Genomic DNA, 55,646 nt, shown 5'->3' on the forward strand with positions numbered 1-55,646 from the left:
GGCCGACGACCCCGTGGTCGGCACGTTCCTCTTCCCCGAGCTGCGCCGGCTCCCGTCCCTCGAGTCCGACCTGCAGTTCCTGTACGGGCCACGCTGGGCCGATCACCTGTTCGCGCTGCCCGCCACCACGACGTACTGCACCCGCCTGCGCGACGTCGCCCACCGCGCGGCCACCGGTTTCGTCGCCCACCAGTACACGCGCTACATCGGCGACCTCTCCGGCGGGCAGTATCTGGGCCCCGCGATCGCCCAGTCCTACGGCCTGCCCGCCACCGACGGTCACCGCTTCTTCGTCTTCAACGGCGTCGACCCGATGGCGTTCAAGAACCACTACCGCGTCCTGCTCGACTCGGTGCCCTGGTCCTTGGCCGAGCAGGACGAGTTCATCACCGAGGTCACCGAGGCCTACCGGCTGAACATCGGCGTCCTGAACGAACTGCAGAGCCGCTGGGCCTAGAAAGGGCTGACGTGACGGATCCGTTCCCGCCCGAGGTGGTCGCCCAGATCGCCCGGCACATGAACGACGACCACGCCGACGACAACGTGCTGATCGTGCGCGCGCTCGGCGGCGTGCCGTCGGCGACCGCGGCCCGCATGTCCGGTCTGGACGCCGACGCGATGGAGTTCCAGGCGGTGGTCGACGGCATCGAGGTGCCGGTGCGTGTCCCGTTCGCCGAGCGCCTCACCGAACGCCGTCAGGTGCGGGCCGAGGCCGTCCGCATGTATCGCGAGGCCTGCTCCGCGCTGGGTCTCGAGCCCCGCCATTAGAAAAGCCCCCGGGTCCAGGTGACGGACCAAGGGGCTTTCCCAGTACGGATGTCAGGCGGTCGTGCCGACGCCGGCTTCAGAGCCGCCGGTCATCTCGGCCGGCACCGCCTCGGCGGCAGCGCTCTCAGAACCGGAGCCGGAACCGCGGTTTCCGCGGCCACCACGGCGGCGGCGACGGCGCGGCGCCCCGTCCTCATCGGTGTCGGCGTCTTTGGCGTCGGCCGTGGGCGCGGCCTCTTCGCTGCCGTCGGAGAACGTCGGCGTGGCCGCCCGGCGACGGGTCCGCGTGCGGGTCTTCGGCTGAGCGTCCGCGTCCGCGTCCGCCGTCGCCGGACCGTCGCCGACGGCGGCATCGGCGCCCTCGCCGATGGTGGTCTCGGCACCCGCCGCGGCGTCCTCGCTGACCCGGCGCCGGCGACGCTGCCGCTTGGGCCGCTCGCCGCCTTCCGGCTCGTCGGACGAGCTGGACGGCGCCGGGGACGAACCCGAGCCCGAGCCGCCGCGGCTGCGACCGCCGCGGCCCCGCGGGCCGGTCTCGCGACGGCCCCGACGACCGCCGCCCAGGTCTTCCTCGACCTCGGCCGACAGGCCGGCCCGGCTGCGGTCGGCGGTGGGCAGCGTGCCCGACACGTCGGTGGGGATGTCCAGGTCGCTGTAGAGCGCCGGGCTCGTGTGGTACGTCTCGGGCGGCTGCGGCATGCTCAGGCCCATCGACTTGTCGATGAGGACCCAGCGCGGCATGTCTTCCCAGTCGACGAAGGTCACCGCGACGCCGGTCGCGCCGGCCCGGCCGGTGCGGCCGATGCGGTGCGTGTACGTCTCGGGGTCTTCCGGGCAGTCGTAGTTGATCACGTGGGTGACGCCGGACACGTCCAGGCCGCGGGCCGCGACGTCGGTGGCCACCAGCACATCGATCTTCCCGCTGCGGAACGCGCGCAGGGCCCGCTCACGAGCGCCCTGGTTGAGGTCGCCGTGCACCGCGGCCACCGCGAAACCGCGGAAGTCGAGGTCTTCGGCGAGCCGGTCGGCGGCCCGCTTGGTCCGGGTGAAGATCATCGTGAGGCCGCGACCGCGGGCCTGCAGGATGCGGGCCACCATCTCGACCTTGTTGAGCGGGTGGGTGCGATAGACGACCTGCTTGGTCAACGGCGACGGGCCACTGTCGGCGGTGTGGCCGGCGTGGATGGTCACCGGGTGGCGCAGGAAGCGGCGCGACAGGGCGACGATCGGGTCGGGCATGGTGGCCGAGAACAGCATGGTCTGCCGCTGCTCGGGGATCATGGCCAGGATCTTCTCGACGTCCTCGAGGAAGCCCAGGTCGAGCATCCGGTCGGCCTCGTCGAGCACCAGCGTCTTGATCGAGTCGAGCTTGAGCTGCTTCTGCTTGGCCAGGTCGAGCAGGCGGCCGGGCGTGCCGACCAGGATCTCGACGCCCTTCTTGAGCGCGTCGACCTGCGGCTCGTAGGCCACGCCGCCGTAGATGGGCAGGACGCGGACGCCGCGGGTGCTGCCGGCGGCGGCGAGGTCGCGGGCCACCTGCAGGCCCAGCTCGCGGGTGGGGACGACGATGAGCGCCTGGGGGCGGCCGTCGGCGCCCTCGGACACGGCGGTGACCCGCTCGAGCATCGGCAGGCCGAAGCCGAGGGTCTTGCCCGTGCCGGTGGGGGCCTGACCGATCAGGTCGGTGCCGCGCAGGGCGATCGGCAGGGCGTATTCCTGGATGGCGAAGGCGTGGGTGATCCCCGCCTTGGCCAGCGCTTCCACGGTCTCGGCGCGGACACCCAGCTCGGCGAACGTGGGGCTGTCGGGCCGGACCGGCGCGCGGTTGGTCACCGGTACCAGTGCGGGTTCGGAGATCTCGATGTTGTCGGTCATGAAGTTTTACGGGTGCCTCTCGTGGTGCGCCCGTCGGAAGCTGGGGCGCGGTCTGGATAGGGCGCGGGCCACACGCTCACTGGAGAAAAGCGGGCCGCACGCGCGGGTTGCCGCGGCGATCGGTAGAGATCGACGTCGACGGCAACGCCGCCAGTCTACCCGACTGGGCGATCGTGCACCTCAGAGCGGACTTTCGCGCCGAAAGCACGCTGAGGGCGCCCCCGTGCGGGGACGCCCTCAGCGAATATCGAGCTGACTCAGCGGGTGGTGAATCCGAACGGACGCGTGTTCGACTCGGCGATCTCCACATAAGCCACCTTGGCGATCGGGATGATCACCTTGCGGCCCTTCTCGTCTGTGAGCGACAGCACGCTGTCCTTGGCCATCGCCTCGGTCACGGCCTGCTCGACCTCCGCCGGGGTCTGAGCGCTCTCGAGCACCAGCTCACGCGGCGTGTGCTGCACGCCGATCTTGACCTCCACGGGGCCCTCCTTCTCGCGGTCTTACCGCGTGCAAGGCTATCCGATTTCGGCCGTCGTGCCGCCTGATGCGCCGCCCTGGAGGGGGAAGCTGGCGATTCCCCGCCAGATAAGCGCAGCTACGAGCGCTTCGGCTTCAGCTTTGGGCGTACGCCGTCCGTTCGCCAGCCAGAACTGGGCCGACTGTCCGGCCGCCCCGACCAGGCCCGCCGCGAGCAGCCGCGCGGACTCACCGGGCAGGTTGGTGTCCGAGATGATGGTGTCGGTCACGGCGGCGATGCAGCCCTGCTCGACCCGTTCGACCCGCTGGCGCACCTGCGGGTCGTTGCGCAGGTCGCTCTCGAAGACGAGCCGGAAGGCCTCGCTCTCGTGATCCATGAAGTCGAAGTACGCCCGCACGGCGCCCTTGACCCGCTCCTTGTTGTCGGCCGTGGCCAGCATGGCGTCGCGAACCTTGGCGATTATCGCGTCGCAGTGCGTGTCCAGCAGGGCCAGATAGAGCTCCAGCTTGCCCGGGAAGTGCTGGTAGAGCACGGGCTTGGAGACGCCGGCCCGCTCGGCGATGTCGTCCATCGCGGCGGCGTGGTAGCCATGCGCGACGAAGATCTGCTGAGCCGCCGCGAGCAGCTGCTTACGGCGCGCGGAGCGAGGCAGACGGGTGGGACGGGCCGTCTGAGCTCCGCCGGACGCAGCGGTCATGTCTCTCGAACCTCCAGGGGGTCGGACCCCATTCGCCGGCGCGTATTGCCCGGATCGGCGCGTGATGCTGTCGATGGGCAATTGTCGCGCCGCTGCAACTTATCGCCACTGCAAGCACACGGTAGCCTCAGCGGGGGCGAGCGAGGAGCACGCGGTGGATGAATCAGGGCATTCCGGGGACGCCGGGGCCGCGGACAGCGGCAACGGTGCCGATTCGCGCGAGCGCGCTCGGGTGAACGGCTGGGCGACGTCGGACAGTCCTTGGTCCTTCACGGGCTCCACGGTCGACACCGAGGCCGAGGTGCCGGCCTGGCGCCGCCCGGGGGCCGAGACGCGCTCGTTCCCGCGTAATCCGGCATTTCCCTCGTCGGCCGTCCCGGTGTCCGCGCTGCCCTCGTCGAGCATTCCGGCGCCTGCCCCGGCTCCGGCCCCGCCCGGCTTCGTCGACGCCCAGCAAAGCGGCGAAATTCCCCCGTCCGTGGATCCCGGAACGGGTGGTTCCCGCTGGGACAGGTCCCGTTTCTCCGAGCTGCTGAGCCCGGCCACGCCGCCCGCCGAGCCGCCCCGCCCGGCCGCGCCCCCGGCCCTGCGCCCGGTCGACGCCGCCACCAGCCCCGCCGCCACCAGCCCCGCCGCGCCCAGCGCACCGCCCCAGCCGCCGGCCGCCCTCCGCGAGCCCGGCTTGGGCGCGGGCAATCGTCTTGAGCCCGGCCTCGGCACCGGCGACCGACGCGAGCCCGGTCTCGGCACGGGTGACCGTCGCGATCTCGGCCTGGGCAGCGGCGATCGTCGCGAGCCCGGCCTCGGCACCGGCTCCCTCCGCGAGCCTGGTCCGGGCACCGGCGATCGTCGCGAGCCCGGTCTCGGCACCGGTGACCGCCGTGATCTCGGGCTAGGCGCCGGCTCCCTCCGCGAGCCTGGTCTGGGCACTGGTGACCGCCGTGAGCCTGGTCTGGGTTCCGGTGACCGCCGTGAGGCTGGTCTAGGCACTGGTGATCGTCGCGAGGCTGGTCTGGGTGCCGGTGACCGCCGCGAGCCCGGCCTCGGCAGCGGGACCATGACGCCCGGGCTCACCAGCGGGAACGTGCCGTCTGCGCGGCCCGCTCCGCTGCGCGCCTACGACGTGCCGACGCCCAGCAGCGCCCCGCCCTACCCGTACGAGGGCGACCTCGACGACGCGACCCCCGAGCCGGCGCCGCCGATCGTGCAGCAGCGTGCCGCCGTGCCGCTGGTGCGCCCGGCTGCTCCCGGCGGCCGCCGGGCCGACTGGGGCACGGCCGAGCACAAGACCACCGAGCCGCCCCGCCACGCGCTGAGCGGCGGCACCCCGGTGCAGGGCGTGCCGCGCGTCGCCTCCGACGAGCCCGGTCCGGCCCGGCCGGCGTACGACCCGTCGAGCTTTCCGCGCCGCCTGTCGTACGAGACACCGAAGCCCTATGACGCTCCCCGCCCGTACGAACCGAAGCCCTACGAGCCGCCCGCGCCCTACTCGGGTTTCGGCGAGACCACCGCGCGTCTCGAGTCCGCGGTCGAGCCGCGTGGCCTGCCCCAGCGGGTGCCCGCGCAGCCCGACCTGCCCCGCGGCGTCCCGGAGCCGCCGCTGGTCGAGGCCACTGCCGAGACTCCGGCCCTGGCCCGCATCGCCACCCATCTGCGCCGCGGCGACGTGCTGCCGGCCCAGGAAAGGCAGGAAGGTTTCGACGTGCAGGCGATCCTGGCCGCGGTGCGTGAGGTCGAGGGGGTGCGCGACGCGTCGCTGCGTCAGACCCCGACCGGCGCGCACAGCTTGCGGCTGGACCTCGCCGAGGGCGCCGACCCGGCCGAGGTGAGCCGACGGGTGGCCCGCCTGCTGCAAGATCGGATGGGCCTGGACGCGGCCATGCCCGGTGAGGTCCCGGCCCCGGCTCCGGCGGCCGCACCCGTCTCACCGTCGGCCCTGGTGCCCCGCAGCCGGCTCGCCGAGCCCGCTGCCGCCCCGGCTCCTCCGGTTTCGGCCCCGCCCGTACGTCCGCCGTCCCTGACGGACCGCCGCGCGGAAGAGGCCGCGGCGCGCGAGCAGGAAGCCCGCGAGGCTCGCGAGAAGGAGGCCCGCGAGCGGGCTGCCCGCGAGCTCGAGGCCAGGACGCGCGAGCGCGAGAAGCAGGATCGGGAGAAGCAGGAACGCGAGACCCGCGAACGCGAGGAGCAGGAGCGGGAGACCCGCGAACGTGAGACGCGGGAGGCTCGCGAGCGGGAAGCTCGCGAGCGCGAGGCCCGCGACCGCCACGCCGCTGCGGCCCGGCTCGTCCCCGAGGTCGACGAGTCGGCCGAGGTCGTCCCCACCGGCGAGTACGGACCACCGCGCCCGCTCTACCCCGGCGAACACCCGGGTCCCCGCATCGTCATCGAGAACGTGCACGTCAACACGTTCGGGTCGGACGCCACGGTGGAGGTCCGCCTCACCGTCGGCAACCGCACCGCGTCCGGTGTGGCCAGCGGTCCCGCCGTCGACGGCTATCTGCTGCGGCTGTGCGCGATGGCGACGGCCGGCGCGGTCGACGACCTGCTGGCCGAGTCGGACCACCCGGACGGCCCGGCCCGCTGTTTCGTCGAGCACGCGGCGGCCGTGCCGTTCGGCGCGACCCAGGTCGCCGTGGTCGTGCTGCTGCTCTCGTGCGGCGGCTGGGTCGAGCAGCTGGCCGGCTCGGCCGTGGTGAGCAGCGACGACCGGCATGCCATGGTCCGGGCGACGCTGGCCGCCGTGAACCGGCGGCTTGAGGCACTCTTGTCTCGATGAGAGGCGCCAACCTGGCCCCCGACAGCGCGCTGCTGCCGGAGGGCGAAGCTCCCGTACCCTGGCCTGCCCGCCGAGTCACCATCGGCGGGGCGATGCTGCACGTCCGCGACACCCCGGCCACCCGGCCCGACGCCGAACCGGCCGTCTACGTGCACGGGCTGGGCGGGTCGTCGCAGAACTTCACCGATCTGGCCGGTCTGCTGGCCGACCGGTTCGACGCGCAGGCGGTCGACCTGCCGGGCTTCGGCTACAGCGACCCGAGCCCGCGCTACTCGATCGCGTCGTTCGCGGGCAAGCTGATCAGCTACCTGGAGCATGACGGGCGGGGGCCGGTCCACCTGGTCGGCAACTCGCTGGGTGGCTCGATCGCGGTGCGTGTGGCGGGCCTGCGCCCCGACCTCGTACGGACGCTGACGCTTGTCTCACCGGCCATGCCGTTCCTCGACATCCGGCGTACGGCCCAAGCCCGTGCCCTGCCCTTGCTGGCCCTGCCGCGGGCCGACCGCCTGCTCGGGTGGGCCTTCTCGCGCCTCACCGCCGAAGAGATGGCCGAGCAGGTGCTCGAGGCCTGCTTCGGCGACACGCGCAAGGTCTCGCCGCAGCGCCGGGCCGAGGCGATGGAAGAGATCCGGCTGCGCTACACCGTCGAGCACTATCCCAAGGCCTATCTGGGCACCCTGCGCGGGCTGGTATCGAGCTTCCTGCGGGCCTATCTGCCGGGCGAGAACTCGCAGTGGCGGCTGGCGGCCCGGGTCGAGGCGCCGACGCTGGTGGTCGGCGGGCTCAACGACAAGCTGGTCGACCCCCGGGTGCCGCTGCAGGTCGCCCGGACCATCCCGGACTCCCGCCTGCTGATCCTGCCCGGCGTCGGCCACGTCGCCCAGATGGAGGTGCCGCGTGTGGTCGCGCGGGCCGTCGTGGGCATGCTGGACAGCGTCCGCTCCCCGGTCGGGGGATAGGCGCGCTCCGCTCCCCGGTCGGGGGATAGGCGCGCTCTGCTCCCCGGTCGGGGAAAGACACGCGCGACGCGGATCTCACAAGATCCATCAGGGCCGGACAGCGTTCAGCCCGGTGTGCGACGCTGGCGGGCGATGATCGACGAAGTCGTGGCCCCGCCCGCCTTGCGCCCCCCGCCTCGCCGGGACAGGTGGCGCAAGTGGTGGCTGGCCGCCTTCGCCCTGGTCATCATTGTCGGCGCCGGGTTCGCGGTGGGCCGGCGGGTCGAGCAGGGGGGCGGGCCGACCGCGGTGGCGGTCCGGTCGATCGCGCCCTCGCCGGTCGCGTCGCTTCCGCCGTCGCCCTCACTTTCGCCTTCGCCGACACCTTCGGCGTCTCCTTCGAAGAGCACGCCGCCGCTGCAGTTGCCAGGCGCCGTTCCCGTTCGAGGGTCGGGCCAGTTCGCGTACGCGGCGGGTCGTGGCCCGGTCATGGGCAGCAAGGGCCAGCTGCGGCGCTTCCGGGTGGCGGTCGAGAAGGGCAGCAACGAGGACGCCGCCGCGTTCGCCGGGCAGGTCGCGACCACCCTCGGCGATCCGCGCAGCTGGACCGGCGGCGGGCAGTTGCGCCTGCAGCGGGTGGGCGGCGCCGACCCGGCCGACTTCACGGTCTATCTCGCCACCCGGGACACGGCCGGGCGGATGTGCCTGGCCGGTGGGACCAACATCCGGGTCGGCGGACGCCCGTACACGTCGTGCCGGACGACCGGGAAGGCGATCATCAACCTCGACCGGTGGCGGCTCTCGGCTCCGCCGTACGTAAGCGCCAAGGTTCCCCTCTCGATCTATCGGCAATATGTGATCAACCACGAGGTCGGCCACGAGCTGGGTCATCACCACCAGGGGTGCCCGCGCGCCGGTGGGCCGGCCCCGGTGATGGTGCAGCAGACCCTCACGCTGCGGGGCTGTCACGCGTACGCGTGGCCTCGCCTGAAGGGGAAGGCGCTCACCGGTCCGTCGTTGTGAACGGCCTGGAAAATTCCCGTGTCCCGCATGTCGGGCCTATGGGTAACGTCATGGTCGATCACGGCCGTCGCGAGTGACAATGGTGACCGATCCTTACCGCCAACCCGGGGAGTTAACGTGGCACTGCCCCCGCTCGTCGAGCCGGCCGCAGAGCTGACCGTCGATGAGATCCGCCGTTATTCGCGGCACCTGATCATCCCGGATGTCGGGATGGACGGTCAGAAGCGGCTGAAGAACTCGAAGGTTCTGGTCGTCGGCGCGGGCGGCCTCGGTTCGCCGGCGCTGCTCTACCTCGCCGCCGCCGGCGTGGGCACGCTGGGCATCGTCGACTTCGACACGGTCGACGAGTCCAACCTGCAGCGCCAGATCATCCACGGCGTCTCCGACATCGACCGGCCCAAGGCCGAGTCCGCCGCCGCGAGCATCGCCGAGGTCAACCCGCTGGTGAACGTGGTCATCCACAACACCGCGCTCGACGTCGACAACGTCAAAGAGATCTTCAGTCAGTACGACCTGATCGTCGACGGCACCGACAACTTCGCGACGCGTTACATGGTCAACGACGCCGCCGTGCTGCTCGGCAAGCCGTACGTCTGGGGTTCGATCTACCGCTTCGACGGCCAGGCCTCGGTCTTCTGGGAAGAGCACGGTCCCTGCTACCGCTGCCTGTACCCCGAGCCCCCGCCGCCCGGCATGGTGCCGAGCTGCGCCGAGGGCGGCGTCCTGGGCGTGCTGTGCGCCTCGATCGGCTCGATCCAGGTCAACGAGGCGATCAAGCTGCTGACCGGCATCGGTGAGCCGCTGGTGGGCCGGCTGATGGTCTACGACGCCCTCGAGATGGAATACCGCAAGATCAAGGTGCGGAAGGACCCCAACTGCGCGCTCTGCGGCGACAACCCGACCGTCACCGACCTGCTCGAGGACTACGAGGACTTCTGCGGCGCGGTCTCGGCCGAGGCCGAAGAGGCGACGCTGAACGCCACCATCACGGCCCGCGAGCTCAAGGACTGGCAGGATTCGGGCAAAGACCTGTTCCTGGTCGATGTGCGCGAGCCGGCCGAGTGGGAGATCAACCGCATCCCCGGCGCGACGCTCATCCCCAAGGGCGAAATCCTTTCGGGTGAAGCGCTGTCCCGCTTCCCGCAAGACCGGCAGATCGTGCTGCACTGCAAGTCGGGCGTGCGCTCGGCCGAGGCGCTGGCGGCCCTCAAGGCGGCCGGCTTCAAGGATGCCGTGCATGTCCAGGGCGGCATCGTCTCGTGGGTCAACACGGTCGACCCGTCGCAGCCGTCGTACTGAGGTGTAATCGCCTGATCACGCTAGGGAATCGCGAGGGCGGTTTCCTAGCGTGACGGTGAGACGGCGCAGCGAAATACAGGTACGGGTTGTAGCGTCACGGGAGTGGTAGACATCGACGCTGCGATCGGTTACGTCGTCGCTCACGGCGACCCGGTCGAGCGCGCGCGTCTCTCTTACCTGCGCACCGGTCAGCGCCCCGATCCGCACGTGCTCGACCGCATCGTCGAGGGGCAGACCGAGGCCGGCGGCTGGCCCGCCTCGACCGACGGCGCGGTCAGTTCGATCGACGCCACCTGCTTCCGGCTCAACGAGCTCGACGACCTGGGCGGCCTGCACGGCGAGCCGGTCGACCGGGCGCTGAGCTGGCTGGCGACCGTCCAGCGGCCCGACGGCACCTGGCAAGAGGCCGAGGAACTGGCGGCCGAGGCGCCCGCGTGGGCCATGCCCGGCGATCCCGAGGCCACGCTTTACCTCACCACGATCGCCGGCTTCTGGATGACGCTCGCCGAGTACGAGGCACATCCCCACTTCGACGTCCCGGCCCGGCACGGCCGCACGCTCGGCGCCGCCGCCACCTGGGTGGCCAACCAGCTGCGGCCCGACGGCACCTGGCCGTCCTTCCTGGCGGCGGGCTGGCACGCGGCCGGCCTGCTCTACGGCCAGCAGTACTTCTACGAGTCGGCGCGGGTGCAGCTCGTGCTGGGCGACCGGCTGCCCGACATGGCGCCGGCCGACGTGGCCTCGATGGCGGCCGCCCTGCGCCGGGTCAACCTGGGCGACGACTGGCTGCTGCAGAGCGCCCGCAAGCGGCTCGGCGAGACCCAGCGCACCGACGGCGGCTGGGACAGCGCCGAGGGCCCGATCTTCGACGTCAACACCACCCTGACCGTGCTGCGCGCCTGCCGCTGACCATCACGCACGGTGAGCCGCGTCAACGGCTGCAACCTATTTGCACCCGAAACAGGCCGATCGGCTACCGTTCGGCTACACGGCCGACGTCACCGTATGTAACAAAGGCGGTAGAGGGCCGGGGCGCAGCTCCGGCACAGTATGTCCAGGCGAGGCGAGGATCCGCTGGGCGATGAAGGTTGGTCGCCACAGTCCGGCGGGGAGTCAGTGGCGAAACCGGCGCCCCCCTGTGTCCACTTCGTCAGGAGCGCCACCATGCGTAAGTCCGTCAAGCGTGCCGTCGTCATCGTCTCCGCCCTCGCCGTGACCGGCGTGGCCAGTGCCGCCTGGGCCTCGTGGCTCGCCAACGGCTCGGGCAACGCCTACGCCGAGGCCGGCACGGCCAAGGAGCTCGTGATCCACGAGGCCCAGACCACGGCCACGCTCTACCCGGGCGTCACCGGGGACTCCTCGATCAAGATCGAGAACCCCAACCCGTACCCGGTCCGCGTCGACACTCTGAAGTGGACCCCGTCGGACGGCGTCCAGGCCGCGCACGTGCAGCCCGGCTCGACCTGCAACAACACGGGTGTCTACTTCGGTGACTTCAGCGCCGGACCGGTCGGCACCAACGGCCTTCTCGGCGGCCTCGAGCTGGACCTGGGCGCCGGCGAGACCAAGACGTTCACGCTGCCGAAGTCGGTCCGCATGATCAACAACTCGGAGAACGGCTGCCAGGGCGCCGTCTTCAGCATCAAGGTCAAGGCGACCGGCGAGAGCAACGCCAGCTGATCTGAGATTCGCCCGGCCGGGCGCGGCAATGCCGTGCCCGGCCCCGCTTCTGCTTTCGCGATGCCCGCACCGATTCCGCGTTCGCCGTGCCGCCCTACTCCCGCGTTCGCCGTGCCGCCCCGCTCGCACGTTCACCGCGTCCGCCCCACTCCCGCGTTCGCCGTGCCCGGCCCGTCTTTCCCCGCTGAGGAATTGTCATGAGACTGCGAGGCTCCGCGTACGCCGTCACCACCGCCGGCCTGGTCGCGGCCACCCTGTTCGCGAGTCCCGCGGCTGCGTTCGCGGCCTGGGACGCGGATGCCGGCACAGCCATCGCCGGAGCTCGGGCCGGTGAACTGCCGGCCGTGGGCATGCCTTCGGTCACGGCGCACGGCTCGTCAGTGACCGTCGACTGGCCCGCGTTGAAGGCGGCGTCGGGCGTGGCCGTGCGCGGCTATCGCCTGCTCCGCAGCAACGCCCTCACCGGGGAAACCGTCGCCGCCGAGCGGGGTTGTTCGGGCCTGCGCACCACGACCCGGTGCACCGAGGGCAGCGTTCCGCCCGGGCATTGGGCGTATGAGGTGACGGCGCTGGTCGGTGATTCCTGGCGTTCCGCCCCGGGCGTTGCCGCGCCCACGACGATCGCCCGGCCCGCCGTCGCGCCGCCGCCGGCCTCCCCGGCGCCGACCAAGCCGGCCCCCACTACACCGGCCCCTTCGACGTCGCCGACCCCGCCACCGGTCCCGTCCGCGCCGACCGAGCCAGCCACCCCGGTGCCGACCAAGCCGACCGAACCGGCCACCCCAGCTCCGTCCTACCCGGTTTCGAAGCCGTCGCCGTCCGGCCCGGCGCCGTCATCGGAGCCGGTCGGGCCGGCGCCCACCGCGAGCACGGCACCGTCCGCCGAGCTCACGGAGGCGCCGGCCCCCACCTCTTCGCCGTCGCCGGCCGCTTCCCCGTCTTCGGCAGCTTCCTCGTCTCCTGCCGCCTCCGAGGCTTCGGACGCGGCCTGAGGGCTCACCGTCGAATGTGGCCGTTGCCCGTCACGACGTACTTGGTCGAGGTCAGCTCGGGCAGGCCCATCGGCCCCCGGGCGTGCAGCTTCTGGGTGCTGATGCCGATCTCGGCCCCGAACCCGAACTCGCCGCCGTCGGTGAACCGGGTCGACGCATTGATCATCACCGCGGCCGCGTCGACCCGGGCCGTGAAGCGCCGCGTCGCCGTCACCGACTCGCTGACGATGGCCTCGGTGTGGCCGGTGCCGTAGCGGCGGATGTGGTCGACCGCGTCGTCCAGCGAGTCGACGACCGCCACCGCGAGGTCAGCCGACAGATACTCCTTGCCCCAGTCCTCGTCGGTGGCCGGCACGACCGCCGAGTCGTATGCCGCCACCTGCGGGTCGCCGTGCACGGTGATCCCGGCCTCGGCCAGCTCGGGCAGCACCAGCGGCAGGAACCGGTCGGCGATGGCCGCGTGCACCAGCAGCGATTCGGCAGTGTTGCAAGTGGACAGCCGCTGCGTCTTCGAGTTGACCGCGACGGCCAGCGCCTTCTCGAGGTCGGCGGCTTCGTCCACATAGACGTGACAGTTGCCGACGCCGGTCTCGATCACCGGCACGGTCGACTCCTCGACCACGGTCTTGATCAGTGAGGCCCCGCCCCGCGGGATCAGCACGTCGACCAGCCCGCGGGCCCGCATGAGCTCCTTGACCGAGTCGCGGCTCGTGGCGTCCAGCAGCTGGATGGTGTCGGCCGGCAGCCCGCTGTCGGCCACCGCCTTGCGCAGCACCGAGACGATCGCCGCGTTCGAGCTCAGCGCCGAGCCCGAGCCGCGCAGCAGCACCGCGTTGCCCGACTTCAGGCAGATGCCGGCGGCGTCGGCGGTCACGTTGGGCCGGCCCTCGTAGATGATGCCGACCACGCCGAACGGCACCCGCACCTGACGCAGCTCGAGCCCGTTGGCCAGCGTCGAGCCGCGCACCACGTCGCCCACCGGGTCGGGCAGCGCGGCCAGTTCCCGCAGTCCCTCGGCCATCGCCTCGACCCGGGCCGGGGTGAGCGTGAGCCGGTCGATCATCGCCTCGGACAGGCCGCCCGTGCGGCCGTTGGTCACGTCGACCTCGTTGGCGGCGACGATGTCGGCCGAGCGCTCGACCAGGCGGTCGGCCATCAGCAGCAGGGCGCGGTCTTTCTCGGCCCGGGTGGTGGCGGCGAGGTCGATGGCGGCCACGCGTGCGTCGGCGGCCTGCTGCAGGACGGTCGTCATGGCGTACCCCTAATTGGGTTTGATTTAAAGGAGGACGAGGTCGTCGCGGTGAACGACCTCACGTTCATATCCCGGGCCGAGTTCGGCGGCCAAGTCGGGGGTGGAGCGGCCGAGCAGCGCGGGCAGTTCCACCGCGTCGTAATTGACCAGGCCGCGCGCGACCGGCGCGCCCGACCCGGCATCGACCAGGTCGACAGCGTCACCGGCGGCGAACGAGCCGTCGACCGCGGTGATGCCCGCCGGCAGCAGCGACTTGCGACGCGCGACCACCGCGGTCACCGCGCCCGGGTCGAGGTGCAGCCGGCCCCGCGGCGCCGTGGCGTGCGCGAGCCAGAAGAGCCGGGCCGTCGGGCGGTGCTCGGCCGCGCGGAAAAACGTGCCGACCTCGTCGCCGGCCAGCGCCGGACCGGCCAGGGGAGCGGCGGTGAGCACGACCGGAATGCCGAAACCGGTCGCTATGCGGGCCGCCTCGACCTTGGTCACCATGCCGCCCGTGCCGACCTTGGACTTGCTCGGCGTGGCGATGTTGATGCCCTCGAGGTCCTCGTCGCTTTCCACGTACGCGATGCGGCGCGACGACGGATCGGCCGGGCTGCCGGTGTAGAGGGCGTCGACGTCGGACAGCAGCACGAGCAGGTCGGCCTGCACCAGGGCGGCGACCAGGGCGGCGAGGCGGTCGTTGTCGCCGAAGCGGATCTCTTCGGTGGCGACCGTGTCGTTCTCGTTCACGATCGGCAGCGCGCCCAGATCGAGCAGTTTGCGCAGCGTGCGGTAGGCGTTGCGGTAGTGCGTGCGGCGGGTCACGTCGTCGACGGTGAGCAGGACCTGGCCCACCGTCAGGCCGTGCCGGGCCAGGCCGGCCGCGTAGCGCCCGATGAGCAGCCCCTGCCCGACCGAGGCGGCCGCCTGCTGAGTGGCCAGGTCGCGCGGCCGGCGCGGCAGGTTCAGCGGGGCCAGGCCGGCGGCGATCGCGCCGCTGGACACCAGCACCACCTCACGCCCGCCCGAGGCGAGCCCGCCCAGCACGTCGACGAGATTGTCGACGCGTTGATCGTCGATTCCGCCGGAGGCCGTGGTCAGCGAGGACGAGCCCACCTTGACCACGATCCGGCGCGCACCGGTCACCAGTTCGCGCACCGGCCAATTGTGCTCGGCCGTCCCGGCGGACCCGGGCCGAGATCCCATATCGTGGCCCGGGTGACACCGCAGGAGTACGTCGAAGAGGTGCTTTCACTCGTTGAGCGGATCCCCGAAGGCAAAGTCATGTCGTACGGCGCGGTGGCCGACGCCCTGGCCGAGCGCTCGGGTCGCAACTCCTCCCGGCTGGTCGGCTCGATCATGGCCCGGCACGGCGGCGGGGTGCCCTGGCACCGGGTCGTGACCAGCGCCGGCCGCATGCCACCCGGGCACGAGCAGGAGGCGCGTCAGCGGCTACTGTCCGAGGGCGTTCCGCTGAAGGGGGAGCACGTGAACATGGCCCTCGCCTCGTGGCGGCCCGAATGAGGTCCGGTGAACCCAGCCGTACGGCGATGAGCGCGGCCCGTTATCGCGCGGCGCACCAAGTCGTCGAGAACGGCAAGATCTTCACCGACCCCTTGGCCGTACGCATCATCGGCCTGCCTGAGGAGCAGCTGCTCGCCGACGCGCCCCGGCGGGCGATGCGCGTGTTCATCGCGGCCCGCCACCGCTTCGCCGAGGACGCGCTGGCCGCGGCGGTGGCCCGGGGCGTCCGCCACCTAGTCGTACTGGGCGCGGGCCTGGACACCTTCGCCTACCGCAACCCGCATCCGGGCCTGCGGGTGACCGAGGTCGACCACCCGGACACGCAGGCCTGGAAGCGGGCGCGGCTCGAGGAATCGGGCATTCCGGCGCCTTCGTCGGTGACCTACCTGGGTGTCGACTTCGAGCGGGAGTCGCTGGCCGACCGCCTCGAGCTGGACGGTCCGGCCTTCTTCCTCTGGCTCGGCGTGGTGCCGTACCTGACGGCCGAGGGCTTCAGCGCGACGTTGCGGGTGGTCGCCTCCCGTCCCGGCAACGAGGTCGTCTTCGACTATGCGCAGTCGCCGGAACGGATGGCGGCGGCCCGGCGGGAAATGCTCGAGGCGCGGGCCGCGCGGGTGGCCAAGCTGGGCGAGCCCTGGCTGACCTATTTCGAGCCGTACGAGATCGCCGCCCAGCTGGCCGAGCTGGGGTTCACCGAGATCGAAGACCTGGGCCCGTCCCAGCTGGCGGCCACGTTCTTCGGCCGCACCGACGTTCCGCCGGACACGCCCGGCGGCCATGTTCTGCGGGCGGTCATCGCAGCCCGATGAGGTGGGCGGCGCCGCGCATCTGGAACTCGAAGAAGCCGCGCCGATCCTCGTCGACCGAGTTCTTGAGCTGGCCGAACAGCTCCGCGCTGACCGCGCCGCTCAGGTGGATGAAGGCCGACATGGCCGCGCCGACCAGCCGCGGCGGCGCGCCCGGGGTGAACCTCTCGCCGACGGCGGCCAGCTCCTCGGCGTACCGGCCGGTGATCGGTTCCCGATCTTCGATCTCGCCGTTCTGGTACGCGTCGCGGACCACGGCCGCGATCAGCAGAACCACTCGGGTGGCCGGCCCGATCGTGTCCTGCGGCGCCTCGTAGCCGGGCACCGGGCTGCCGTAGATCAACGCCCATTGGTGCGGGTCGGCCAAGGCCCAATCGCGTACGGCATGAGTCAGCGACAGGAAGCGGTCGAGCGCGCTGTCGCCGGTCGCGGCCCGCTCCGCCGTCTCGCCCACCGAGTTGTAGGCGTCGATGATCAGCGCGGTCAGCAGCTCGTCGCGGCTCGCGAAGTAGCGGTAGACGGCCGACGAGGCCATGCCCAGGTCTCGCGCGACCGCGCGCAGCGACAGGTTGGCCCCGTCGGTGGCGAGGTGGCGGCGGGCCACGGCCTTGATCTCTTCGGTCATCTCGGCCCGCACGCGGGCCCGCACTCCGGAAGCGCTCATGGAGACCAGTGTGCCACAACGAGAGCACTGCTCTTGCTTTTCGCTCGGCCGCGTGTAATCGTTGTTCTTGTTAGAGAGCACTGCTCGCAAAGGAGAACAGCAATGTCGAACCACGTTGTCGTCGGCTCCGGCCCGATCGGTTCCACGATCGCCCGCCTCCTCGCCGAGCGGGGCGAGCGGGTCCGCATGGTCACCCGCAGCGGTGGCGGCCCGGCGCACCCGCTGATCGAGCGGGTCGCGGCCGACGCCTCCGATGCCCGGCGCCTCACCGAGCTCAGCCAGGACGCCGCGACCATCTACAACTGCGCCAACCCGAAGTACACGGAGTGGGAAAAGCTCTGGTTCCCGATGAACAACGCCATGATCGCCGCGGCCAAGGCGGCCGGCGCGGTGTACGTCATCACCGGCAACCTCTATGTGTACGGGCCGCAGCCCGGCGGGCACATGGCCGAGAACACGCCCATGGCCGCCGTCGGCCGCAAGGGCAAGGTGCGCATCAAGATGTGGCAGGACGCGCTGGCCAGCGGGGTGCGCACGGTGGAGGTGCGAGGGTCGGATTACGTCGGCGCGGGCGCGGTGGGAGTCTTCTCGTCGGTGCTGCTGCCCGCGATCAACTCCGGCCGGGCCGCCTGGGCGCCCGGCGACCCGGATCTGCCGCACAGCTTCACCTATGTGGGCGACCAGGCCCGCACAATGGTCGCGCTGTCCCACGACGAGCGGGCCTGGGGCAAGGCCTGGCACACGCCGACCGCTCCCGCCATCACCATCCGTTCGCTGGCCGACCGCTACTGCGCGCTCACCGGCCAGCCGCCGGTGAAGATCCACAAACTGCCGCGCTTCGTGATGCACACGGCCGGCCTGGTCCACCCGATGTCGCGTGAGCTGGCCGAGATGGACTACCAGTTCTACGGCCCGTTCCACCTGGACAGTTCGCACACCGAGCAGACCTTCGGCCTGGCCCCCACCAACATCGAGGTCGGCATCCGCGAGACCGCCGAGGACGCCAAGGCCATCGCCAACCGCACCATGTGACATCCGGTCGTTCGCGCGAGGCACGCCACACGTGGCGCCGCCTCGCGCCGCGTTTTCCCGCGCCGCGTTTTCCCGCGCCGCGTTTTCCCGCGCCGCGTTTTCCCGCGCCGCGTTTTCCCGCGCCGGGCTTTCCCGCGCCGCACTCTTCCGCGCCGGGCTTTCCCGCGCCGCACTCTCCCGCGCCGCTTTTCCCGCGCCGCGCTTGTCGCCTCAGAGAAGCAGGCCGACGCCGTCGCGGCGGGGATCGCCCGCCGCGCCGGCCTGACCGACCGCTGTGACCCCGCCGAAGTAGTGATTGAGCCCCGGCCACTGGTTGATCTGCCACCCGGCCGCGGCCAGCGCGCCCAGCTCGTCCCGGGGGTAGCCGGGCTCGACGTGCACCGTGTCGCCCACGACATGGAAGCGGGGACGCCCGATCGCCTTGGTCATGTCGAGCCCGTCGGCCAGCACCCCGAGCAGCGTGTCGACCAGCGCGGTGCGGATCCGGCTGGCCCCGGCCGACCCGGCCGCCACCGCGAGCTCGCCCTCGGGCGAGATCACCACCAGCGGGCACATGTTCGACGACATCCGCCGACCGGGCACCATGTCGTCAGTGACCAGCTCACCCTCGCCCAGCATCGAGTTGAGGTTGATGCCGAGCCCGGGCAGCCAGACCCCCGAGCCCAGGCCGAGGGTCGTCGTGATCACACACGCATTCCCGTCCGAGTCGACAACCGAGACGTTAGTGGTGTCCCCGATCTTCTGCCGCCCCTGGTCGCGCAGGGCCTCGGCCACCCCGAGCACCCGGCCCGGCCGGGACAGGTCGCCCGGCAGCCCGGCGATCGTGTCCACCGTGCGGTTGAGGTCGTGCCGCGCCAGCACCCGGTGCCCGGCCAGCGTCGCGTGGTCGACCGGGGTCTCGAGCACCCGGTAGCCGGCCAGATCCTGCGGCCCGAGGCAACCCCCGGCGGTCCGGACCGCGTCGACCATGATCGTGGCCAGCTCACCGGTGTAGAAAACTTGCGGCCCAGCCTCGGCCAGCATGGTCAGCGCCCGATCGAGTCCATCGTGGAACAGCAGGTCGCCGCCCTGGAGCCGGCGCCCATTGGGCGTATAAACCGACGCGCCCTCGCCCCACGCCAGCGCCGGCGCGCACGAGTCGAGCGTCTGCGCGTGCGCGGCCGGCACCGCGACGCCCCCCGCCGCCAGTTCGATCGCCGGCCGCACGACCTCCGCCCACGGCAGCCGCCCCCAGCGCCGGTGCACCTCGCCGCAGCCGGCCGGCACCCCCGGCACCGCGACGCTGGCCCCGCCGATCGAATAGACCTGCGGCATGCCCCCGAAGAAGACGTCCACCGCCACCATCGGTCCTGCCTCGAGATCACCGTCGGTGCCCGGCACCGAGACGAAGAAGTCGAGACAGGTGGCCCGGCCGGTGCCCGCGTCGAAGTACGTCGCGAACCCGCCGCCACCCAGTCCGGTGTAGATCGTCTCGGCGGCACAGCAAGCCAGCACTGCCGCGACGGCCGCATCCGCCGCCGTGCCTCCGTCCCGCAGGACTCGCAGCCCCGCCTCGGCCGTGGCCGGGTGGCTGGCGGCGACCCCGGCCGCAACCTTTTTCATCTGGCGAAGCGTAGGCGTCAACCCAAGATCATGGTTACCATCCGCGTTCATGACGACCGCTGATCCCTCTCCCGGCGTACGGGCGGCGGCCGCCCTGCCACGTCGTGTTTTGGCGGGATATTCCCTGGGTTCGCTGGTCACGGGCGCCTTCGGCACCGTGCCGGGATTGCTCTTGCTGCCCTATCTGACCGATACGTTAGGTGTGGCGGCGGGCGTGGCGGGCCTGCTCGTGCTGCTACCGAAAGCCTGGGACGTGCTGGTCAACCCTGTCGCGGGCCGGATCTCGGACCGTCGCGGCGACCGGCGCCCCTTTCTGCTCGTCGCCGGTCTGCTGCTGGCCGTTCTCTTCGCCGCGATCTTCGCCGGGCCGGTGGGCAGCGGCGCCGGCGCGGGCGCCTATGTCGCCCTCGCCTTCCTGGCCGCCGCCACCGCGTACGCGTTCTTCCAGGTGCCCTACGTCGCGATGCCGGCCGAGCTGACCGACGGTTACGCGGAGCGCACGCGCCTGATGACCTGGCGGGTGGCCGTGCTGGCGCTGGCCATCCTCATCTCGGGCGCGCTCGCCCCGCTGGTCGTCGAGCAGACCGGCGGCGGCCTGGCCGGCCACCGCTGGTCCGGCGTCTTTGTCGGCGCGCTCATCGTGGTGGGCACGCTCGGCGTCTATTTCGGCACGCGCTCGGCCGACTCGCGCTCGGTCGAGGCGGTGGAGCCCGACCTGCGGACTCAGCTGCGGGTCGCGGTGGCCAACGGTCCTTTCCGGGCACTGCTGCTCCTCTGGATCATCCAGGCCGTCGGCATCGGCACGATGCTCGCCGGCGTCCAGTACTTCGCCGACCACGTCGTCGGACGTGAGTCGGGCGCCACCTTCCTCTTCGCCGCCTTCGTCGGGCCGGCCCTGCTGGTCATGCCACTGTGGAGCCGTGTCGGCCACCGCGTCGGCAAGCCCGGCTCGCTGGCCGCCGGTTCGCTGCTCTTCGCGGCCGGCGCCCTCGCTCTGCTGGCCGCACCGGCTCTGCCCCCGGTCGCCGTCTATCTGCTCGTGGCGGTGATCGGCGTCGGCTATGCCGGCCAGCAGGTCTTCGCGATGGCGATGCTGCCGGACTGCATCGCCTACGACACCGAGCGGACGGGCCGCCGCCAGGCCGGCGTCTTCACCGGTCTGTGGACGGCGGGGGAGACGCTCGGGCTGGCGCTCGGCCCCGGTCTTTACGCATTGGTCCTCCAGATCTTCGGGTACGTCTCGTCGTCGACCGGTGAGGCCGCCACCCAGGACGACACCGCGCGGCTCGGCGTGCTGCTCGGCTTCACCGTGCTGCCGGCCGTGCTGGTCGGCTCCGCGGTCGTCCTATTACGCGCCTATCGGGACGTCACCCGATAGCGCCATCGGTACTGCCCCGACCCAGTACCTTCGTCGGTCCCCGCCCCCGGCAAGGTCAGCTAGGTTTCTCGCATGTTCGAGGCGCTGCCCGCACAGGGCGTTCCGGGTGACCAGATCCTTGCCGAGCTGCGGGGGCTGCGGTCCGCCGATCTGCCCACGCACGGCGGCCGGCTGTTCGCCTACGTCTACGACCCCGCGCTCGACGGTCTCGACGAGCTGGCCCGGGCCGCCTACGCGATCTCCGCCCACGTCAACGGCCTCGACCCGACGGCGTTCCCCTCCCTCCTGGCGATGGAGAATGCTCTGGTCGGCGCCGCGGCCCGGCTGCTCGGCGGTGGCGAGGGTACGGTCGGCAGCGTCACCAGCGGCGGCACCGAATCGCTCATCCTCGCGGTGAAGGCCGCCCGCGACTCCCGGCCCGATCTGGCCGTCCCCCGCCTGGTGATCCCCTCGACTGCGCACGCCGCCTTCGCCAAAGCCGCGCACTATCTGCGCGTCGCCCTCGACGTGGTTCCGGTCGGCGCCGACCTGCGGGCCGACCCGGCTGCCATGGCCGCGGCCATCACCCCCGAGACCGTGCTGGTGGCCGCCTCCGCGCCCTCCTACGCCCACGGCGTGGTCGACCCGATTCCCGAGCTGGCGGCGCTCGCGGCCGAGCGGGGCGTCCGGTTCCACGTCGACGCCTGCTTCGGCGGCTGGGTCCTGCCCTACCTGCGCCGCCTCGGCGCCGACCTGCCGCCCTTCGATCTCTCCGTGCCCGGGGTAACCAGCATCTCGGTCGACCTGCACAAGTACGCGTACGCGCCGAAGGGTGTCTCGATCCTGCTGCACCGCGACGAGGCCCTGCGCCTGCCGCAATACTTCGCCTACGCCGGCTGGCCCGGCTACACCATGATCAACCCGGTCATCTCGTCCACCCGGTCCGGCGGCCCGATCGCCGCGGCCGCGGCCACGCTGCGCCACATCGGCGACGCGGGCTATCTCGAGCTCGCCGCCCGCACCCGCGAGGCCGTGTCCGTCCTGGCCGAGGCGGTGCGCGCCACCGAGGGCGTGCGGCTGTTCGCCCCGCCCGAGACCAGCGTCGTCTGCCTGGCCTCCGAGGGCGTCGACCTGTTCGTCCTGGCCGACGAGCTGGCCGCCCGCGGCTGGCACACCCAGCCCCAGATGGCGTTCGACCAGATGCCCGCCACCATCCACCTCACGGTCACCGCCTCGGTGGCCGCCACCGCCGCCGAGTTCGCGGCCGACCTGGCCGCCGCGGTGTCCGCGGCTCAGGCGTCGGGCCCGGCCGACATCCCGCCTCCGCTGCTCGAGGCGGCGGCCGCGCTCACTCCCGAGATGGTGACCCCCGAACTGATCGGCGGCCTCGCCGACGGCCTGGGCCTGGGCGCGGGCGACTTCACCCGCATGGCCGCGGTGAACTCGCTGCTCAACGTGGCTCCGCCCGCGCTGCGCGAGGCGCTGCTCACCGGCTTCCTGAGCCTGCTGCAGCGCCCCGCGCCGTTTACCGCTGTGCCAGCTGCGTCGGAACCGGTCACGCCCGCTGCGCCGACGCCGGGCGCCTCAGCTGCGCCCGCTGGGTCAGCGCCGGCCGCGCCCGCTGCGCCGGAGCCGGTCACGCCCGCTGCGCCGACGCCGGCCGCGTCGGCCGCGCCCGCGCCGGGCAGTCCCTTCTTCGGTCATCCGCTGCACCGGCCGCGATCCGCGGGCACGCCGGCGCCGGACGCGGAGTAGGTTGACGTCGTGGCCGGTCTGCCAGGAGTGCTCGGGGAACCCATCAAGTTCGTGCTGAACTGGGGTCGGCGCTACTCGCTCTGGGTGTTCAACTTCGGGCTGGCGTGCTGCGCTATCGAGTTCATCGCGTCCAGCATGAGCCGGCACGACTTCATGCGCATGGGGGTCATCCCGTTCGCGCACGGTCCGCGCCAGGCCGACCTCATGGTCGTCTCGGGCACGGTCACCGACAAGATGGCCCCGGCCATCAAGCGGCTATACGACCAGATGCCCGAGCCGAAATACGTCATCTCGTTCGGCTCCTGCGCGAACTGCGGCGGCCCCTACTGGGATTCGTACTCGGTGACCAAGGGCGTCGACCAGATCATCCCGGTCGACGTCTACGTGCCCGGCTGCCCGCCCCGGCCCGAGGCGTTGCTGCACGGCATCCTGCGCCTGCAAGAGAAGATCGCCGCCGAGCAGGCCGGCCCGGGCGGCGTCTCGCGGCCCGACCCGCTGGCCGCGGGCCGCGACGCGGCGGCACTCACCGCGCCCAGGGTGGCCCCGCCGGTGGCAAGTGGGGACTAGTGTCCGCACCATGAGCGATCAGTCGCGGGCCGACTTCATCATCGACGTTCTGAGCAGGGAATTCGGCGAACTGATCGCCGTCGATCCGGCCGCCTTCCGGCGCAAGTTCCGCAAGATGGCCGCGTCGCCGTTCGCGTTCTACCGCGGCAGCGCGTCTCTCTTCTACGCCGACCTCACCGACGCCTACGCCGACTCGAGCTTCCTCGACGATCGGACCAGCCGGGTGTGGATCCACGGCGACCTGCACGCCGAGAACTTCGGCACCTACATGAACTCGTCCGGGCAGCTCGTGTTCAACGTGAACGACTTCGACGAGGCGTACGTCGGGCCGTTCTCGTGGGACCTCAAGCGGTTCTCGGCCAGCCTGGCGCTGATCGGCTACCAGAAGGCCCTCTCCGACGACGACATCTCGACACTGGTCACCGAGTTCGCCCGGTCCTACCTGACCGAGCTGCGGGCCATCGCGCACGGCGGCGACGATGCGATCGGCTCGATCACCCTGGACAACGCGACCGGTGTGCTGCGCCGCGTGCTGCAGCAGGCGCGGCTCAACACCCGCATCGACCTGCTCAACTCGCAGACCACGATCGACGACTACGAGCGGCGCTTCGCGCTGGCCGACGGCGTCTTCGAGGTCGACGAGGCCACCGGCGCGGCGGTTCACGAGGCGTTCGGGCGCTACCTCGAGACGCTGCCCGCGGCCACCCGCCCCGGGGCGACCAACATCAAAGACATCAAGCTGCGCAAGGGTGTCGGCATCGGGTCGGCCGGCCTGCCGTCCTACAACCTGCTGCTCGAGGGGCACACCCAGGCGCTCGAGAACGACGTCATCATCTACATGAAGCAGGCCCAGGTGCCGGCCGTGGCCCGCTGGATCGACGACGACCGGGTGCGGTCCTACTTCCAGCATCAGGGCCACCGCACGGCCGAGTCGCAGCACGCGCTGCAGGCCCACGCCGACTCGTGGGTCGGCTACACCACTCTGGAGGGTGTCGGCCAGCTGGTCGCCGAGGTCTCGCCGTACGCCGCCGACCTGGACTGGTCGGACGTCAACGAGCCCGACGAGCTGCGCGGCGTCATCGCCGACCTGGGCCGGGCCGTGGCCCGCATGCACTCGGTGGCCGACGACGAATCCAGCCACGACCTGGTCGACTTCTCCACCGAGGAGTCCATCGTCGCCGAGGTCGACAAGGACGAGACGGGCTTCGTGCAGCACCTGGTCGAGTTCGCCCACCGCTACGGCGACCAGGCCCGCGAGGACCACCAGGACTTCGTCGACGTCTTCCGCAACGGCCGCCTGCCGGGACTGTGAACCGACCGCCTTTTGAAGCAGCGCGGCCCTCTCGGGCGGTGGGCCGGATCATAGGATGAGGCCATGACGCCTGAAGAGGTCGGCGAGCGCCTGGTGGCGCTGCTGACGGACGACTCCCCGGACGCGCCGCCGGGTGAGATCGTGGCCGGCCTCTCGGGCGGCGGCCCTGGGCACGAGCGGGCCGTGGTCGACGTCCCGGTCGCCCGATGGTGGGAAACCATCGGCACGGCAAAGCACAACGGGGCGCTCGGCTGCGACTACTTCGACTGGCTGTCGGCCGTCGACGAGCTCGACGAGGGTTTCCGGGTGGTGGCCCACATCTACTCCACCCGCCGCCGGCACGCGCTGCTGCTGCGCACGCTCGTTCCCCGCGACAACCCGGTGATCGAGTCGGTGGTCGAGCTGTTCCCCGGCGCCGCCTGGCACGAGCGTGAGACGTACGAGATGTTCGGCATCACCTTCGCCCGGCACCCCGACCTGCGGCCGCTGCTGCTGCCGCCCGGCTTCGAGGGCCATCCGCTGCGCAAAGAGTTCGTGCTGGCCTCCCGCGTGGCCAAGGCCTGGCCCGGCGCCAAAGAGCCCGGCGAGTCCGAGGCCGGCACGGCGAAGCGCGCGCCCATGCGCCCGCCCGGCGTCCCCGACCCGAACGAGTGGGGCCCCAAGGCCGGCCAGGCCCCGCCCGCCTCAGCCCGCCCGACCCGCGGCGGCGGCGCCGCACCCGACCGCCCGGCCCGCCGCACCGCAGCAGACCGCCCAGCGCGAGGCCCTGCAGCCGAACGCCCGGCCCGTGATGCTGCGACCGAACGCCCGGCCGGCGGCGCCGCGCTCAATCGCCCGGCCGATAGCGCTGCGACTGAGCGCCCGGCGCCTGACGCCGCGAGCGAGCCCCCGGCTGGCGGAGCCGCGCTTGATCGCCCGGCCGATGGTGCTGCGACCGAGCGCCCGGCGCGTGACGCTACGACCGAGCGCCCGGTCGGCGGCGCCGCGACTGATCGCCCGGCCGGCGGCCCTGCCGGTGACCCGGCTGCCGAAGAGGGCGGCGCCTGATGCCGATCTGGCTTGAGCTGATCGTGCGGGTGGTGGCCGTCGTGGTGGCCTTCCTCGTGCTGCCGCTTGTGGTGGGGCAGGCCGAGCACAAGGTGATGGCGCACATGCAGGGGCGGCTCGGCCCGATGTACGCCGGTGCGTTCCACGGCTGGGCCCAGCTCGTGGCGGACGGGGTCAAGTTCGTACAGAAGGAAGACGTTGCACCTGGTGAGGCGGACCGGCGGGTGTTCCGGCTGGCCCCGATCGTCGCCTTGTTTCCGTACTTGCTGGTTCTGCTGGCCATCCCGCTCGGGCCCAACGGCCTGGTCGCCCAGGCGCTCGACGTCGGGCTCTTCTTCGTGCTGGCCGTGCTCGGCGTCGGCGTGCTGGCCGTGCTCATGTCGGCCTGGGCCTCCGCCAACAAATACAGCCTGCTCGGCGGCCTGCGCGGGGCGGCTCAGCTGCTGGGGTACGAGCTTCCGCTGGTGCTCGCCGCGGCCAGTGTCGCCATGGCGGCGGGCACCCTGAGCCTGCCCGGCATCGTCGAGGCCTGGAACCCGTGGTGGCTGCTGTGGCAGGCCCCGGCCGCGCTCGTCTTCTTCATCGCCGGCCTGGCCGAGATCCGGCGCCCACCGTTCGACATGCCGATCGCCGACTCCGAGCTGGTCTTCGGCTACATGACCGAGTACACCGGCCTGCGGTTCGCGTTCTTCCTGCTCGCCGAGTACGTGGGCATCGTCGTCATCGCCGCCCTGACCACCGTCCTATTCCTGGGCGGCTGGCACGGCCCGTTCGCCGACCAGCTCGGCTGGCTGTGGACGCTGGTCAAGATTTTCGCGGTCTCGTTCGTCATCATCTGGTTCCGCGTGAGCTACCCCCGCCTGCGCGAAGACCAGCTGCAACGGCTCTGCTGGCTGGTGCTCGTCCCCGTGGCCCTGGGCCAGCTCGTACTGACCGCGGTCGTGAAAGTGATCATGTAAGCGGCGTCAGCTTCACCGTACCGGAAGGTCAGAAAGGCCAGCCGCGCCTGTGGATTCAGAGATTGCGAGGGCGAATGGACGGCAGCGAGATATCCACCGGCCATGGTTGATCGAGGCGGATGTGTTGGTCGCCGGTGAACGTGGCGATGGGGTGGTAGCCCGAGAAATCCGGCCGAAGGTCGAAGGCCGTCACGGAAATGTCCGGGCGCATGGTGATCAACCAGAAGTGAGGAATGCCGGCCTGGGCGTAGTAGGCCAACTTGATCACCGAATCGATGCGCTTGGTGCCGGGGGAGATCACTTCGGCCGCGAGAGCCACGTCGGTCGGGGCGAAAACCGACGGGCTCGCGCGGGCCGACGCGAAGGTCACCGCCATGAAGTCCGGGGTGACGCGGCGGCGAGGTCCCAGCTCCACCTCATTCGCTTGGGTGACGAACAGGTGGTCCGGGCAGGTCCGCATGAGTACGGCAGCGAGCAGCATTGTGAGGGTCTGATGGTCACTGGGGAGGGCGCGTCTCGTACGAAGGACGCCGTCGAAGATTTCGCGGCGGATGTTGTCCTCGGGAAAGTTGTCGAGGTCGTCGGCGGTCCAGTCGTTTCTGACAGCCCTCATCGCTCCTCCTCCCGGAAACCTACCGCAAGATCTGATGGGGGTGTGCTCGCATCAAATGGGGTGACGGGGCAGGATATGCGTTTGTGAGTGACGACGGGGACCGCGGCCTGCCCGGCAAGGGGCTTGTGCAAGGGCTCGCCGTCACGCTCAAGACGATGACCAAGCGGTCGACCACCCAGCAGTACCCGGATGTGGAGCCCGAGCTGCCCCCGCGCAGCCGTGGGGTCATCGCGCTCTCCGAGGAGAACTGCACCGTCTGCATGTTGTGCGCCCGGGAGTGCCCCGACTGGTGCATCTACATCGACTCGCACAAGGAAGAAGTCGTCGTTCCGGGTGCGGCCCGGGCTCGGCAGCGCAACGTGCTCGACCGGTTCGACATCGACTTCTCGCTCTGCATGTACTGCGGCATCTGCATCGAGGTCTGCCCGTTCGACGCGCTGCACTGGACGCCCGAGTTCGAGTACGCCGAGACCGACGTCCTCGACCTGCTGCACGACAAGAACCGCCTGGGGGAGTGGATGCGCACCGTGCCTCCGCCCCCGGCTCACGACGTGCTCGGCGAGCCCTCGAAGGAAGAGGCCACGGCCGCGCGCAAGGCCGCCGGTCCGGGTGCGGCCACTGCCGCCAAGACGGCCCGTCCCGCTGTGAAGCGACCGGAGACGGGCCGGTGACCGTAGCGGACGCGCTGATGCTGGCTCTCGGCGCGATCGCTGTCGGTTCCGGCGTGTACGTCGTCACCAGCGCACACCTGGTCCGGGCCGGCTTCTACCTGGTGGTCAGCCTGGGCGCGGTCGCCGGCCTGTACCTCGTGCTCGGTGCCGAACTGGTCGCGTGGGTGCAGATCTTGGTCTACGTCGGCGCGGTCGTCGTGCTGCTGCTGTTCGCCGTGATGCTGACCCGGGCTCCGATCGGGCCGTCCAAGGATCTCGACCGCCCCGTGGCCCCGGCCGCCCTGATCGGCGGCGGCGTCGGGCTGGGCCTGACTGTCCTGCTGGTCGACGCCTTCCGCTGGACCGAGTACGAGCTTCCCCCGCCCGGCACCGGTCGCCGCGTGGGCGAACAGATCTTCGGCGCCTGGGTGCTGCCGTTCGAAGTGCTTTCGATCCTGCTGCTGGCCGCCCTGGTCGGCGCGATCGTCCTCTCCCGCCCGGACATCGGCGCCCGCCCCGACCCCAGTGCCGCTGCTGTCCCCGACTTGCCCCCGCCCGGCCCGGTCGACGAGTCGGCCGAGGTGAAGGCCCGCCTGGAGCGCATCGCGGCCCGCCAGGCCGCCGCCCGGGAAAGGATGCGCGCCGCCGAGAGTCCCGACCCCGGCGAGGCGCCGCCGCTCGAGAAGACCCGCGAGGACGTCCTCAAGGAGCAGGCCCACGACGTCGTCTTCCGCGCCGGCGACGCCCGTCCCAAGCTCGGCGTACCGGAAATTGCGGAATTGTCCGAAGGCGGCAAGAGCGACCCGCGAGTCATCGAAGGCACAAGCCGCGAAAACCCGGAGCGAGCCCTGCCGCGAGGCGAAGACCGAGCCCTGCCGCGAGGCAACGACCGAGCGCTGCCGCGGGCCCCTGAGAAAGACGACGAGGAGACCTGATGCACGCGGTCATCCCGTATGTCGTCGCCGGCCTGCTCTTCGCGCTCGGCGTCTACGGCGTCCTGCGCCGCCGCAACGCCATCCTCGTCCTGATGGCCGTCGAGCTCATGCTCAACGCCGTCAACTTGATCCTGGTCGCCGCCGACGCCACCATCAAGTCCGCGCTCGACGGCGTCCAGCCCGAGGCCTGGGCCTATCCCGTCCCCGAGCCCCGGGCCGGCGCGATCTTCGCCCTGTTCGTCATCGTCCTGGCCGCCGCCGAGGTCGGCGTGGGCCTGGCGATCATCCTGCAGTACTACCGCCTGCGCCGCGCCGTCGTCCTGGATGAAATCGCCCTGCACGACCACGAGGACGACGACGAGATCGCCGACAACAAGAGCGCGCGGGTGACCGGGTGAACGCCGCCGTCCTGATCCCCGTCGTGCCCCTGCTCCTCGGGCTGGCCGGCCTGCTGCTGCCACCCGGCGACGACAACAAGAACAAGCCGGCCGCCACCCTCGGTATCGCCGGCGCCGCCATCTCACTCCTGGTGACGCTCGGCGTTCTACTCTTCGCGACCAAGCCGGTCGAGCTCTCCACACACTGGGTGAGCATCGGCGACATCGACCTCACGCTCGGCATCTCGGTCGGCCACGCCGCCCTGTACGTGGCCCTGGCCGTGGCCACGGTCGCCCTGTTCGTGCAGATCTACTCCGTGGCCTATCTGCACGACGACCCGCGCTATGCCCCGTACGCCGCTCAGATCAGCCTCTTCACCGGCGCCATGCTCCTCGTGGTGACCAGCGGCGACCTGATCGGCGTGGTCGTCGGCTGGGAGATCATGGGCGCCTGCTCGTACCTGCTGATCGGCCATGACCGCCGCTTGCCCGAGGCCCCGGCCGCCGCCGTGAAGGCTTTCCTGGTCACCCGCATCGGTGACGTCGGCTTCCTGCTCGGCGTGGCCTTCCTGATCGTCGACGCCGGCAGCAGCCGCCTGGCCGACGTGCTGGCCGAGCCGCCGCACACCGCCGCCCTGCTGCTGATCCTGGCCGGGGTGGCCGGCAAGAGCGCCCAGTTCCCCCTGCACACCTGGCTGCCCGACGCGATGGCCGGCCCCACCCCGATCTCGGCCCTGATCCACGCGGCCACCATGGTCGCGGCCGGCGTCTACGTCGTCTTCCGGCTCTACCCCCTGTTCGAGCAGTCCCCGGCCGCCCTGGCCGTCCTGGGGGTCATGGCCGCGATCACGATCCTGCTCGGCGCGTTCAGCGCGATGGCCCAGGACGACATGAAGCGTGTTCTCGCCTGGTCGACGGTGAGCCAGATCGGCTACATGACCGGCGCGCTGGCCGTCGGCTCACCCGCCGCCGCCCTGTTCCACCTGCTCACTCACGCCGCGTTCAAGGCCCTGCTCTTCCTCGCGGCCGGTGCGGTCATCCACGCGGTCGGCACCAACTACCTCTCCCGCATGGGCGGCCTCCGCGAGCACATGCCGGTCACCTTCTGGTCGTTCGTGGCCGGCCTGGGCGCGCTGGCCGGCGTCCCGCCGCTGGCCGGCTTCTGGTCCAAGGAAAACGTCCTGACCGCGGCCGCGCATGCCACCGAGGGCGGCGAGACGGCGCCGGTCTGGGTCGGCTGGCTGGTCTGGATCGCCGCGCTGTTCGCGGTCGCCATCACCGCCTGGTACGCGACCCGCCTGCTGCTCTGGGGCTTCTTCGGCATCTCGCGCGCGCACGGTCCCGACGGCCCGGACTGGGAGGTCGGCTTCGACGACGCCCGCTACACGCAGCCGGCCGCGCCACACGATCCTCCGGGTCTGATGCGCTGGCCGATCCTGCTGCTGGCGATCCCGGCCGTGCTGCTGGGCCTGGCCGCGTACGCCCCTGGTTTCCGCACCGCCCTCGAGCTGGACGAACCGCACCTGAGCGTGGCCATCGTCCTGCCGTTGATCCTGCTCGCCGCCGGTGCGACCGCCGCGTGGTGGCTGTGGCGGGCCGTCCCCGGCGTCGATCCCGCGATGGCCCTGGGCCGCGCGCGTCCCCTGCTCGCCGCCGGTTTCCGCCTCGACGACATTCAAGACCGTTTCCTCGTACGACCGGTGAAAGCACTAGCCAGAGCGGTCCTCACACTCGACACCAAAGTCGTCGACGCCACAGTCGAGGGCACCGGCACCACCACCTCCCGCGTGGGCGCCGCGCTCGCCTACGCCCATCGCCTCCCGCTGCCCGCGGCCGCCGGCGCCGTGCTGGCCGGCGCCCTGCTGCTCGGGGCCGTAGCCGTCCTGTTCGGAGCCGCCGCATGACCGTGGCCCTGCTCGCCGTCCTGCTGATCCCCGCCGTGGGCGCGGGCGTGCTCGCCCTCTTCCCGGCCCGGCTCGACCGCACGGCCCGCCTCGTCGGCACGATCTTCGCCGCGGTCACCCTGATCCCGATCGCGGTGCTGCCCTTCGGCCGTGACGACGGCTGGTCGGTCCTGTCGGCCCACCCCCTCGCCGTACTGCCGTGGGTGGATCTTGACGTTGCCTGGGTTCCCGCGCTGCACCTGAACTTTCACCTCGGCGTGGATGGCGTCTCGTACCCGCTCGTCGTGCTCACCGGCCTGCTCACGGTGCTCTGTTGCGCGTACACGATGTGGCGTGTCCCTACCGGCGGCTCCGGTCGCACGCTGGTCGCCCTGCTGCTGGTACTCGAGGTCGGCATCCTGGGCACCTTCCTGGCCCTCGACCTGATCCTGTTCTTCCTGTTCTTCGAGGTCGTTCTGCTGCCCATGTACGCGGTGATCGCGGGCTGGGGCGGCGAGGACAAGCGGCGCGCGGCCCGCAAGTTCGTGCTCTACACGCTGTTCGGCTCGGTGTTGCTGCTGCTCGGCGTCATCACGGTCACCGCCGCGGCCGGCACCGGCGACCTCGTACAGCTCACCGGCAGCACCGAACTCTCGCGAGGAACCCAGTACGCCGCGTTCGCCCTGTTCGCGATCGCCTTCGCCGTCAAGGCCCCACTCTGGCCGCTGCACACCTGGCTGCCCGACGCGCACACCCAGGCCCCGACCGTCGGCTCGGTGATCCTGGCCGGCGTGCTGCTCAAGATGGGCACGTACGGCCTGATCCGGATCGGTGTCGGCGTCACCCCGCTGGGCGCGGAGTGGGCGGCCCCGCTGCTCGGCATCCTGGCCGCGGCCGCGATCCTGGCCGGCGCGCTTATCTGCCTGCGCCAGACCGAGCTCAAGCGCCTGATCGCCTACTCGAGCGTCGGCCACATGGGCTTCGTGCTGCTCGGCATCGCCACGCTGAGCGCGACCGGCCTGCAGGCGGCGCTGCTCGGCAACGTCGCCCACGGGCTGATCACCGGTCTGCTGTTCTTCCTGGCCGGCACCATCAAAGACCGGGCCCACACCGGCGAGCTGGCCGAGCTGGGCGGCCTGCGGGAGACCGCTCCGCGGCTGGCCGGCCTGCTCGGCTTCGCCGCGATCGCGTCGCTGGGCCTGCCCGGGCTGGCTGGCTTCTGGGGTGAAGCGTTCGCCGTGGTCGCGGCCGTGCAGCGCGGCGGCGGTCTGTGGCTGACGCTGGCCGTGCTGGCCGCCATCGGCGGCGCCCTGACCGCGGCGTACTTCCTGCGTCTGCTCCGCAAGGTCACGCACGGTCCGGCGGTCGCGGTGGCCGAGCCGTACGCCATCACCCGCACCGAATGGCTGGCCTGGTCGCCGCTCGTGCTCCTCACGCTGGCCGTGGGGGTCGCGCCCTCCCTGGTTCTGGCCGCGACCAGCTTCCCCGTACGAGCCCTGACGGAGGCACTCCGATGAGGGCTCAGGCCGTCGACCACCTTTCCCTTCTGCCGCTCTACGCCGCGGCCGGCGCCGCCGTCCTCGTCCTGCTGGCCGACCTGCTGATCGCCCGCCGCACCGCGACCATCGCCACGCTGGCCGCCGGCGGCCTAGCCACCGTGGTCTGCGCGATCGTCACCGGCGACCGGGCCGGCACGTTCTGCGACCCGAACGGCAGCGCCTGCTCCTGGGTGCCGACCCCGCTGGCCGCCACCGCTGCGGTCGTCTTCGCGCTGCTCACGGTGGGTGTTTTGGCGCTTTCGACGCCGTCGCTGCGCCTCGGCACGGCGCCCGTGGGGGAGTTCTGCTTCCTGCTGGCCGCCTCGATGACCGGCGGCGTCGTGGTCGCGTACGCCGGAGATCTGATCACCCTGATCGTCGGGCTGGAGACGCTCACCCTGCCGCTCTACCTGCTGGTGGGTCTGCGCCGCTTCGCCCCGGGCGAGCGGGTCAGCACGTCGGGCGCGTCCGCCTCGGTGACGTTTTTCCTGATCAGCGTCATCTCGACGGCCATCGCCCTGCTCGGCGCGGCCCTGAACTACGCGGCCACCGGCGCCCTGCACTTCGACCGCCTCATCGAGGGCACCGGCCTGACCGCTCCGGTGGCCACGGCCGGGGTGGCCCTGATGGTGATCGGCCTGGCCTTCAAGGTCGCCGCCGTCCCGCTGCACGCCTGGGCCCCACCCACTTACGAGGGTTCCCCGCTGCCGGTGGCGGCCTACCTGTCCACGGCCTCCAAGCTGGGCGGCGTGCTGGCCCTGGCCGCGATCGTGACCCGGCTCGAGGCGGCGACCCTGACCGCCTTCCTGGCCCTGCTCACCATGACCGTGGGCAACCTGGTGGCCCTGCGCCAGACCCGCATGGTCCGCCTGCTGGCCTGGTCGTCGATCGCCCAGGCGGGCTACATCCTGGCCCCGCTGGCCCTGGGCGCCGACGGCCTGGAGGCAGCCGCGGCGTACACGGTCTTCTTCGTGGTCCTGGAGTTCATCGCGTTCGGCGTGGTCGTCGCGCTGCGCCCGCCCGGCGCGAACGGCGGTGACATCGCGTCCTACCGAGGCGCCGCCCGGCGCTCACCGTGGCTGGGCGCCGCCCTCGTGCTCTCGCTGGCCGGTCTGGCCGGCCTGCCACCGGGCCTGGCCGGCCTGTTCGCCAAGGTCACGATCGTCGACGCGCTGATCGAGGGCGACCAGACCTGGCTGGCCGTGGTCGTGGCGGTCAACGCCGTGATCGCGCTGGCTTATTACGTACGCGTGGCAGCGCTGCTCTACGCCGGCCCGCCCCGGATCGGCATCGCGGTGGCCGACCCGAACCTGCTGGAATCGGCCCTGAACCCACGCCGGCCGGTGACCCGGGCGGTAGCGGCGGCCCTGATCACCGCGACCGCCGCCGCCGTCGTCCTGGGCTTCGCCCCACAGATCCTGTTCGACGCCCTGTCATAGGGGCGCTACAGGAAGTTGTAGCCGATGAAGTAGTCGCTGTCGGCGTCCACCGTCATCTTGACCAGCACCGGCTGCCCTTCGGCGCCGTCCGAGGTGGCCGCCTGACCGCGACACGAGAGCACCAGCGTGCTCCGGTCGCCCCGCGGAATCGTGAACGTCTCCCGCTTGTCCTTGACGATCCGGAGGGACCGGATCTTGATGACCTTGATGTTGTAGTTGGACTCCCGCGAGATCCGTACGGCTTCCTCGGCCAGCAGCTTGCAGTCGGTGCCCACGGGCAGGCTCGCCCGCTGCTCCTCGGCCGCCTTGTCCTTCGCCCGCTTCTCAGCCGCCTTCTTCTCGGCTGCAGCCTTCTTCTGCGCCGCCTTCTTGTCAGCGGCCGCCTTCGCCGCGGCGGCCTTCTCGGCGGCCGCCTTCTTCACCGCCGCGTCCTTGTCCGCGGCGGCCTTCTTGGCCGCCGTCTTGTCGGCCGCGGCCTTGTCAGCTGCCGCCTTCTGCGCAGCGGCGGCCGCCTCGGCCGCCTGCTGCTCGGCCGGCTGCTCGTTGACGATCGGCTCCGCCGAGACCGCGGCCGGCGACTCTGGGCTCTCGGAAGCCCCCGCCGAAGCCACCGCGCCGACCATGCACAGCAGCATCGTCACGCCCAGCGCGCCGCCACCGACGCCCGTCAGGACCTTGTGCCGCATGAACCAGTTGCGCTTCGGCTCGTCGGCCCACAACTGCTGCTCGCTGGCCTCGGGCCCCCACGCCTGGCCGGCCGGCGGCAGCGCCCCGCTCGACCGGTGCTCCGACGTCCCGCCGCCGTACGGCAGCCACCCCGACGGCGGCTGCGGCTGGTTCGCGGACGGAAAGAAGCGCGGGTCGTCGTTGCTCATGTGCCGTCCTTGGGTCGCGTGCGGTGCCGGTCCGTGGCCTCACATGATTCGGCCCACAATCCGGCGACCTGAGCCCTCGCGCCCCCCAACGTGCCCACCCCACCCGACCAGGGGGCGGGCCCACGCTACGCGCTTGTCAAGGGGCTAGGCCCGGTTATCCACAGGAGTGCTGCCTCCGGTTCGCTGTGTGCACGTGATCGCGTACAGGGAACTCACAGCGCAACCCGGATGAAACCGCAGGCCAGCGACGTTCCATTGGTGCGTGGCCCCACCGGGCCGCATACCGAAGGAGTTCCTGTTGCACAGCCATCACAACGGCCTCAAGACGGCCGCTCTGCTGGGTCTGCTGACGGCCATCATCCTGGGCGCCGGCTATTGGCTCGGCGGCAGTGGCGGTCTCGTGTTCGCGGTCTTCCTCTCGCTGGCCATGAACGCCGGCTCCTACTTCTTCTCGGACAAGCTGGCCCTGCGGGCGATGCGCGCGCAGCCGGTCAGCGAGGCCGAGGCGCCCTGGCTCCACCAGACGGTGCGCGAGCTGGCGACCAGCGCGGGGCAGCCGATGCCGCGCCTGTACGTCTCCCCGACGATGCAGCCGAACGCGTTCGCGACCGGCCGCAATCCCCAGCACGCCGCCGTCGCCGTGACGACCGGCATCACCCAACTGCTGACCCAGCGCGAGCTGCGCGCCGTGATCGGGCACGAGCTGTCGCACGTCTACAACCGCGACATCCTGATCTCGAGCGTGGCCGGCGCCCTGGCCGGCATCATCACCAGCCTGGCCCACCTGGCGATCTTCCTGCCGCTGGGCGGCGGTGACGACGAGGACAGCCCCAACCCGGCCGCCCTGTTGCTGATGCTGATCCTCGGTCCGCTGGCCGCGACCATCATCCAGTTGGCGATCAGCCGCAACCGCGAGTTCCAGGCCGACGCCGACGGCGCCACCCTGACCGGTGATCCGCTGGCTCTGGCCAGTGCGCTCGAGAAAATATCGTACGGTGCACAGCGCCTGCCTCTGCCGGCCGACAACCGGCTGACCAGCGCCGCCCACCTGATGATCGCCAACCCGTTCCGGGCCGGCGGCATCTCGAAGCTCTTCTCGACCCACCCGCCGATGGAGCAGCGCGTCGCCCGCCTGCGTGCGCAGGCCGGCGCCATCCAGTTCACCCGCTGACGTACCGAGCGAAGGGCCGTCCGTCGAGGGGCGGCCCTTTGTGTTTCCGCACACCACTCCCCGTTTTTCGGATGTGTTACGCGGGCCCCCGGCGTTAAGGTCCGAAGGCCCGCTGAGTCGTTACCGAGGAGTGGAAAAGTGACCGCGCTACGTCAGTACCTGGGCGTTTGGCATCTGCCGAGCGGGCGGGTGCTCCTCAGCGTCGGGATCCTGGCCCGCCTCGGCATCGGCATGACCCCGCTCGCGCTGCTGCTGCTGGTCGAGCAGTCCACCGGCAGTTACGCCGTGGCCGGTCTCGCCGGCGGCCTGTACGCGCTGGCCGGCGCCGCGATCAGCCCGATCGCAGGCCGCCTGGCCGACCGCATCGGCCCGTCCCCGATCCTGGTCACCACCGCCGTGCTGCACCCGCTGGCGCTCATCGCCCTGGTGCTGATCAACCAGCAGTCCGCGATCTTCGCGGCCGCGGCCGTCGCCGGCGCCACCTATCCGCCGCTGACCGCCGCCATCCGTCGCGCGTGGACCGACATGACCGAACCCGGCAGCGGCCACCACCACCTGCGCGGCGCCGCCATCGCCGCCGAGACCTCGCTGTTCGAGCTGGTCTTCGTGCTCGGCCCGATCCTGGTGGCCGGCTTCGTCGTGGTCGCCAGCCCCGCCGCCGCCCTGCTGGGCGCGGCCGCGGCCACCTTGCTGGGCACCCTGGCGATCTCCCGCCTGCCCGTCATGCGTCACCACCACCGCCACGCCCACACCAACGAGGCCCGCGGCCTGGGCCCGCTCAAGGTGTCCGGGTTTCCGGCCCTGCTGCTATGCGTGATCGCGCTCGGCATCGGCTTCGGCGCGGCCGGCGTCATCGTCCCCGCCTACGCCGGTCAGCACGGCGGCGGCGACGGCCTGGGCGGCGTACTGCTGGGAATCTGGGGCGTCGGCAGCGCCATCGGCGGCATCTGGTTCGGCACCCGGCGCCCCGCGATGCCCCTGCCCCGCCAGTTCGCCTGGCTGCTGGGCGCCGTAGCCCTCAGCTTCGTGGTGCTGGCCTTCATGCCCAGCCCCCTCTGGCTGGGCGCGGCCCTCGTGCTTGGTGGCGCCACGATCGCCCCCGCCCTCACCGTCGAGACCAACCTGGTCGGCCGCCTGTCCCCGCCCGCGATGCTGAACGAGGCCTACACCTGGGTGGTCACCGTCTCGGTGGCCGGAAGCGCCGCCGGCGGCGCCCTGGCCGGCGCCATCGTCGACCAGCCGGGCGGCCTGACCTGGGCCTTCGTCATGGTCGCAGCCGTCCTGGCGGTCGCCGCCCTGATCGCCGCCATCCCGCACGGCTCGATCGCCCGGGCCGACGAGCAGGCCACCGACCGCCTGCGCGAGGCCTTGGCCGCCGAACCCGTCTAGGCTCCCGGTCCGTGGCGATCACTGAAGCCGGTGGCTGGAAGATCGGGCAGAACCTCGCCGAGTACGCGAGGGCCGAGGGCGCCGAAGGTTACGACGTGCACGAAGTACGGCTGTGCCGGTGCGCCACGTGCGGCGGCCAGGTGTTCGGCCTCCTGGGAGACCTCGAACAGCACGCCGCCCAACGCGTGTGCCGCGGCTGCGGTGAAGAGCACTTCATCGCTGACAGCGGCGACTATTGGGACGGCAGCCAGGCCGGCATCATGGTCTGCGAGTGCGACGGAGACGGCGACGAAGAGGACTTCAACATCGCCGTGGGCTTCTCCCTCTACGAGGGCCACGACGGGATCCGGGCGCTGGCCATCACGAGCCGCTGCGTCGCCTGCGGCCAACTCGGCTACTGGGACGACTGGATGATCCGCGGCGGCGACCTGCACCTGCTGAACCTCGCGTAGGTGAGGTTGATGCGGGCTTAACCATGGTCAGTCGGAGAGAAAGTGAAGAGCCGTGGTGGCTACTCGTCCGGAGCTTGTAGGCACGACAAGATCGAGTACAGATGGGCCAGATCACGCTCACCAAAACTGCGCCAAGGTTTGACAAAGCTTGGACGGATGACGGCAAGCCGCACGAGCCGCGCGGGTGGCAAAGTGTCCGGACGGTCTTCGGCACGCTGCTGCTTCGCTCTGGCTGAACGCCGGAGTTCCGGCAGACCGAGGTCGCCCGCAGACTTGGGCACAGCGTCGCGATATTCCTTCGGGTTTACCCCAACCGCATCGACGGCGGAGACAGTGGAACGAACGGCCGCATCGGGGAAGCATTTTTTCAGTGGGACTGAACGATCCGAATGACCGGCCTCGTCCGGGACGGATATTCGCTAGCAACTTTCCCTGTGTGGATCTACTCTCGCCGCCACGGCGAGCAGCACCCGCCGATCTTGTCAAGGATTGGAGGAGCTTTGCAAGCGATTGACTCTCTTGGCGTTTTTTGGCTAGCCGGAGAAGAAGGTGATCAACTTTCCGGGAGAGTTCAGTTCGAGCCGGGCAGAAGCGGTGTGAAACTCTCCCTTGTCGGCATATTCGACCGAGAAGACAACAGCGAGGGCGAGGCGAACCTTCGCATCTTCGGCTGGATAGGCGCCAACCAGGTTACGCTCGAGGGATGCTTCCGAAAAGGGTCGAAGGAGCCTGCGAACGGCGTCCGAGAGAGCCGCTATTACGCCAATCGAATGTTCATCGGCCATCACCTTGAGGCCGAGGCCCATAAATTCACGCACGCTGAAGCCACATTCAGCAACGCAGACCTTTGGGTTGGGCGAACGGGGATTCGAGCTAAGTACTCAGACCAGCACCCGGTCGCCGACGGTGGCACCATATACTCGTCAATGCTCATTAAGATCCGCCAGGAAACGTCTCCCTACGGTCGCGGCACTGTCGGCTTGCGGCACAGTTGGGAGACTGACGGGGATCAGATCAGCGATGCCAGCATTAAACAGTGGCCAGTTCTCACTTTCAGCTACGACGAACCTCAAGAACTCGAGACGATACTGGCGGATGTCAGGCGAGTGCAAAACCTGATCACCTTCTGCGTCGACACCCCAGTCATCCTCGATAAGCTGACACTGCAGCGGAATGGCATTAACGAGACATCCATCAACGGCCGCGATATGGGGTTCCCAAAATCCATTGAATTCGTGGCGTCAGTGATCCCGTACACCAAGCCGGAGTCAAGAAAGCCCCACCACGAGCATCGAATGCTTCTCACGTTCGATCAGCTGGGCGGCCTTCCGGCGATCGCGCGGTGGCTGGATGTATCGCCTCAATTTGACCGCGCGATCGACTCATTATTGAGCGTCAAGTATGCCGAAGACATGTTTAGTGAAAATCGGTTCCTTAACGCAACGTACGGCGCCGAGGCTTACCATCGCCTCACCCAAAATTTCACCTACATGGATCAGAGCGAATTTGCCAGCATTCTCGAAGCTTGTCTTTCCGCTACGCCGGAGAAGCATCGGGAATGGCTCGAAGGCAAGATCGGTTCCAGTAACGATCCGTCCTTGGTCAAGAGATTAAGTAGACTCGCCGGGCGCGCCGGCCCCGCGAACCGCCCTTTGATCGGCGACAAAGACCGCTGGGCTCAAACGATCTCTAGAGTTCGCAACGAACTGACCCACATCAACAGCACATCGCCAAACTTCAGCGGCAGTCATTTGCTCTACCTAACTGAATCCGTTTTCGCAGTGGTTCGAACATGCATGCTGTTGGACTGCGGCGTACCGATCGAGGCGGTTACGGTCAAAGCCGAGTCCGACATGGTGTTCTGGTACCGCACACGCTTGACCGAGGCCATAAATCAGGTACGAGACGAACTGCGGCGTCTGGACGCCCACCGGAAGTCGCTCAGGGACGCCAGTTAGCGGCAGACCCTTCCTCTTCTACCATCGAGTGCATGTTCCCGCTGCGGGAACATGACAGGAACACCGGCCATTGCGCTCTGCACAACATGAAGGAACGCCTGGTGGACGGCGCAAGGGCAGGGGAGACCCGGTGCGCCGTGTAAATCCGTCGCGAAAGCTACAGAGGTTCGAATCCTCTACCCGCCACAGGCAAGCAACAGCCCCGGATCTTCGGATCCGGGGCTGTTCGTTTTTCCGGTCAGCGGCGGGCGAGACGGTGTTCCAGTTCCTCGCGCAGGCCGGCCGGCAGGGCCTCGGCCTCCAGGATGCGGGCCAGTTCTTCGGAGCGGTGCATGTAGATGTCGAAGGCCTCGGAGACGCCGATGCTGCGGGCCGGGCGGTGGACGATCTCGATCGGGTCGCCGACGCGCAGCGGGCCTGGGGTGATGACCCGCAGGTAGGTGCCGGTGCGGGCGGCCTGGGCGAAGCGCTTGAGCCACTTCTTCTCGCCCATCTTCACCTGGAACGTCATGCACGGGATGCGGCCGAACGTGGGCTGCAGTTCGAGGGTGTCGCCGATGCGCCAGACCTCGCCGATCCTGGTTGCGTTCAGGTCGAGGCCGGTCGTGGTCATGTTCTCGCCGAACCAGCCGTTGGCCAGGGGGCGGCCCAGCGAGGCCTCCCACCAGTCGTAGTCCTCGCGCGAGTACGCGTACACGGCCTGGTCGTCGCCGCCGTGGTTCTTGACGTCGCCGATGGGGTCGCCGATCACGCCGCTGTGCAGGCCGGTCGTCTTGGGGCCGGGGGCGCGCACGTCGACCGCGTGCTCGACCGGCAGCTTGTCGATGCCGGTGACGCCGCCGAAGCGTTTGGCCGGGTTGGGCCGGGCCACGCCGACGTTCACCGAGAGCACCTTGCCGTCTGTCATGCCGTGAACTCCACGATCACTCGCTCCTCGACCGGGCGGAAGCCCAGCCGCTGGTACAAAGCATTGCTGGTCGGGTTGGCCAAGTCAGTGTTCAGCACCACGTCGCGGGCGCCGTCGGCCTGGGCGGCCTGGACCGAGGCGATGGTGACCGCTCCGGCGTAGCCGCGGCCGCGCTGCACGGGTGGCGTGTAGACCCGCTGGATCCGGACCGTGCCGGCCGCGGGACGGGACCGGATCGCCATCGAGACGGCGTTGCGGCCGTCGTCCCAGAGCACAGTTCCCTCGTACGGCACTGAGGTGGGGCGCCGTTCGCCGACCTCGTCGTGGAAGGCGCGCAGCCAGCCCTCCACGAGGTCGACGTCGTCCGGGCCGGCGTAACGCGCGCTGCCCGGCGGCGGCGTGGCCGGCAGCACGAGCGAGGCCAGCCGGTAGAGGCCGACGCGCCGGACGACATGGGTCCGCACCCCGGTCCGGCTGCGCCAGCCGGCCAGGAACCCGTCGACCACGCTCGCGGGCAGGTTGGCGCCCGGCAGGGGGCGTCCGCCCAGCGCCTCGACGGCGGCCGAGACAGCCCGGGGCGGCAGCTCGCTGAAGATCACCGGGTAGGGCGGGGCCTGCAGCAGCACTGCCGCGACCTGACCGGCCGGTGTGCTCCACCAGCCGAAGATCGGGGCGGGTGACCCGTACGAGTGAAGGTCGTTCCGAAGGGTCTCGACCAGCGTCAGCAGGTTGGTGTGCTCGATCGGACGGGAGCGCAGGAACTCGCCCGCGGTGGAGTGGAAGGTCTCGACATCCTCGGTCAGTTGCCAGGCCATAGAGCGATCATGTCGTCGCGGTCCGTCACGCGCGACCCCTTAAAGGCCCCACACCTTGGCGATGCGGGTGAGGGAATCCTGCCGGGTGGCCGGGTCGAAGACGGTGCCGGCCAGCATCAGCTCTTGCACGCCGGTGCGGGCGACCAGCGCGTCGAGGTCGGCCGCCACTTCTTCGGCGGTGCCGGCGTACTGCGTGCCGGGGAACGTCTCGTCGACGCCCATCTCGGCCGCCTGCTCGGGCGAGACGATCGGGCCCAGACGGCCCGTACGCAGGCTCTGCAGCATCACCCGGCTCGGACCGGCCAGGTAGTGAGCCTCTTCTGTGGTCTCGGCCGCGATGACCGAGGCGCTGACCATCGCGTGAGGCTCGGGGAAGCGCGGTGACGGCTGGAAACCGGCCCGATAGAGCTGAAGAGCCGCGGCCACATCGGTGCCCGTCGCGAAGTGATACGCGTAACAGAACGGCAGTCCGAGGGCGGCTGCGACCTGAGCCCCGTACGTGCTGGAACCGAGCATCCAGACCTCGGGGTAGCTCTCCGGAACCGGGGTGGGGCGCAGGCGGGCCGCGGGCCCGACGTCGATGCGCTCGTCGCCGAGAAGGGCCAGCACCGTCCGCAGATGGTCGGGAAACTGCTCGACGGTCAGATAGGGCGAGACCCCGCGCAGAGCGGCCGCCGTCGCCTGGTCGGTACCGGGCGCGCGACCGATACCGAGATCGATGCGGCCCGGGTGCAGCGCCTCGAGCAGAGCGAACTGCTCGGCCACCACGAAAGGCATGTGGTTGGGCAGCATCACGCCACCCGATCCCACCCGGATCGTTGCTGTCTGTGCCGCCACCGATGCCATCAGAACGGGCGGCGCGGTCGAGGCGACCGCCGGCATGTTGTGGTGCTCGGCCACCCAGAAGCGCTGGTAGCCGAGCTGGTCGGCGGTGCGCGCGATCTCGATCGTGCCGCGCAGCGCATCGGCACTGGAGTGCCCCTCGCGGACCGTGGCCAGGTCGAGAACGGACAGGGGGACACGGTCAGACGGCGTCACGCCTCGACCATAGCTCGCAGCTCATTCAGCACAGACGGAGACCATGAGCTACTCAGTCCACACCACCATCGTCGGCCAGCGCCGGCCGTCCCCTGCCGGAGAAGTCAGGGGGATCGCCCCGCGTTCGGCCGACGGGCCGCACATCGGCTTCCGGCCGGACATCGAGGGCCTGCGGGCCATCGCCGTCGTCCTGGTGGTGCTCAGCCACGCCGGGTTGAGCCGGTTCGCCGGCGGCTACGTCGGGGTGGACGTCTTCTTCGTGATCTCGGGCTTCCTGATCACGACGCTGCTGATCAAGGAGCTGGACCGGACGGGGACGGTCTCGCTGCGCGGGTTCTACGCCCGGCGGGCGGTGCGGCTGCTGCCGGTCTCGACCGTGGTGCTGGTGGCGACCGTGGCGGCGGCCTGGTTCTGGGTGCCGGCCACCCGGTTCGCCTCGATCTCGACCGATGCGCTGTTCAGCACCTTCTACGGCATCAACTGGCGGCTCGCGTACGAGGGAACCGACTATCTCAACGCGACCGCGGCGCCCTCGCCGTTGCAGCACCTATGGTCGCTCGCGGTCGAGGAGCAGTTCTATCTGGTCTGGCCGCTGCTGCTCCTGGCCTTCTGGGCGCGCCGCCGGGTGCTGGTGGCGCTGACCGTGCTGGTCGTGGTGTCGCTCGCGGTCAGTGTGCAGCAGACGACGGCGGCCGCGCCGTGGGCCTATTTCGGGTCGCACACGCGGGCCTGGGAGCTGGGTATCGGTGCGCTCGTGGCCGTGCTGGGGGGCTTCCTGCGACGTACGCCGAAGGGAATTGCCGCCTTGCTGACCTGGGGCGGGCTGGGGGCAGTGCTGATCGCCGCCGTGACCTTCGACGAGTCGACACCTTTCCCGGGCTATGCCGCTCTGCTTCCCGTGCTGGGCACGGCCGCGGTGATCGCCGGCGGATCCGGGGCGGGCGGTTGGGGTGCGGGCCGAGTCATCGGCACCGGGCCGTTCCGTTTTATCGGCAAATTGTCGTACGGGTGGTATCTCTGGCACTGGCCGGTGCTCATGATCTGGCCGCTCGCCCTCGGCCGGAACCCGACCGTCAAAACCAACCTGGCCTTCGCAGCGGCCGCGCTCGGGCTGGCCTGGGTCACCTATCACCTGGTCGAGAACCCGGTGCGGACGCGACCGTGGCTGCGCCGGCGCGCCCGCCGCGGTGTGGCTCTGGGAGTGGCGCTGTCGGCCTCGTCGGCTGTGCTCGCGCTGATCGCCGGGCAGTTCACGCCGCCCCTGCCCACCGGCCCGGCCGCGCCCGACCTGCTGGCCCAGCTGGCCGGCGCCCCCGATCCGCGGAACCGGCTGACCCAGCTGATCACCCAGTCGATCGGGGCCGAGAAGCTGCCGGCGAATCTGGCGCCGCGGCTCTCCGACGCGCAGCAGCAGAGCCCGCAGATCTACCAGGACCAGTGCCACTCGAACTACACGCAGGCCCGCACCGACCAGGACTGCGTCTACGGCGACCCGGCCGGCGCCCGGACGATGTACCTGATCGGCGACTCGCACGCGGCGCACTGGTTCCCGGCCGTCGAGGCCGCCGCCCGTGACCACGGCTGGCGGTTGATCGCGCTGACCAAGGCGGCCTGCCAGATGCCGCAGGTGCTCACCTACAACGAGGTGCTGAAGAGGCCGTACACCGAATGCGTGACCTGGCGGAACCAGGTGGTGCAGCGGGTCGTACGGGACAAGCCCGACCTGGTCGTGATGGCCTCCAACGACCTCGACAACGGCGGCATCATCAGCCCCGGCGGCCGGATCAAGGCCCGGCAGGCCGACCCGCTCTGGGTGCGCGGCTGGCAGCAGACGTGGCACCGCCTCAGCGGGACCCCGATGATCCTGCTGCAGGACACGCCACTGCCCAAGGGCAACGCCCCCGAATGCGCGGCGGTCAACGCGCGGCGACTGGCCACATGCGACCGCCGGGTCGTGCGGGCGATCAGCGAGCGGGGCCGGCGCAGCCTGATCGCCAACGCGGCCAAGGCCTCGGGCCTGCGGGTGATCGACCCGACGCCGTGGCTGTGCGGCCAGGGCAAGTGCCCGATCATCATCGGCAACACGCTCGTCTACAAAGACAACAGTCACCTGACCGTCGCCTACGCCAAGGCCGTCGCGCCGGTGGTCGAGCGGGCCCTGTTCCCCCGCCCCTAGCGTCTCTGCTGGCTGCGGATGACCTGAACGCCCACGGTCACCGCGGCCAGCGCGGCGCCCGGCACGGCCAGCCACACCGGCCACGGGTAGATGTCGGTTTCGACGCTCACCTCGACCAGCGCGTAGACGACCAGATTGACCACGGCCAGAGCGGCCCAGATAGTCCACAACACGAGCATCGCGGTGGGCAGTCGGCGGGCGCGGCGGCGCTGCTCGGCCTCGTGCCGGGCGCGCACCTCGCTCGCGCTCAGGCCCGGCCGGGGCAGGTCGGTGAGGAGCATCAGCAGCTCCTGGTAGGTCTTGGAGGCGTACGCCGAACTGACCCGCTCGTCATACTCGTGCAGGGTGAGGCGGCCCTCGTCGAGAGCGGTCTTCAACTGATCGGCCACCTTCTGCCGATCCGTGTCGGCGGCGCGCATCGTCTCGATGTCGGCCCGCACGTCTCTCGCCATCGGACGCTCCTTCACACACCCCCGTCGGTCGGATCAGGCTATCGGAGCCGCACGATCGCCAGGCAGGGGGAAAAACCATGAGTTTCACGTACGCCGACGTGGTGGCCCGGAACCGTTCCGCCTACAACGAACGGGCCGCCGCCAACCGAGACACCCATCCCAAAGAACAGTGGAAGCAGGACGAGCGGGCCGCCTTCCTCGACCGGCTGCGCGCAGCCGAGGCCCGCACCCTGCTCGAGGTGGGCTGCGGAACCGGACAGGACAGCCTGTACTTCCAGCAGGAAGGCCTGGAGGTGACCGCGGCCGACCTGTCACCCGCGATGGTTTCGCACGCCCGATCGAAAGGCCTCAATGCTTCCGTACGGGATGTGCTGGCTCTCGGTTTCCCGGAATCGACGTTTGACGCGGTCTACTCGCTCAATACCCTGCTGCACGTCCCGAACGCCGACCTGGACGCCGCACTCGCCGCGATCCGCACGGTTCTCACGCCGGGCGGACTGTTCTTCCTGGGCGTCTACGGCGGCGGCAAGGAAGAAGAGGGCGTGGTCCCCGAAGACGTACACGAGCCGCCAAGGTTCTTCTCGTTCCGCTCCGACCAGCAACTACTGGCGTACGCCGTACGCGCCTTCGAAGTTCTCGACTTCCACATCCGCAACGACGGCACCGACTTCCGCTTCCAATCGTTGACCCTGGTCAAGCCCGCCTGAATGCGAAGCGCTCGTTGCCGGCCGATCTGCCCATGGGCGGCTCGTAGGAAAGTACGAGGGAGCGCCGGCCAGAGTCTCCGCTGAATCCGGGGCGTTAGGACGCTGTCGGGCTTGGCCGCTCCAGCCGCACAATGGTTCCGTACTCTTTGGCGACTTCGAACAAGACGTCGATGCCCGGACGGTCGCCAGTCAGCATCCGCTCAAGTTCCACCCACCACATCTTCGTGGCGCCGTCGAAGGCGGCGCCGAGGGACTTGAACAAGGCGGTCTGCTCGTCGAACCTGTCACCTGAGTTCCAGATGCTCAAGATGATCTGACCGGGTTGAGGTGCGCTCGTAGTGCTCATCACCCGAGGTTGACCGGGCCGGACGCGGCTGTTCAACTCCATCGTCGGTATGCAGCGGATGCCGCCAATGCTTGTTGGAGGCGTTGACCATGCGGGCGGAAAGCGGCACGGCGTGCGCGGTCCAGCGGTGCCGGCGTACGGCCGTTATCTACCGGTGCACTCGGGCGCTGTCTCCTTGCAGGCGGCCGGATCTTGTCGGACCTGCCAGATCGACGAGAACGGCCCCGGACCGCGTTTCCGCTGGTACCGGGGCCGTTCTTCCTGCCTGTGTGGCGGGTAGAGGATTCGAACCTCTGTAGCTTTCGCGACGGATTTACAGTCCGCTCCCATTGGCCGCTCGGGCAACCCGCCTGGGCACACCACCACGGTCTCCCGTGGCAGCGGAGAACAGCTTAGCCGTACCGCCGGCCGGATTCGCAACCGGGTACGGTCGGCATGTCGGAGCCCGTTCACCGGGCCGACGCTTCATCGACGAGAGCCAGCATCGCGGGAGTTCTGATCATGGCAGCCAGCCCGTCCTTCGACATCGTGAGCAAGGTCGACCAGCAGGAGGTGGACAACGCTTTCCACCAGGCGGAGAAGGAGCTCGGCACCCGGTTCGACTTCCGGGGCACCGGCACCACCGTCGCCAAGTCGGGCGATTCCGGGGTCACCATCACCTCCGAGACCGAGGAGAGGGCCAGCGCCGCGCTCGACGTCTTCAAAGAGAAGCTGGTCAAGCGCAACATCTCGCTGAAGTCGCTCGAGGCGGGCGAGCCGCGCCAGTCCGGCAAGACCTACAAGATCGACTGCAAGGTGATCGAGGGCATCGACACCGACAAGGCCAAGGCGATCAGCAAGAAGATCCGCGACGAGGGCCCCAAGGGCGTGCAGGCCCAGATCCAGGGCGACCAGCTGCGGGTCACCGGCAAGAAGCGTGACGATCTGCAGGCCGTGATCGCCCTGCTCAAGGCCGAGGACTTCGGGGTCGCGCTGCAGTTCACCAATTACCGCTGACCGCGGCCGCCAAGGGCCCAGACTGGGGCGATGAGCACCAGTAGCTGGACCATGGTGGCGGGCGGCGCGGCCGGGGCTGTGCTGGCGGTGTTCGGCCTGGTCATTCTGGTGACCGGCCGGGCGCCGGAGCCGACCGCCCGGGCTTTTCGCTCCGTGCGCGACGCCGGTTTCTATCACTTGCTTTTCGGTACGGCGTTGGGCCTGGTCGTGGTCGGCACGGGCCTCAGCAACGGCGTCGTCACCACCACGATCACCGTGCTGGCGGTGATCGTGGCCGGGGTGGCGCTGGTCCGGTTCCGCCCCCGCGGCCGCCGGAACCCGGTGAACAGATAGAGCAGAGCAGGGGAGTTCGCGAGTGATCGAGCCGGTCGTCGACGCCGAGTGGGTCCGGGCCAACCACGACCGGGTGATTCTGGCCGACGTCCGCGCCTACCTGGACGGGCGGAAGGGCCGGGACGCGTACGACGCGGGCCACCTGCCCGGGGCGATCTTCGTGGATCTGGACGCCGACCTCGCCGCCGCGCCCAGCGCCGCCGACGGCCGGCACCCGCTGCCCGATCCGGAGCGGTTCGCCGAGCGCATGTCCGCGCTGGGCGTGGGCGACGACGCGACCGTGATCGCCTACGACGACGCCGGGGGAGTGATGGCCGCCCGGCTGGTCTGGATGCTGCGCGCTTCGGGGCGGTCGGCTGCTTTGCTTGATGGCGGGCTCGACGCGTACGGGACAGAACGCGAGACCGGCGCGCCCAAGCGCGACCACGCTGTTTTCACCCCGCGCCCGTGGCCCGCCGCGCGCCTGGCCGATCTGGCCGACACGATCGCGGGCGGTTCCGTGGTGATCGACGCCCGCCAGCCCGAGCGGTTCCGCGGCGAGACCGAGCCGATCGATCCGCGGGCCGGCCACATCCCGGGCGCCCGCAACGTCCCCTGCCGCGAGAATGTCGACGCCACCGGGCGCTTCCTCCCGGCCGCGCAGTTGCGGGAGCGTTTCGAGGCGGCCGGAGTGACCGGGGACGCCGATGTCATCTCTTATTGCGGCTCGGGCGTCACGGCCTGCCACAACCTGCTGGCCCTCGAGCGGGCCGGGTTCGGCCCGGGCCGTCTCTACCCGGGCTCGTGGTCGCAGTACAGCGCCACCGACCGCCCGGCGGCGACGTCCTAGCCCGGCTGTCATGGACTCCGTGAGGGCGCTACCGCCATGCGAATTGCCCTCACTTCTCCCATTATTTCGGTCATAAAGTTGTCAATTCTGCGCTGGTGCGTGGGGGTGAGAACTCAACCGTTCGGTCAGGATTTCCTAATGTGCGGTTTCGACCCGCCGGTGGACACTGCCAGTCGCACATACCGTGTGGCACCATCATGGAACCCCACCGGAGCGCGCAACAGGAGCCACCATGTTCGCAAGGAAGCTAGGCCGCGTCGCCGGCTTGGTTTTCGTGCTCGCCGCCGTTTTCGGCGGTGTTGCCGTGTCCGCGAGTGGTGCGGAGGCTGACAGCACTGCCGCCGACCGCTCGTCCTACTCCGCTCCCACCCAGACGGCCAACTTCGGCGTGGAGTGGGACTAGGAAATCCCAGCCGGGCAGCCGGGAAGATCACTGGGGCGATCAACCGACGAGGAGCGCGATGGCCGAGCGTCCACGAGCGCGGCCGCGCTCCGCGCAGTACGCATGGTTGATCACCGGTCCGCTGGCCGTTTTCACGCTCAGCTGCTTCGCCGTCTTCTGGACCCTTGATCGCGACTGGTTCGACGACTGGGCCTACGGCCTGCTCGCGCTGGCCGGCATCTGCCTGGTCTACGTCGGTGTCTTTCAGATCGTCATCCGCCGCAGCACCTACAACATCGTCCTGGTCGAGGTTCCTTTCGTCCTGACGCTGTTCTATCTGCCGCGGCCTATGGTGGTTCTGGTGGTCGCCGCGGCCACCGTCATCACCCAGTCGATCCGCTCGACCGTGATCTCGCCGGCCAAGCTGTGGTTCAACGTCGCGAAGAACTCGGCCAGCATCACGATGGCCTCGCTGGTGTTCGCCGCCCTCCCCAGCCACAGCGGCACCGACCCGCGCACCTGGCTGTTCCTGGCCACCGCTCTGCTCGTCTACACGATCACCGACGTGCTCAGCCTGGCCGGCGTGGTCGGCGCGGTGACCGGCTTCCGCGCCGGGCAGGACGTGCTCCGGGGCGGCGTCTCCGCGCTGATCTTCGCCAGCATCAACATCGTGATCGGCCTGGTCTTCCTGGTCGCGCTCGAGGCCACCAGCTGGTCGGCCCTGCTGCTCGCGGTGCTGGTCGTCGCGCTCATCCTGATGCTGCGCTCGTTCGCCGAGTTCTTCCGCCAGCACCGCACGCTGGCCGAGGTCTACGAGCTGACCAAGGCGGTGCGCGAGGCCGGCGACGACGCCTCCCTGCCCGACGTGCTGCTCGGCCGGGTGCAGGCGCTGATGCGCTCGGAGTACGCCACCCTCTGGCTGGCGCCGCAGGGCCGGCATCCCGAGGTCCTGCTGACCGCCCGGGTGGAGAACAAGGGCCTGCTCGACATCTCCCCGACTCCGTCCACGGTGCGCGAGCGGGCGCTCGCCGACGGCGGCACGCTGGCGGTCGGGCCGAGCTTCGCGGCCACCCAGGATCTGCGCAAGCAGTTGCGGGCCTCGAAGGTGAAAGACGTCCTGATCGTCCCGCTGCGCTCCGGCCACACCACGATCGGCACGCTCGAGGTGGTCAACCGGCTCGGCGACACCCGGTCCTTCCGCGCAGCCGACATACAGGTGCTCGAGACGATCGCGGCCCACGCGGCCGCCGCGGTGGAGAACTCCCGGCTGGTCGACCGTCTGCTCTACGACGCGTATCACGACCGCCTCAGCGGGCTGCCCAACCGGCGCCGGATCATCGACGCGCTGGCCGAGTCGGTCAAGGTGCGCGCGGAAGACGAAGTGGTCGCGGTGCTGCTGTTCGACGTCGACGGCCAGCGCGACGTCAACGAGTCGATGGGCCACGCCGCCGGCGACAAGCTGCTGGCCGAGGTGGCGGGCCGCCTGCGGGCCATCGCGGGCCCCGGCGCCCTGGTCGGCCGGATCGGCGGCGACGAGTTCGTGGTCACGCTGCGCGCCGAGAGCACCGACGCGACCGTTCAGCTGGCCACCGAGATGCGCGAACAGCTGCGCGGCCCGATGACGGTCGGCACGCTCACCCTCGACGTCGACACGGCCGTCGGGGTGTCGGTCTATCCCGACCACGGCGCCGATCCCGAGACGCTTCTGCAGCGGGCCGAGCTCGCGGGCAACGCGGCCAAGGTCCTTCCGTACGGCGTCCAGCTCTTCCACCCCGCGCTCGAGTCCCGCGCCGTCCGCCGCCTGGGCATCGCGGCCGACCTGCGCACCGCCCTCGACAACGGCGCCCTCGACGTCTACTTCCAGCCCAAGGTCACGCTGACCGACCGCCACCTGGTGGGCGTCGAGTGCCTGGCCCGCTGGCAGCACCCGGCCCAGGGCGAGGTGCTGCCGGAAGACTTCATCGCGGTCGCCGAGCACACCGGCCAGTTGTCCCGCCTCACCGAGGTGGTGCTCACCGAGGGCCTGCGGCGCTGCCGCGAGTGGGCCGACCAGGAACGCCCGCTCTCGATCGCGGTCAACCTCTCGGTGCGCACCCTGCTCGACTCCCGCTTCCCCGACCAGGTCGCCGGCCTGCTCGAGCACTACGGCGTGGCCGCGGCCCAGGTGACCTTCGAGATCTCCGAGCCCGGCATGCTGAGCGACATCGAGCGCGTGCTGCCCACCCTCTACCGCCTGCGCGACCTGGGGGTCCGGCTCAGCGTCGACGACTTCGGCACCGGCGCGTCCTCGCTGCAGTACCTGCGCCAGTGGCCGGTGCACGAGGTGAAGATCGACGACAGCTTCGTGCAGGGCATGGCCACCGACACCGGCGACCTGGCGATCGTGCGCGCGGTGATCAGCCTGGCCCGTGAGTTCGGTCTCACGGTGGTGGCCGAGGGCGTCGAGAGCGAGCTCACCCTCGACCTGCTGGAAGAGATGGGCTGCGAGATCGGCCAGGGCTACCTGTTCAGCCGCCCGTTGCCGTACGAGCGGCTGGAGGCCTGGTTCAACGCCCAGACCGAGCCCGCGACCACCGAGACGGGCGAGGTCCGCCGGCTCCGGGCGGTCATCTGACCTGCGGCGACACGGCTTTGGGGGAGTCGATTTCACCCCCCGTGGCGGGCCGTGTAAGCTCTTCCCTGCGCACCAAGCGAGAGATCGCGCGCAAGCCCCCTTAGCTCAGTCGGCAGAGCGTCTCCATGGTAAGGAGAAGGTCTACGGTTCGATTCCGTAAGGGGGCTCTACCGGGTTCGTTCCCGCCTCAGGCGCTGAATAGCTTCAGGTGCTGGACTTGAGCCTGGCTCTGGCGGTGTAGCTCAGATGGCAGAGCAAGCGGCTCATAATCGCTGTGTCGCCGGTTCAAGTCCGGCCACCGCTACTTTGTAATGAGGGATCCCACGGGGTCCCACTTTGCATGTCGGCGCTCCTCCGGAGTAATCTGGAGCGTCGTTCAACCCCGTTAGCAGGAAGGCAACCCGTCGTGGCCAAGGCGACCGACGTCCGTCCGAAGATCACCCTGGCTTGTACGGAGTGCAAGGAGCGGAACTACATCACCCGGAAGAACCGTCGTAACGACCCCGACCGCATCGAGCTGAAGAAGTTCTGCCCGCGCGACGGTCGTCACACGCTTCACCGCGAGACCCGCTGACACACCCCTCAAGCTTCACCCTGCGCCGTCCGGTCACGACCGGGCGGCGCAGAGTCATTTCCGAACCCAGTAGGTTGTGGGCATGCCCCTCGACCAGTCATTCGTCGGCCGCAGCTGGCCGGCCACCGAGCCGTACCTGGTCGGCCGCGAGAAGATCCGCGAGTTCGCCCGCGCGATCGGCGCCGCCGACGTCGAATATCACGACCCGGCGGCGGCCCGCGCCCTCGGCTACGCCGACGTGGTGGCCCCGCCCACCTTCCCGGTCGTGATCACGATGGCCGCCAGCCGGCAGATCATCGAGGATCCGGCGCTCGGCCTCGACTACAGCCGCGTCGTGCACGGCGACCAGAAGTTCGCGTACGCGCGCCCGGTCGTGGCCGGCGACGAACTGGTCTGCGTCAACTCGGTCGACGAGATCACCTCGCGCGGCGGGCACGACTTCATCACCACCCGCACCGAGGTCACCACGGCCGCCGGCGAGCCGGTCGTGACGGTCTGGTCCAAGCTCGTGCAGCGAGGGGAACACTGACATGAGCGACACCCTGGAGCCGCAGACCTTCCGGGTCACCCGGGCCGACCTCGTCCGCTACGCGGGCGCCTCGGGCGACTTCAACCCGATCCACTGGAGCGACCGCGTCGCCACCGGGGTCGGGCTGCCCGGCGTCATCGCGCACGGCATGTTCACCATGGCCCTGGTCGGCCGGGCCGTCACCACCTGGGCCGGCGCCGCCGACGCGGTCGTGGAGTACAGCGTGCGCTTCTCCCGGCCGGTGCCGGTGCCCGACACCGACGAGGGAACCGAGGTGCTGGTCACCGGCACGGTGAAAGAGACCACCGCCGAGGGCCTGACCAGGCTGGTGCTGACCGCCACCTGCCAGGGCGAAAAGGTGCTCTCACTGGCTCAGGCGACCATCCGCAAACGCTAGGGCGAGCCCGGGTTGGGCAAGGCCGGTGTGAACCCGTACACTGGTGCGCCGTGGGGCAATGACCCCTCTGAGGCACGCTGCCTCAGGGGCGGTACGAGCCCCGCACAGGGGTGTAGCTCAATTGGCAGAGCAGCGGTCTCCAAAACCGCAGGCTGCAGGTTCAAGTCCTGTCACCCCTGCGCAAACCTCCTAGACGTGCCCGCCCGGTGCGCGGTCACCATCCCCGCGCCCCGGTCCCGAGCGCCGACGGGGGACCCCATCTCCATCGATGACGGAAGTAGGGCGCCATGGCCGAGAGGAACCGACCCGGTGACGCCGGCGACCCGGCCGACGACGAGGTGTTCAACGACGACGTCGTGGCTGACGACGAGAACGTCGCTGACGACGACGCCGAGCCGGTGGGTCGTGGCGGCACCGCCGTCGCCGAGCGATCGGCCAAGCCCAAGAAAGAGGTTCGCCGCACCGGCTTCTTCGGCCGTATCGGTGGTTTCTTCCGTGAGGTCGTCAGCGAGCTGCGTAAGGTCATCTGGCCGACGCGCAAGGAGCTCCTGACCTACACGTCGATCGTGATCGTCTTCGTGGCGGTCATGACCACGATCGTCGGCTTCCTCGACCTCGGCCTGGGCAAGGTCATCCTCTGGGCGTTCGGCGGCTGAGCCCGCTTTGAGCAAGACCGATCTGGAAGTGAGCTAGCGTGCCTGAGTACGACGACGAGACCCCGCAGGCCGTCGACGAGCAGTCGTCAGTGGCCACGGCGGAAACCGACGAGTCGGTCGAGGCCGCGGCAACCGAGACCACGCCCGAGGCGGCGGAACCCGAAGCTGAGGCCGAGGCTGCCCCCGCCGAGCCGGACGAGGACTTCGACCCGGTGCAAGAGCTGCGGCAGAAGCTGCGCTACGCCCCGGGCGACTGGTACGTGGTGCACTCCTACGCGGGCTACGAGAACAAGGTCAAGACCAACCTCGAGACCCGCATCACCAGCCTCGACATGGAGGATTTCATCTTCCAGGTCGAGGTCCCGACCCGCGAAGAGGTCGAGGTCAAGGGCGGCAAGCGCGTCCAGGTCAACAACAAGGTCTTCCCCGGCTACATCCTGGTCCGGATGGACCTGACCCCCGAGTCGTACTCCTGCGTCCGCAACACCCCCGGGGTGACCGGCTTCGTGGGCGCGACCGACCGGGTCGACCGGCCGGCCCCGCTCTCGCTCGACGAGGTGCTGAAGTGGCTCGCACCCGCCGTCGAGCAGGAGGAGAAGAAGGCCAAGCCCGAGGTCAAGGTGCTCGACTTCGAGGTGGGCGACTCGGTCACGGTCACCGACGGCGCGTTCGCCTCGCTGCCCGCCTCGATCAGTGAAATTAATGCCGACCAGCAGAAGTTGAAGGTTCTGGTCTCCATCTTCGGCCGTGAGACGCCGGTGGAGCTGAACTTCAACCAGGTCGCCAAGATCTGACCCTGTAATACAGCAGTCAGTGGGAGGGCTCGCGATCAAGCGCGGGCCCGCCATCTACCACAGGAGTAAGTGAAATGCAGCGCAGCAAGGGCTACCGCAAGGGCGCCGAGTCGATCGACCAGAACAAGCTCTACGAGCCGACCGAGGCGATCAAGCTCGCCAAGGACGCCAGTCCGACCAAGTTCGACGCCACCGTCGAGGTCGCCATGCGTCTGGGCGTCGACCCGCGCAAGGCCGACCAGATGGTCCGCGGCACGGTCAACCTGCCCCACGGCACCGGCAAGACCGCCCGCGTGATCGTCTTCGCGCAGGGCGCCAAGGCCGAAGAGGCCGTCGCGGCCGGCGCCGACGAGGTCGGCACCGACGAGCTCGTGGCCCGCATCCAGGGCGGCTGGCTCGACTTCGACGCGGCGATCGCCACCCCCGACCAGATGGCCAAGATCGGTCGCATCGCCCGCATCCTCGGCCCGCGTGGTCTCATGCCCAACCCGAAGACCGGCACGGTGACCATGGACGTCACCAAGGCGATCAACGAGATCAAGGGCGGAAAGATCACCTTCCGCGTCGACAAGCACTCCAACCTGCACCTGATCATCGGCAAGGCCTCGTTCAGCGAGAACCAGCTGGTGGACAACTACGCGGCGGTGCTGGACGAGGTGCTGCGGGCCAAGCCGTCCGCCGCCAAGGGCAAGTACCTCAAGAAGGTCGTCGTCACCACCACGATGGGCCCGGGCGTGCCGGTCGACCCGAACGTGGTCAAGGGCTTCACCGGCGCCACCGAAGCCTGATTTTTTCGGAACTGAGGAGCAGCCCCCGGGGACATCCCCGGGGGCTTTTCTGTGGCAAAGTTCCGTCGTGCGTTTTGACGGGGTCTGGTTCCGCTACGGCCGCCGAGCCGACTGGACTCTGCGCGAGGTGGACGCGTCGATAGAGCCGGGAAGCACGGTGGTCGTGCTCGGCCGCAACGGCGCCGGCAAGTCGACTCTTCTGCAGCTCGCGGCGGGCGTGCTGCGCCCGTCCCGCGGCCTCGTACGCGATCGCCCGCCGGTCGTCGGCTGGGTGCCTGAGCGCTTTCCGGCCGATCAAGCCTTCACCGCCGGTGACTACCTGCGCCGGATGGCGTCGCTCCGGGGAGGGGCCGCCGACGAGTGGATCGAGCGGCTGCTGCTCACCGAGCACACCGGCACCCGCTTGTCCGATCTCTCCAAGGGCACCGCACAGAAGGTCGGTCTGGCCCAGGCCCTGATCGCGCGGCCCGGCCTGCTGATCCTGGACGAGCCGTGGGAGGGGCTGGACTCGGTCGCTCGCACTTTAATCCCCGAGATCGTCGCGGAGGTGACCGCGGAGGGCGGCATGGTGCTGGTCAGCGACCATCGCGGCGAGATTGCCGGCCTACCCGACGCCATCCACTGGCAGGTATCCGATGGTCTTGTGTC

Annotated in this window: 53 protein-coding genes, 4 tRNA genes and 3 pseudogenes (2 of these 60 running past the window's edge); 45 read left to right on the plus strand and 15 right to left on the minus strand. The window is 70.3% G+C overall.

Annotated elements, in window-relative coordinates:
* Window positions 1-457 carry the 3' portion of a biliverdin-producing heme oxygenase gene (locus OWR29_RS06995; RefSeq protein WP_267561686.1) on the plus strand. Its footprint begins 203 nt before the window's first position, so only the last 457 of its 660 coding nucleotides appear in the window; its start codon lies off the left edge, out of view; the stop codon is at window positions 455-457.
* An 11-nt stretch (window positions 458-468) separates the two neighbouring features.
* The gene (locus tag OWR29_RS07000; protein ID WP_267561687.1) at window positions 469-768 is read left to right on the plus strand and encodes a DUF2470 domain-containing protein; all 300 of its coding nucleotides are present in this window, start codon (window positions 469-471) and stop codon (window positions 766-768) included.
* Between the two features lie 51 nt (window positions 769-819).
* Here the strand turns inward: OWR29_RS07000 and OWR29_RS07005 are convergent, their stop codons facing one another.
* The 3 genes from OWR29_RS07005 to OWR29_RS07015 all read right to left on the minus strand — a co-directional run bounded on the left by OWR29_RS07005 (window position 820) and on the right by OWR29_RS07015 (window position 3,821).
* Window positions 820-2,643, minus strand: coding sequence for a DEAD/DEAH box helicase (locus OWR29_RS07005; protein ID WP_267561688.1), 1,824 nt, complete (start codon window positions 2,641-2,643; stop codon window positions 820-822).
* Between the two features lie 257 nt (window positions 2,644-2,900).
* The gene (locus OWR29_RS07010) at window positions 2,901-3,125 is read right to left on the minus strand and encodes a DUF3107 domain-containing protein (protein ID WP_203761855.1); all 225 of its coding nucleotides are present in this window, start codon (window positions 3,123-3,125) and stop codon (window positions 2,901-2,903) included.
* Between the two features lie 36 nt (window positions 3,126-3,161).
* Window positions 3,162-3,821 carry a TetR/AcrR family transcriptional regulator gene (locus OWR29_RS07015; protein ID WP_267561689.1) on the minus strand — a complete coding sequence of 220 codons (660 nt, stop codon included), beginning with the start codon at window positions 3,819-3,821 and terminating at the stop codon, window positions 3,162-3,164.
* Between the two features lie 154 nt (window positions 3,822-3,975).
* Here OWR29_RS07015 and OWR29_RS07020 point away from each other — a divergent pair, with 154 nt between their 5' ends.
* The 7 genes from OWR29_RS07020 (at window position 3,976) to OWR29_RS07050 (ending at window position 12,529) form a co-directional block, all read left to right on the plus strand.
* Entirely contained in the window at window positions 3,976-6,597 is a 2,622-nt protein-coding gene (locus OWR29_RS07020) for a hypothetical protein (protein ID WP_267561690.1), read from the plus strand.
* Complete coding sequence (locus tag OWR29_RS07025; protein WP_267561691.1) at window positions 6,594-7,556, plus strand: alpha/beta fold hydrolase; 963 nt, start codon at window positions 6,594-6,596, stop codon at window positions 7,554-7,556. Before OWR29_RS07020 ends, OWR29_RS07025 begins: the two co-directional genes overlap by 4 nt.
* A 132-nt stretch (window positions 7,557-7,688) precedes the next feature.
* Entirely contained in the window at window positions 7,689-8,558 is an 870-nt protein-coding gene (locus OWR29_RS07030) for a DUF3152 domain-containing protein (RefSeq protein WP_267561692.1), read from the plus strand.
* Window positions 8,559-8,675: 117 nt separating this feature from the next.
* Window positions 8,676-9,857, plus strand: coding sequence for an adenylyltransferase/sulfurtransferase MoeZ (gene moeZ, locus OWR29_RS07035; protein WP_267561693.1), 1,182 nt, complete (start codon window positions 8,676-8,678; stop codon window positions 9,855-9,857).
* Between the two features lie 102 nt (window positions 9,858-9,959).
* Window positions 9,960-10,766, plus strand: coding sequence for a prenyltransferase/squalene oxidase repeat-containing protein (locus tag OWR29_RS07040; protein WP_267561695.1), 807 nt, complete (start codon window positions 9,960-9,962; stop codon window positions 10,764-10,766).
* A gap of 255 nt (window positions 10,767-11,021) precedes the next feature.
* Entirely contained in the window at window positions 11,022-11,537 is a 516-nt protein-coding gene (locus tag OWR29_RS07045; RefSeq protein ID WP_267561696.1) for a hypothetical protein, read from the plus strand.
* 197 nt (window positions 11,538-11,734) lie between these two features.
* Window positions 11,735-12,529, plus strand: coding sequence for a hypothetical protein (locus OWR29_RS07050; RefSeq protein WP_267561697.1), 795 nt, complete (start codon window positions 11,735-11,737; stop codon window positions 12,527-12,529).
* A 4-nt stretch (window positions 12,530-12,533) separates the two neighbouring features.
* On the opposite strand, the gene OWR29_RS07055 is transcribed toward OWR29_RS07050, so the two are convergent.
* Window positions 12,534-13,781 (minus strand): glutamate-5-semialdehyde dehydrogenase, encoded by a 1,248-nt coding sequence (locus OWR29_RS07055; protein WP_267561698.1) that lies wholly within the window; start codon window positions 13,779-13,781, stop codon window positions 12,534-12,536.
* A gap of 24 nt (window positions 13,782-13,805) precedes the next feature.
* Complete coding sequence (gene proB, locus OWR29_RS07060; protein WP_267561699.1) at window positions 13,806-14,966, minus strand: glutamate 5-kinase; 1,161 nt, start codon at window positions 14,964-14,966, stop codon at window positions 13,806-13,808.
* Window positions 14,967-14,978: 12 nt separating this feature from the next.
* Here proB and OWR29_RS07065 point away from each other — a divergent pair, with 12 nt between their 5' ends.
* On the plus strand, window positions 14,979-15,284 hold the full coding sequence (locus OWR29_RS07065) for an MGMT family protein (protein ID WP_267561700.1): 306 nt from the start codon (window positions 14,979-14,981) through the stop codon (window positions 15,282-15,284).
* Window positions 15,281-16,093 (plus strand): class I SAM-dependent methyltransferase, encoded by an 813-nt coding sequence (locus OWR29_RS07070; RefSeq protein WP_267561701.1) that lies wholly within the window; start codon window positions 15,281-15,283, stop codon window positions 16,091-16,093. Before OWR29_RS07065 ends, OWR29_RS07070 begins: the two co-directional genes overlap by 4 nt.
* Here the strand turns inward: OWR29_RS07070 and OWR29_RS07075 are convergent.
* Window positions 16,077-16,754: a TetR/AcrR family transcriptional regulator gene (locus OWR29_RS07075; RefSeq protein WP_267561702.1), complete on the minus strand. Its 678-nt coding sequence runs from the start codon at window positions 16,752-16,754 to the stop codon at window positions 16,077-16,079. The two genes, OWR29_RS07070 and OWR29_RS07075, sit on opposite strands and share 17 nt — an antisense overlap.
* A gap of 102 nt (window positions 16,755-16,856) precedes the next feature.
* On the opposite strand from OWR29_RS07075, the gene OWR29_RS07080 reads away from it, so the two are divergent.
* Window positions 16,857-17,786, plus strand: coding sequence for an NAD-dependent epimerase/dehydratase family protein (locus OWR29_RS07080; RefSeq protein ID WP_267561703.1), 930 nt, complete (start codon window positions 16,857-16,859; stop codon window positions 17,784-17,786).
* Window positions 17,787-17,996: 210 nt separating this feature from the next.
* Here the strand turns inward: OWR29_RS07080 and OWR29_RS07085 are convergent, their stop codons facing one another.
* Window positions 17,997-19,388 carry a gamma-glutamyltransferase gene (locus OWR29_RS07085; protein ID WP_267561704.1) on the minus strand — a complete coding sequence of 464 codons (1,392 nt, stop codon included), beginning with the start codon at window positions 19,386-19,388 and terminating at the stop codon, window positions 17,997-17,999.
* Between the two features lie 49 nt (window positions 19,389-19,437).
* Between OWR29_RS07085 and OWR29_RS07090 the strand changes: the two genes are divergently transcribed.
* From OWR29_RS07090 to OWR29_RS07115, 6 genes and pseudogenes are all read left to right on the plus strand, one after another.
* Window positions 19,438-20,766, plus strand: a complete 1,329-nt coding sequence (locus OWR29_RS07090; RefSeq protein WP_267561705.1) for an MFS transporter — start codon at window positions 19,438-19,440, stop codon at window positions 20,764-20,766.
* Window positions 20,767-20,838: 72 nt separating this feature from the next.
* Window positions 20,839-22,263 (plus strand): annotated as a pseudogene (locus tag OWR29_RS07095) (pyridoxal phosphate-dependent decarboxylase family protein); the annotation flags it as partial.
* Window positions 22,264-22,509: 246 nt separating this feature from the next.
* Complete coding sequence (locus tag OWR29_RS07100) at window positions 22,510-23,067, plus strand: NADH-quinone oxidoreductase subunit B (RefSeq protein WP_324291225.1); 558 nt, start codon at window positions 22,510-22,512, stop codon at window positions 23,065-23,067.
* A 10-nt stretch (window positions 23,068-23,077) separates the two neighbouring features.
* Entirely contained in the window at window positions 23,078-24,379 is a 1,302-nt protein-coding gene (locus OWR29_RS07105) for a DUF2252 domain-containing protein (protein WP_267561706.1), read from the plus strand.
* A 63-nt stretch (window positions 24,380-24,442) separates the two neighbouring features.
* Window positions 24,443-25,093, plus strand: a pseudogene (locus OWR29_RS48005) (NADH-quinone oxidoreductase subunit C); the annotation flags it as partial.
* A gap of 332 nt (window positions 25,094-25,425) precedes the next feature.
* Window positions 25,426-26,385, plus strand: coding sequence for a complex I subunit 1/NuoH family protein (locus tag OWR29_RS07115; protein ID WP_267561708.1), 960 nt, complete (start codon window positions 25,426-25,428; stop codon window positions 26,383-26,385).
* A gap of 55 nt (window positions 26,386-26,440) precedes the next feature.
* Here OWR29_RS07115 and OWR29_RS07120 read toward each other — a convergent pair whose 3' ends face one another.
* Window positions 26,441-26,998: a Uma2 family endonuclease gene (locus OWR29_RS07120; protein WP_267561709.1), complete on the minus strand. Its 558-nt coding sequence runs from the start codon at window positions 26,996-26,998 to the stop codon at window positions 26,441-26,443.
* Between the two features lie 83 nt (window positions 26,999-27,081).
* Here OWR29_RS07120 and OWR29_RS07125 point away from each other — a divergent pair, with 83 nt between their 5' ends.
* From OWR29_RS07125 to OWR29_RS07150, 6 genes and pseudogenes are all read left to right on the plus strand, one after another.
* On the plus strand, window positions 27,082-27,669 hold the full coding sequence (locus OWR29_RS07125; RefSeq protein ID WP_267561710.1) for a NuoI/complex I 23 kDa subunit family protein: 588 nt from the start codon (window positions 27,082-27,084) through the stop codon (window positions 27,667-27,669).
* Window positions 27,666-28,229 (plus strand): annotated as a pseudogene (locus OWR29_RS07130) (NADH-quinone oxidoreductase subunit J family protein); the annotation flags it as partial. The gene OWR29_RS07125 and the pseudogene OWR29_RS07130, both read left to right, overlap by 4 nt.
* Before the next feature lie 353 nt (window positions 28,230-28,582).
* Window positions 28,583-28,981, plus strand: a complete 399-nt coding sequence (gene nuoK, locus OWR29_RS07135) for an NADH-quinone oxidoreductase subunit NuoK (protein WP_267561711.1) — start codon at window positions 28,583-28,585, stop codon at window positions 28,979-28,981.
* Window positions 28,978-30,864, plus strand: coding sequence for an NADH-quinone oxidoreductase subunit 5 family protein (locus tag OWR29_RS07140; protein ID WP_267561712.1), 1,887 nt, complete (start codon window positions 28,978-28,980; stop codon window positions 30,862-30,864). Before nuoK ends, OWR29_RS07140 begins: the two co-directional genes overlap by 4 nt.
* The gene (locus OWR29_RS07145; RefSeq protein WP_267561713.1) at window positions 30,861-32,360 is read left to right on the plus strand and encodes a complex I subunit 4 family protein; all 1,500 of its coding nucleotides are present in this window, start codon (window positions 30,861-30,863) and stop codon (window positions 32,358-32,360) included. Before OWR29_RS07140 ends, OWR29_RS07145 begins: the two co-directional genes overlap by 4 nt.
* The gene (locus OWR29_RS07150) at window positions 32,357-33,820 is read left to right on the plus strand and encodes an NADH-quinone oxidoreductase subunit N (protein WP_267561714.1); all 1,464 of its coding nucleotides are present in this window, start codon (window positions 32,357-32,359) and stop codon (window positions 33,818-33,820) included. Before OWR29_RS07145 ends, OWR29_RS07150 begins: the two co-directional genes overlap by 4 nt.
* 5 nt (window positions 33,821-33,825) lie before the next feature.
* On the opposite strand, the gene OWR29_RS07155 is transcribed toward OWR29_RS07150, so the two are convergent.
* Window positions 33,826-34,695 (minus strand): hypothetical protein, encoded by an 870-nt coding sequence (locus tag OWR29_RS07155; protein ID WP_267561715.1) that lies wholly within the window; start codon window positions 34,693-34,695, stop codon window positions 33,826-33,828.
* Between the two features lie 298 nt (window positions 34,696-34,993).
* Between OWR29_RS07155 and htpX the strand changes: the two genes are divergently transcribed.
* From htpX to OWR29_RS07175, 4 genes are all read left to right on the plus strand, one after another.
* On the plus strand, window positions 34,994-35,866 hold the full coding sequence (htpX, locus tag OWR29_RS07160) for a zinc metalloprotease HtpX (protein ID WP_267561716.1): 873 nt from the start codon (window positions 34,994-34,996) through the stop codon (window positions 35,864-35,866).
* A 138-nt stretch (window positions 35,867-36,004) separates the two neighbouring features.
* A complete protein-coding gene (locus tag OWR29_RS07165; protein ID WP_267561717.1) occupies window positions 36,005-37,255 on the plus strand; it encodes an MFS transporter in 1,251 nt (416 codons plus the stop codon).
* 11 nt (window positions 37,256-37,266) lie between these two features.
* Entirely contained in the window at window positions 37,267-37,707 is a 441-nt protein-coding gene (locus tag OWR29_RS07170; protein ID WP_267561718.1) for a hypothetical protein, read from the plus strand.
* A 389-nt stretch (window positions 37,708-38,096) separates the two neighbouring features.
* The gene (locus tag OWR29_RS07175; RefSeq protein WP_267561719.1) at window positions 38,097-39,665 is read left to right on the plus strand and encodes an ApeA N-terminal domain 1-containing protein; all 1,569 of its coding nucleotides are present in this window, start codon (window positions 38,097-38,099) and stop codon (window positions 39,663-39,665) included.
* A 238-nt stretch (window positions 39,666-39,903) separates the two neighbouring features.
* Here the strand turns inward: OWR29_RS07175 and OWR29_RS07180 are convergent, their stop codons facing one another.
* Genes OWR29_RS07180 through OWR29_RS07190 form a run of 3 tightly spaced genes read right to left on the minus strand, consistent with a single transcriptional unit; the run spans window position 39,904 to window position 42,425 of the window.
* Window positions 39,904-40,572, minus strand: a complete 669-nt coding sequence (locus OWR29_RS07180; RefSeq protein WP_267561720.1) for an MOSC domain-containing protein — start codon at window positions 40,570-40,572, stop codon at window positions 39,904-39,906.
* Window positions 40,569-41,387, minus strand: a complete 819-nt coding sequence (locus OWR29_RS07185; RefSeq protein ID WP_267561721.1) for a GNAT family N-acetyltransferase — start codon at window positions 41,385-41,387, stop codon at window positions 40,569-40,571. Before OWR29_RS07185 ends, OWR29_RS07180 begins: the two co-directional genes overlap by 4 nt.
* A 39-nt stretch (window positions 41,388-41,426) precedes the next feature.
* Window positions 41,427-42,425, minus strand: coding sequence for an LLM class flavin-dependent oxidoreductase (locus tag OWR29_RS07190; RefSeq protein ID WP_267561722.1), 999 nt, complete (start codon window positions 42,423-42,425; stop codon window positions 41,427-41,429).
* Window positions 42,426-42,468: 43 nt separating this feature from the next.
* Here OWR29_RS07190 and OWR29_RS07195 point away from each other — a divergent pair, with 43 nt between their 5' ends.
* Window positions 42,469-44,601 carry an acyltransferase family protein gene (locus OWR29_RS07195; RefSeq protein WP_267561723.1) on the plus strand — a complete coding sequence of 711 codons (2,133 nt, stop codon included), beginning with the start codon at window positions 42,469-42,471 and terminating at the stop codon, window positions 44,599-44,601.
* On the opposite strand, the gene OWR29_RS07200 is transcribed toward OWR29_RS07195, so the two are convergent.
* A complete protein-coding gene (locus OWR29_RS07200) occupies window positions 44,598-45,020 on the minus strand; it encodes a DUF1707 SHOCT-like domain-containing protein (protein ID WP_438872561.1) in 423 nt (140 codons plus the stop codon). The genes OWR29_RS07195 and OWR29_RS07200 overlap by 4 nt on opposite strands.
* 110 nt (window positions 45,021-45,130) lie before the next feature.
* On the opposite strand from OWR29_RS07200, the gene OWR29_RS07205 reads away from it, so the two are divergent.
* The gene (locus OWR29_RS07205; protein ID WP_267561726.1) at window positions 45,131-45,760 is read left to right on the plus strand and encodes a class I SAM-dependent methyltransferase; all 630 of its coding nucleotides are present in this window, start codon (window positions 45,131-45,133) and stop codon (window positions 45,758-45,760) included.
* Window positions 45,761-45,854: 94 nt separating this feature from the next.
* Here OWR29_RS07205 and OWR29_RS07210 read toward each other — a convergent pair whose 3' ends face one another.
* Entirely contained in the window at window positions 45,855-46,106 is a 252-nt protein-coding gene (locus OWR29_RS07210; protein ID WP_267561727.1) for a hypothetical protein, read from the minus strand.
* 270 nt (window positions 46,107-46,376) lie between these two features.
* Window positions 46,377-46,457, minus strand: a tRNA-Tyr gene (locus OWR29_RS07215).
* A gap of 150 nt (window positions 46,458-46,607) precedes the next feature.
* Between OWR29_RS07215 and OWR29_RS07220 the strand changes: the two genes are divergently transcribed.
* From OWR29_RS07220 to OWR29_RS07290, 15 genes are all read left to right on the plus strand, one after another.
* Complete coding sequence (locus OWR29_RS07220) at window positions 46,608-47,102, plus strand: YajQ family cyclic di-GMP-binding protein (protein WP_267561728.1); 495 nt, start codon at window positions 46,608-46,610, stop codon at window positions 47,100-47,102.
* 30 nt (window positions 47,103-47,132) lie between these two features.
* Complete coding sequence (locus OWR29_RS07225) at window positions 47,133-47,435, plus strand: hypothetical protein (protein WP_267561729.1); 303 nt, start codon at window positions 47,133-47,135, stop codon at window positions 47,433-47,435.
* Between the two features lie 22 nt (window positions 47,436-47,457).
* Window positions 47,458-48,264: a sulfurtransferase gene (locus OWR29_RS07230; RefSeq protein WP_267561730.1), complete on the plus strand. Its 807-nt coding sequence runs from the start codon at window positions 47,458-47,460 to the stop codon at window positions 48,262-48,264.
* Window positions 48,265-48,496: 232 nt separating this feature from the next.
* Entirely contained in the window at window positions 48,497-48,667 is a 171-nt protein-coding gene (locus OWR29_RS07235; RefSeq protein ID WP_267561731.1) for a hypothetical protein, read from the plus strand.
* A gap of 58 nt (window positions 48,668-48,725) precedes the next feature.
* Window positions 48,726-51,260, plus strand: coding sequence for a putative bifunctional diguanylate cyclase/phosphodiesterase (locus OWR29_RS07240; protein ID WP_267561732.1), 2,535 nt, complete (start codon window positions 48,726-48,728; stop codon window positions 51,258-51,260).
* 94 nt (window positions 51,261-51,354) lie between these two features.
* Window positions 51,355-51,427, plus strand: a tRNA-Thr gene (locus OWR29_RS07245).
* Window positions 51,428-51,491: 64 nt separating this feature from the next.
* A tRNA-Met gene (locus tag OWR29_RS07250) sits at window positions 51,492-51,564 on the plus strand.
* A gap of 102 nt (window positions 51,565-51,666) precedes the next feature.
* Window positions 51,667-51,834 (plus strand): 50S ribosomal protein L33, encoded by a 168-nt coding sequence (gene rpmG, locus OWR29_RS07255; protein ID WP_015618978.1) that lies wholly within the window; start codon window positions 51,667-51,669, stop codon window positions 51,832-51,834.
* 82 nt (window positions 51,835-51,916) lie between these two features.
* Window positions 51,917-52,363: a MaoC family dehydratase N-terminal domain-containing protein gene (locus OWR29_RS07260; protein ID WP_267561733.1), complete on the plus strand. Its 447-nt coding sequence runs from the start codon at window positions 51,917-51,919 to the stop codon at window positions 52,361-52,363.
* A 1-nt stretch (window position 52,364) separates the two neighbouring features.
* On the plus strand, window positions 52,365-52,760 hold the full coding sequence (locus OWR29_RS07265) for a MaoC/PaaZ C-terminal domain-containing protein (protein WP_267561734.1): 396 nt from the start codon (window positions 52,365-52,367) through the stop codon (window positions 52,758-52,760).
* 106 nt (window positions 52,761-52,866) lie between these two features.
* Window positions 52,867-52,939, plus strand: a tRNA-Trp gene (locus OWR29_RS07270).
* 108 nt (window positions 52,940-53,047) lie between these two features.
* On the plus strand, window positions 53,048-53,416 hold the full coding sequence (secE, locus tag OWR29_RS07275) for a preprotein translocase subunit SecE (protein WP_267561735.1): 369 nt from the start codon (window positions 53,048-53,050) through the stop codon (window positions 53,414-53,416).
* Between the two features lie 38 nt (window positions 53,417-53,454).
* Window positions 53,455-54,210, plus strand: coding sequence for a transcription termination/antitermination protein NusG (nusG, locus tag OWR29_RS07280; protein ID WP_267561736.1), 756 nt, complete (start codon window positions 53,455-53,457; stop codon window positions 54,208-54,210).
* A gap of 74 nt (window positions 54,211-54,284) precedes the next feature.
* Window positions 54,285-54,998 carry a 50S ribosomal protein L1 gene (rplA, locus tag OWR29_RS07285; protein ID WP_267561737.1) on the plus strand — a complete coding sequence of 238 codons (714 nt, stop codon included), beginning with the start codon at window positions 54,285-54,287 and terminating at the stop codon, window positions 54,996-54,998.
* A gap of 67 nt (window positions 54,999-55,065) precedes the next feature.
* Window positions 55,066-55,646, plus strand: partial view of an ATP-binding cassette domain-containing protein gene (locus OWR29_RS07290; protein WP_267561738.1) — the 5' portion only. It continues 226 nt past the right edge of the window; the window shows 581 of its 807 coding nt (coding positions 1-581); the start codon lies at window positions 55,066-55,068; its stop codon lies off the right edge, out of view.

It is taken from the genome of Paractinoplanes pyxinae, assembly GCF_026626335.1.
In the GTDB taxonomy this organism is placed as follows: domain Bacteria; phylum Actinomycetota; class Actinomycetes; order Mycobacteriales; family Micromonosporaceae; genus Actinoplanes; species Actinoplanes pyxinae.

Excerpts from the sequence above, each read along its gene's own strand:
- OWR29_RS07005 (WP_267561688.1), bottom strand. The coding sequence starts at position 2,643 with ATGACCGACAACATCGAGATCTCCGAACCCGCACTGGTACCGGTGACC.
- OWR29_RS07015 (WP_267561689.1), bottom strand. The coding sequence starts at position 3,821 with ATGACCGCTGCGTCCGGCGGAGCTCAGACGGCCCGTCCCACCCGTCTG.
- OWR29_RS07025 (WP_267561691.1), top strand. The coding sequence starts at position 6,594 with ATGAGAGGCGCCAACCTGGCCCCCGACAGCGCGCTGCTGCCGGAGGGC.
- OWR29_RS07030 (WP_267561692.1), top strand. The coding sequence starts at position 7,689 with ATGATCGACGAAGTCGTGGCCCCGCCCGCCTTGCGCCCCCCGCCTCGC.
- OWR29_RS07045 (WP_267561696.1), top strand. The coding sequence starts at position 11,022 with ATGCGTAAGTCCGTCAAGCGTGCCGTCGTCATCGTCTCCGCCCTCGCC.
- OWR29_RS07050 (WP_267561697.1), top strand. The coding sequence starts at position 11,735 with ATGAGACTGCGAGGCTCCGCGTACGCCGTCACCACCGCCGGCCTGGTC.
- OWR29_RS07055 (WP_267561698.1), bottom strand. The coding sequence starts at position 13,781 with ATGACGACCGTCCTGCAGCAGGCCGCCGACGCACGCGTGGCCGCCATC.
- proB (WP_267561699.1), bottom strand. The coding sequence starts at position 14,966 with ATGGGATCTCGGCCCGGGTCCGCCGGGACGGCCGAGCACAATTGGCCG.
- OWR29_RS07070 (WP_267561701.1), top strand. The coding sequence starts at position 15,281 with ATGAGGTCCGGTGAACCCAGCCGTACGGCGATGAGCGCGGCCCGTTAT.
- OWR29_RS07075 (WP_267561702.1), bottom strand. The coding sequence starts at position 16,754 with ATGAGCGCTTCCGGAGTGCGGGCCCGCGTGCGGGCCGAGATGACCGAA.
- OWR29_RS07080 (WP_267561703.1), top strand. The coding sequence starts at position 16,857 with ATGTCGAACCACGTTGTCGTCGGCTCCGGCCCGATCGGTTCCACGATC.
- OWR29_RS07085 (WP_267561704.1), bottom strand. The coding sequence starts at position 19,388 with ATGAAAAAGGTTGCGGCCGGGGTCGCCGCCAGCCACCCGGCCACGGCC.
- OWR29_RS07090 (WP_267561705.1), top strand. The coding sequence starts at position 19,438 with ATGACGACCGCTGATCCCTCTCCCGGCGTACGGGCGGCGGCCGCCCTG.
- OWR29_RS07105 (WP_267561706.1), top strand. The coding sequence starts at position 23,078 with ATGAGCGATCAGTCGCGGGCCGACTTCATCATCGACGTTCTGAGCAGG.
- OWR29_RS07115 (WP_267561708.1), top strand. The coding sequence starts at position 25,426 with ATGCCGATCTGGCTTGAGCTGATCGTGCGGGTGGTGGCCGTCGTGGTG.
- OWR29_RS07120 (WP_267561709.1), bottom strand. The coding sequence starts at position 26,998 with ATGAGGGCTGTCAGAAACGACTGGACCGCCGACGACCTCGACAACTTT.
- nuoK (WP_267561711.1), top strand. The coding sequence starts at position 28,583 with ATGCACGCGGTCATCCCGTATGTCGTCGCCGGCCTGCTCTTCGCGCTC.
- OWR29_RS07145 (WP_267561713.1), top strand. The coding sequence starts at position 30,861 with ATGACCGTGGCCCTGCTCGCCGTCCTGCTGATCCCCGCCGTGGGCGCG.
- OWR29_RS07150 (WP_267561714.1), top strand. The coding sequence starts at position 32,357 with ATGAGGGCTCAGGCCGTCGACCACCTTTCCCTTCTGCCGCTCTACGCC.
- OWR29_RS07155 (WP_267561715.1), bottom strand. The coding sequence starts at position 34,695 with ATGAGCAACGACGACCCGCGCTTCTTTCCGTCCGCGAACCAGCCGCAG.
- OWR29_RS07175 (WP_267561719.1), top strand. The coding sequence starts at position 38,097 with ATGACCGGCCTCGTCCGGGACGGATATTCGCTAGCAACTTTCCCTGTG.
- OWR29_RS07180 (WP_267561720.1), bottom strand. The coding sequence starts at position 40,572 with ATGACAGACGGCAAGGTGCTCTCGGTGAACGTCGGCGTGGCCCGGCCC.
- OWR29_RS07185 (WP_267561721.1), bottom strand. The coding sequence starts at position 41,387 with ATGGCCTGGCAACTGACCGAGGATGTCGAGACCTTCCACTCCACCGCG.
- OWR29_RS07195 (WP_267561723.1), top strand. The coding sequence starts at position 42,469 with ATGAGCTACTCAGTCCACACCACCATCGTCGGCCAGCGCCGGCCGTCC.
- OWR29_RS07200 (WP_438872561.1), bottom strand. The coding sequence starts at position 45,020 with ATGCGCGCCGCCGACACGGATCGGCAGAAGGTGGCCGATCAGTTGAAG.
- OWR29_RS07205 (WP_267561726.1), top strand. The coding sequence starts at position 45,131 with ATGAGTTTCACGTACGCCGACGTGGTGGCCCGGAACCGTTCCGCCTAC.
- OWR29_RS07210 (WP_267561727.1), bottom strand. The coding sequence starts at position 46,106 with ATGAGCACTACGAGCGCACCTCAACCCGGTCAGATCATCTTGAGCATC.
- OWR29_RS07220 (WP_267561728.1), top strand. The coding sequence starts at position 46,608 with ATGGCAGCCAGCCCGTCCTTCGACATCGTGAGCAAGGTCGACCAGCAG.
- OWR29_RS07225 (WP_267561729.1), top strand. The coding sequence starts at position 47,133 with ATGAGCACCAGTAGCTGGACCATGGTGGCGGGCGGCGCGGCCGGGGCT.
- OWR29_RS07235 (WP_267561731.1), top strand. The coding sequence starts at position 48,497 with ATGTTCGCAAGGAAGCTAGGCCGCGTCGCCGGCTTGGTTTTCGTGCTC.
- OWR29_RS07240 (WP_267561732.1), top strand. The coding sequence starts at position 48,726 with ATGGCCGAGCGTCCACGAGCGCGGCCGCGCTCCGCGCAGTACGCATGG.
- OWR29_RS07260 (WP_267561733.1), top strand. The coding sequence starts at position 51,917 with ATGCCCCTCGACCAGTCATTCGTCGGCCGCAGCTGGCCGGCCACCGAG.
- OWR29_RS07265 (WP_267561734.1), top strand. The coding sequence starts at position 52,365 with ATGAGCGACACCCTGGAGCCGCAGACCTTCCGGGTCACCCGGGCCGAC.
- secE (WP_267561735.1), top strand. The coding sequence starts at position 53,048 with ATGGCCGAGAGGAACCGACCCGGTGACGCCGGCGACCCGGCCGACGAC.
- rplA (WP_267561737.1), top strand. The coding sequence starts at position 54,285 with ATGCAGCGCAGCAAGGGCTACCGCAAGGGCGCCGAGTCGATCGACCAG.